Source organism: Fibrobacter sp. UWB1, assembly GCF_002210325.1.
Lineage (GTDB): Bacteria > Fibrobacterota > Fibrobacteria > Fibrobacterales > Fibrobacteraceae > Fibrobacter.
Genome location: NZ_MWQL01000006.1, coordinates 115,344 through 160,557, shown reverse-complemented (window position 1 = coordinate 160,557; position 45,214 = coordinate 115,344). Strand labels below are relative to the sequence as shown.

Here is a 45,214-nt window from a genome sequence, read left to right as displayed (position 1 = left end):
CCGCCCCAGCTGCGCTTCAGGTAGATGCCGTCAACGAACACGTAGGGGTATTCCCCGCCTATGGCCCTGTTTCGCCATTCCTCGATCTTGCCGTATACCTTCTGGTTCAGGTTGCTCACCGTCGAAGCACTCACGCGAGAGCCCCACAGGAGCTCCGTGACGTCTTCCACGCGGCGCACGGATACTCCCGCCAGGTACATCTCGATGAGAGACTCCTCCACGGACGATTCCCTGCGCCTGTAGCGCTCGATGATGGCGGTCTCGAACGGGGCCAGGCGCAGCTTGGGTACGGACAGGTCGACCTCTCCGGCGGAAGTCAGAAGCTTGCGGTGGTAATGACCGCTGCGGTAGTTCCTGCGCTCGTCTGTCCGCTCATGCCTTTCCGCGTTGCACAGCTCCGCGGCTTCCTCGTCCAGCATCGTGTTGAGGGTTTCCTCGATGGTCTTTCTAATGACTCCTTTCAGGTCGTTCTTGAGATTTTCCTCGTCAATTTTGATTATATTGTTATCCATAGGATGCTCTTCTTTTAGGTTGATTTGTGGTTATTTCAAATCTAAAAATTGGAACATCCTATTTTTTTACCCCCTTAGAGGAATTTGCGAAAGAAAATATACGTTACCTTTTAAATCGAGTTTTTGCCCTTAAATTTTTTGCGCAAAAAGGAGATCCCCGGTCATGCCGGGGATGACTCAGGACGCGCGACGTTCTTACGCCCCTACCCTTTCCGCCAGACCATTTTGTCAACGATGCCGGTGTAGCTCTGGATAATCTTCACGACCTTGGTGGAGACGTTTTCTTCGATGTAGTCCGGCACGGGGATGCCGTAGTCGCCGTTCTTGTTCATCGTAACAGCGGTATCGACAGCCTGAAGCAGCGACTTCTCGTCGATTCCCGCGATAAAGAAGCATGCCTTGTCAAGCGCTTCGGGGCGTTCCGTGCTGGTGCGGATGCAAATCGCCGGGAACGGATGCCCCACGCTCGTAAAGAAGGAGCTTTCTTCGGGCAGGGTACCGCTATCGCTCACGACGGCAAAAGCGTTCATCTGCAGGCAATTGTAGTCGTGGAAACCGAGCGGTTCGTGCTGAATCACGCGCTTGTCGAGCTTGAAGCCCGATGCGGCAAGGCGGTTACGGCTGCGCGGGTGGCAGCTGTACAGAATCGGCATGTCATACTTCTCGGCCATCTTGTTGATAGCGGTAAAGAGGCTCGTGAAGTTCTTCTCGGTGTCGATATTCTCTTCGCGGTGGGCGCTGAGCAAGATGTACTTGCCCTTTTCGAGCCCGAGGCGCTTGTGGATATCGCTGGCCTCGATTGCAGACAAATTCTTGTGCAGAACTTCGGCCATGGGGCTGCCCGTAACGTAGGTGCGTTCCTTGGGCAAGCCGCAATCGGCCAGGTAACGGCGGGCGTGCTCGGAGTAGGCCATGTTCACGTCGCTGATGATGTCCACGATGCGGCGGTTGGTCTCTTCGGGCAGGCACTCGTCCTTGCAGCGGTTGCCCGCTTCCATGTGGAAAATCGGGATGTGCAGGCGCTTGGCCGCAATGGCAGAAAGGCAGCTGTTGGTGTCGCCGAGAATCAGCAAGGCATCGGGCTTGCAAGCCACCATGAGCTTGTAGCTGCAGTTGATGATATTGCCGACGGTTGCGCCGAGATCGTCACCCACGGCGTCCATGTAAACTTCCGGATCCTTGAGACTCAGGTCCTTGAAGAACACGCCGTTCAGGTTGTAGTCGTAGTTCTGGCCCGTATGCGCGAGGATGCAGTCAAAGTACTTACGGCACTTGTCGATGACAGCCGCAAGGCGGATGATTTCGGGGCGGGTTCCCACGATAATCAGGAGTTTCAGCTTGCCGTTGTCGGCAAATTTCACGTCGGTGTAATCAGTCTTAATCTGCATATTCTTTTTCCTAGATCCTTCGACTCCGCGCTACGCGCTTCGCTCAGGATGACACATTATATTTCGCTTTGGATGACGCGTTAGGATTGCACTACTTTCTCCCCAAATGTATCCGGATGGTTCGGGTCAAAGGACTCGTTGGCCCACATGACGGTCACAAGGTTCTCGGTCTGCGAAAGGTTGATGATGTTGTGGGTGTAGCCGGGCAGCATATGCACCGCCTCGACCTTGTCGCCGCTCACCTCGAATTCCATCACCTCATCGGTGCCAATTTTGCGTTCCTGAATCAGAGCGTGGCCGCTCACCACAATGAAAAATTCCCACTTGCTGTGGTGCCAGTGCTCACCCTTGGTGATTCCCGGCTTGGACACGTTCACGCTGAACTGTCCGCAATTCACCGTCTTCAAAAGTTCGGTGAAACTGCCGCGGGCATCCACGTTCATCTTGAGTGGGAAGCACACCTTTTCCTTGGGTAAATAGCTCAAATAAGTGGAATAGAGCTTCTTCGCGAAGCTGTTATTCGGGATTTCGGGCATCACCAGTGTATTGGGCTGATCGTGGAAAACCTTCAGCAAATTCACGATCTCGCCAAGCTTAATCTTGTGGACCGTCGGAACGGCGCAATAATGGCCATCTTCCTTCAGTATAGTCTCCACGCCGTCAAACTCGGCATGGTGTTCCCCGCCCTGCAAGGCGGCAATCATCTCAGCGACCAGGTCGTCGATGTAGAGCAGTTCCATGTCCACATTCGGGTCGTTCACCTGGATGGGCAAATCGTTCGCGATGTTGTTGCAGAATGTCGCCACAGCACTGTTGTAATTGGGGCGGCACCACTTGCCGAACAGGTTCGGGAAACGATACACCAAGACGCGGGCACCCGTCTCACGACCATATTCAAAGAACAGCTCCTCGCCCGCCTTCTTGCTGCGGCCGTACTCGCTGTTACCAAAGCGGCCTGCCAGTGTCGCCTGGATACTGCTGCTGAGCATCACCGGGCACTTGTTCTTGTGGCGTTTCAAGGTTTCGAGCAAAGATCCTGCAAAATCACAGTTCCCGGCCATGAACTCGCTGTTATCCTTGGGACGGTTCACGCCGGCCAGGTTGAACACGAAGTCTGCATGTGCACAATACTCATCCAACTCACTCAACTTGGAATCAATGTCGTAGGCATAAATCTCGCCCACCATAAGCCCCGCATGGGTACGGTCCTTGCCGTCGCGGATACTCTCGAGCGCAGCCACCAGGTTACGCCCCACAAAACCCTTGGCACCGGTAACGAGGATATTCATCTACTTCCCCATCTTGGCCAGCTCTTCGCGGATGTAGCTCAAGGTGAGGAGCTTTTCCTTGACCTGTTCCACGTCCAAGAGCTTGGTGTTGCTGGAGTTGAACTCGGTGAGCGTGTTGCGTTCCGTGTCACCCTTGCTAAAGTACTTGTCGTAGTTCAGGCCTCGCTTGTCGCAGGGCACGCGGTAGAAGTTGCCGAGGTCGATAGCGTGGGCGCATTCCTCGTTGGTGAGTAGCGTCTCGTACATCTTTTCGCCGTGGCGGATACCGATGACCTTGATGGCGTTCTTGTCGCCGCCGAACAGTTCGCACACCGCCTCGACCTGGGTCTGGATGGTGCAAGCCGGAGCCTTCTGCACCAATATGTCGCCGCTTACACCGTTCTCGAAGGCGAACAGCACAAGGTCCACCGCCTCGTCCAGGCTCATGATAAAGCGCGTCATGGAACCCTCGGTGATGGTGATGGGCTGGCCCGCACGAATCTGGTCGATCCACAGCGGAATCACGGAACCACGGCTGCACATCACATTGCCGTAGCGCGTGCAGCAAATCTTCGTCTTTTCGGGGGCAACCGTGCGGGACTTCGCCACGATGACCTTCTCCATCATGGCCTTGCTCGTGCCCATGGCGTTCACCGGGTAGGCCGCCTTGTCGGTGCTCAGGCACACCACGTTCTTCACGCCCTCTTCGATTGCAGCCGTGAGCACGTTGTCGGTCCCGAACACGTTGGTCTTCACCGCCTCCAGCGGGAAGAACTCGCAGCTGGGCACCTGCTTCAGGGCCGCCGCGTGGAAAATGTAGTCCACCCCGTGCATCGCGTTCTTCACGCTAGCGAGGTCGCGCACGTCGCCGATGTAGAACTTGATCTTGTCGGATGCCTCGGGGCACTTGGCCTGGAACTCGTGGCGCATGTCGTCCTGTTTCTTCTCGTCGCGGCTGAAAATGCGGATTTCGCCGATATCCGTCTGGAGGAAGCGGTTGAGCACGGCATTGCCGAAGCTGCCCGTGCCACCGGTAATCAGGAGGGTCTTGCCACAGAAAATGGAATTTGCCATAAAAGGTCCTTTTCTAAATATTTTCAAAGCAAAATTTAACAAAATTGTAAATGATTTTTAAGTAGAAAGATTCTTAATATCTTGCTTATGCCAATAATAAATCAGTCTCCTTTCTCATTAGTAAAATGTTTCCACAATCCTCTTTCAAATAATCACACACTTTTTTATCCTTACTTAGTTTTCTGCATTGAATTCAGTTTTCTAGATGTTTTTTCTAGCGATTTGCATACATTGCCTCGCAATTCAGTCGTTTCACCGCATAATTTTTTTACACTCATTTCACCAACAGAAGTGATTTTTTTAGTAAATCAATAGAACGATTTCTATATTGATTCAAAATTCGAGTAGAATCCATATAATCAACATTTTCAATTTTTGTCGAAAGACTTTGCGTTTCCCAGAAAACATTATTTTCAAGATTAAGCATACGCACAATCGTCAGCATTCGACTATTTTCTTCGTCACAATTGTCTAAATAAAGATAAAAAGACTTTTTGAAATTTATTGAGAATAGCAACGCATGATAACTATTTGTAACCACACACTTTGCATGTTTAATTAGCCATAAAAAACCTTCTGGCGAAACAGCGTACAGTTCTTCTGCACCTTTATACTTTTTAATATCCGGTGGACAAAAAGAACGTTTAAGCACAACCATTTTACATCCATTTTTTTTCGCCAATTTATACGCTTGATTAAAAATTTTATAAGAACTATTAAGAGAATATACAAAAATAAACTCGCCCCGAATATTCATTTCACCACGCTGAATCAAACTTTCATATTCGACTTCATCCAAAAGTAATGTCGGGTCTAAAACAAACTCTGCATCATCACGTCCCATAGAATTACAAATATCAACACCTTCTCGTTCCCTCATTAACAAACAATCAAATGAATTGACAATTTTCTTATATTCATCAAACATTTCATTTGAAAATGACGTTATTCCAAAACTAGCTGCATAAGAAAGTTTTTTGTTTGTATACGACTTTAAACCAAAAACGTCCTGATTACGCACTTTGACACCATTCCATACTTGATCTGACCCAACAACAATAGCATCATATTCCTCTAATACCCCATTTCGAACATCATTGCATGTATATTTTTGGGTGGTATATGGAATTAAGCTAATAAGATAATCGAATAATTGAGAGCGTTTCTGTTCTTCTTCAGAGTGATTTACAGCATTTATTTTCTTTAATTCATATCGCCATCGTAAATAATTGAACAAATATACAAAACCATTCAATCCATAGGATCGAAAAATTTTTTTTATTGTTTGAACATAGTTTAAATGGCAATCAATCCACGTTGGTTCTAGATTAATCACCTCAATTTTATATTTCCCTAAAGATATTCTGTTCAAAACTTTTGCCAAAGCAAAAGACTGGAGCCTCGTACCATAATTTTGAAACACTAAAGTCAATACTCCTATCTTTTTCATGTCTTTATTTTCCTCATTAAACATTTTACCATCTGTTTTAACCTACTTAATCGTCGAATATTTTTTTCCCCAAAAACAAGCCACCTCAATTGCATAAAATATTTTTTTCCTAATGGAAAATATTTTTTCTGCGTCTCCGCCCAACTATGCTGGCATAAATATGCTAAAGCTTCGTCATTCCTTGACGGTTTTTTGCTGCAATAAAGTCCACCATTTGTGGCAAATTCACTCCATTTTCTGTCAACCATATTTAACTGATCGGAACACTCCTTCAATAGAGATTGACCTTTGTCTGTATTTACAATTATAGCAGAAACCCCTTTCTCATAGTCAGAAATATCGAATTTTTCTTTGTTACCAATCCTCCAAAAATCGGCTACAGTAATATCGGAAAAATATCCCAAATCATGTTCCTTAAATTTGCATGTGTAACATGACTCTCGCATAAAAAATTCCTTAAAAAAAGCATTATAATATTCATTTTTATTGAGAAAACAATATTTTTTCCCTTTTGTTGTTTGTAAAAGAAGCAAAAGCCCACAACGCCAGCCTCGAATTTTCGTTCTGAAATTGCAGTCAATAACTTTCGTTTTGTGTAACGCCTCATACTCGGCAAGGTACTTTTGAAAAATTGCCTGCGAAGGGACTCCCTGACATAAAACATCTAACGTATATAAATTATCGTAGGACTGTTTGAGAAATGAGCGTAAACCTGCAATTTGGCATGGAGTACCACAAAAAAGGACTGATTTTCCTTTTCGTAAAAAGGACTCTGTTAGCGAATATGATTCTCCAATATCACTCTGGACATACTTAGAACGTCTCAAGGAATCAAGTTCCTCAACACATTCAATATACACATGTGCAAGACGCATGTCCTTTTGCCAAGCCGCCCCAAAGACGATTCCACCTTTTTTGAGCACATTGCTGGCAATGGTGGAAAAAATTCCACCCGAAGAACTTTTCATACGAATCTCTGGATTTTTACTCCATGCGGCTATTACAGATGTCGCCCCTTTATGGCAATTGCCTATTTTGTTTTGATGATTTAAAATTGGACATACATCCATACACATTCCACATGATTTACATTTGCGGAAATCAATTTCAGGATATAAGAAGCCATTTAAATTTTTTACACTTATAGCATTGGCTTTACATCTCTGTTTACATGCCATACAGCCGGTGCATTGAGATTGATTACAAAGATGTATTTTTTTTCCCAATCCTGACATAATTTATTTTCCAAAAAACTATATACAGCCTTTCTTCTTCAAGTCAACAAAAGCGTCAAGCAATTTGTCGTAATCTTCTTTCCTTAAATAGCCGATATGCCCTACGCGGAAAACAGAATCTTTCATGTCGCCCCCGTTGGGGCAAATCCACATACCGTATTCATCCTTGATTTTGAGAAAGATGTCGTAAGCTGATGCAGTCGTCGGGTGAAGCGGAGTCACCGCATTCGAGAGCGATTCGGAAACGATTTCATACGGCAATTTCAATTCAGCAAGTTTAGAACGGAAGTAGTTCGCCAGAGCAGCCGTACGTGCAATTTCGGCTTCGACACCGCCGTTTGCATCGATTTCTTTGAGGCGAGCGTTGATTTGGCGCAAGATGCTTACAGCGGGGGTCCATGGAGTTTGGCCGCGTTCAGCGTTCTTCAAGGCGATTTTAAGGTCAAGGTATTGGCATTTGCACTTGATACGCTCAACGCGATCGATGGCTCGCGGAGAAAGGACAATGACCGAGATTCCCGGCGGGCAGGCGAGCGCCTTTTGCGAGCCCGTAATCATGATGTCGGCGCCGAGGGACTCCATGTCGAAGGGATCAGCTAAGAAGGTGCTGATGCAGTCGACAATCAAGAAAAGGTTGTTGCGCTTGCAAAAATCGCTGATGAGCTGCATGTCGTAGTGCACACCAGTGGAGGTCTCGTGCTTGTTCACGATGAACGTCGTGTATCCCTTGCCTTCGAACTCGGCCAGGTGTTCCGTCTTTAGCGCCTTGCCAGGCTGTAGTTTGATTTCGGAGAAGGGAATTTCGTGTAGTTCGCAGAGTTCCACAAATCGGTGACCAAAGCTTCCGCCGTTCACAATGATGGCCTTGTCGACAGCAGTGAGCGTGTTCATTATGGCGGTTTCCATGCCGGCAGAACCTGAACCCGTGATAAAGGCGACTCTCGAATCGCCGGATGCCTTGGCGAATTTCTTGATGAGCCTTTCGTTTTCGAACATCAGTTCCGAAAATTCTGCCGTGCGAAAATAGGGAACCTGTTCTGCGCCGATGGCACGGACGGTATCACTGGATTGTACCGGTCCGACTGTAAAATTAATCATATTCTTACTCCTTTCTATTAAATACTGTGGAAATCCTTTTTTTCGGCAAATTGTTGCATAACATAAGCCATTTGAATGCTTTCTCGCCTTCGTAAACGAGCCGAAGAAAACCTCTTATTAAGAATGCAACTAAGAAATTCCTGAATTTCGTAGCGAAGCCCGAAGCCATCCCACTTGTAAAAGAATTTTTTGTTGTCATTCTGGTTTTCATATCGAAGTTCAAAATAGTCGGTTTTCCACCACGGAGCAGGCACATAGGCATATCCCTTGGTTCCGGAAATTACAAGATTGCCTTCAGTCTTTACGCCAAGACCCACTTTGAACGAACATGTCGCTTGAGGATACTGGAAAACGCCTCGCGTATAGATGTCAACCCCTTTTTCCATTCGACTATACAAAGTCAAATTGTCATACTGGATTCCAAGAAGTTTGAAAATAGGAAGCAGCGGATAGCTTCCTTGTTCATTCAAGGCCCCACCAGCTTGACTCTGGTCAAATTCTCGTCCATTTTTATCCAGTAACTGCGACAACGAAACATCAATATCAACAACGTCACCAATCAAGCCAGATTTAATTAGCACCATCAAATGATTAAATGCAGGACAATGCGCGGTCTTATTGGCCTCCATAAGGATGAGACCATTGGCCTCCGCCATCTGGTACAACTCTTTTGCTTGGCCACCATTAAGAACCATCGGAGTTTCACAAAGGACGTGTTTTCCTTTCTGCAAAGCTGATTTAATGTTCTCGTAATGTGATAAATGCGGAGTCGCGATATAAACGGCATCAATGTTCGAATAGAATTCACTATTAGTTTGACTAGCACGAATCCCCTCAAATTCGCGACAAAATAACTCTGTTTTTGAATAGTCCAAATCAATTGCCGACGTAACAACAGCGCCACTCACAATACTAGATTCTAATGGAAATCTTCTCGCGACACGTCCACATCCTTGAATTCCAATTTTAACAACATCTTGAGATTCTTCACGAAGCTGAGTTGATGATATCCCTTCAGTGCGAGGCAAATATACAACTTTGCAGTATTCACTCAGGTAATCAAATTTTCCTTTCCAGTCACTCCCTATAGCAAAAATATCCACATCATATTTTTGAATGTCATCGATTTTTTGCCCAACATAGTCCTCAATGATAATCTGGTCAGCAAGACCTGTAGCCTTTACAGCATCAACTCTTTCCAATACATTGTTACGGACATTAAGTTTCCCTCGGTCGCGATCAAAATTGTCATTTGTGACGCCAACAATCAAGTAATCACCCAGAGCCTTGGCTCTCTTTAGCAGGTTAATATGCCCCTGATGCAAGAGATCGTACGTACCATACGTTATAACTTTTTTCATTTTTCTTCGCCTCTGTTTTTCAAAAAACGAACAGAATTTGTTATCGGATTTGTCAACCATGAAAAAATAGAGAATCTAGAAATACAAAACAAGAAAAAAATGACAATTGGAGTAATGACAAAAGCAAGCGAAGGATATTCCATTAGCATCGTTCCTTCAATAAAATAAAATATAAATCCAAGCATGAAGGTGTGATAAACATAGTACAACATCGTCTTTTTCCCTTCAACAGCAAAAATATTTTCGCGAGAAAAAAAATGTAAAAATAAATTTAGCACAGAAACACAAATCAATGAAGACACAATAAAAAACAAGAACCTATACACCAAAGAATGCCATAGCCCAAAAATCGATTCCGCATAAGGTTTTCCACCCCACACAATATCGGATATATTGAAATTTACCAAAAACAAACACAAAAGCAAAGAAATCAATATACAACTAACAGAAATAATCGTATTGATTGCTTTTATTTTCAACAAAGCATCTGTTTTTGAAAATAAAAAACCGCAAATAAAAAAAGGAAAAAACGAAAATGTTCTTTGAATGGACAAACCATAACCTATTGGCAGAAAACCACTAACAAGGCCGACAACCACAGCACTAATTAGAATAATCCATTTACTTACATGAAGCAAAGAAAAAAATTGAGCAGAAAAACGCCAATAGATCAAACTAAGAAGATACCAAAGCGACCAACTTGGTTCAATCAAACTATAAAGATTTATATTCTTATACAGCATATCAGGAATACGATGAAGAACGTCAAAAAGAATATATGATTCAAAAAGCATTAATAGACTAATCCACATTTTGACGGATTTCAATCCATATGATTTTGTAAAATATCCAGAAAGAAATACAAACAAAGGCATATGGAATAGATAAATGAAATTATAAATTCCATATGAAAGAGTTTTTTCTTTTATAAAAAAACCGAGGGTATGTCCCAAAATAACAAGACAAATAAGAAAAAATTTTACGGAATCAAGAGCAAAAATTCTAGGCATGTCTATCTCCACGTCACATTGTAATCGTGATGCGTGATTTGTTTTTCTTTAGGAGGTAATTTCATATAGTCACCAAAAAGAGCATGCAAATATTCATCATATTTTTTTACAGCTTTAACTGTCAAAAACTCAAACGGGACATCAACATAATCATCAAAAACAGACTTATTAACAACCTCTCTTAAACGATTATCGAGAGGAACAAGAATTCCCTTCATAGTGCACTTCCTTTTATCGTAAGTCATAGAGGCCCGTTCCATCGACTCCAAAATAGTTTTCCATGAAATTCTTTTTAGCACAACATGGGATATTCTTAAAAAAGCATTTTTCAAGAAAGAGCGTTGATTGTTTTCATTTACAATTTTTAGTGTATAAACGGCATTCAAAAAACTTTTTTTTGCCTGGAACAAATATTGTTGAATCCGATTCGACGGCAATGAATCAACAGGAAAAACATCTATGTATATTCCCATCTCAGGAGAATCTGAAATATTTTCTTTCAACAAGGTTTTTGTATCAACGACCTTCGCAAATGGGTAAATGACATTATTGTCTTTATCAAAATATTTAACTTCATATCTTTCATTACGAAATATTCGTTTGAATTTTTCGTAATCTTCCCTAGGCAACAAAATGTCTATATCGTCATCCCACGGAATAAAACCTTTATGTCGAATAGCTCCTAGCAATGTTCCAAAAGCAACAGAATAATTTAGAGAATTCTTTCGGCAAAAAGAATCTACTTCTTTTAACATATCTAATAAAATTTCTCTAATTTCTCTTATCTCTAGATGCCCTGTCATTATTTTCTCCTCAATAAGGAAAAATCAATTAATTCATACTTTAAGCAATAATAAAAACGATATGCTGTAGTTGCTATTTCTGACAAAAGGATAGCTATAATAAAACTCACATAAGTAATACTATTCGACAAATATAAAACAGCACATGTCACAACAAGAACAACCGTAGCTAAATAAACACTAACATTAAACGGTCTCGGATAGCCGAAAGAAACAAGAACCGGAGCCCCCATATAAACATCTATGCCGACAAAGAATGCCGAGAAAGCAGCAATCTTGATTAAAACAACTGATTCAGGCAGAGATCCATTCGCAAAAACAATATTTGCCAAAGGAGCCAAGGTAAACATGCATAAACTTGTAAAAAAGGATATCCCCATTACAACAAAAAAGAATTTTGTTGTAAACAACCGACTTTTCGACTTCGCAATATGAGGATAAACAGCCTGGTTTAGCATAGATACCGGCAATTCAGCTCCTACCGCAATTTTATGCATCAAATCATATGCGGCAACAAGATGCATAGAGAAAAAAGTTCCGCAGATTAACTTCGCAATTGATCCATTGAAGAAATTAGATATTCTAGACAAGAAAAAAGGGAAAGCTTCTTTAACAGTATTTTTCATGTTCTGGTACGACGGCATGAAAAAACGAAGCCTAATTATACGCACCAAGATAAAAACTGATACACAACCCGCTAAAAGATTACACGAAGATTGCAATAAAGCTATTCTTTCAAAATGTTCAGGTATTCTTATAAAAATAAAAATACTTCCTGTGTACAAAAAAACAGAAGTCGCCCGAATAACAGTCAAATATTTCATCTTTTCAATTCCCTGAAAAAACCATGTCGGGAAAAGTACATCTGAAAAACAAGTCAAAAAAGCACTATAGAATAGGAACAGATGTGCTTTCCCAAAAGGAATAAAAAAAAGTCCTATTGACAAAACCAAGAAGGATATTAAAAAAAATGTGAATTTCACCCCCAACACAGTACAAACAATTTCACTTAATTTTTTCCTTGATTCTCTATTAACGGAAATTTCTTTAACAGCGGAAACATCTAGACCAAAATTTACGAAATATGAAAAATAAGATACAACTGTCTGAGCAAAGATTACAGTTCCATAATTTTCAGGACCAACTGTTGTTATCAAATAGGGCAATGCAATAAAGGGCATTAACAAACGAAGAAATTCAATTATCGTCAAATACCCTGTATTTTTTAGGATTACGGAATGATTTTTTATTTTCTGAAAAAACATAGAGTATTCATCATTTCCAATAAAAGTTTATTTCACTCTGTTTCGGCTTCTGATCTTCTACAGGAGGCAATTCCATATAGTCACCATAAATATTACGAAGGAATCGGTCATATCCATTCATTGCATAAAAAATTGAATCTTCGAAGGGAACTTCTACAACATCCCTAAAGTCATCAATGTGCTGATAATTTTTTACACCATCATCCAAACAGACGATTTGCGACCAATGGTTTGTCTCTCCAAACTTGTAGCGTTGAGCATTCTCTTTCAACAAGTTGTTGTATTTCTCCAGATTCTTTCCACCTAAACGAACAATCTTTTTAACAGCAAGCTTGATATTATATAATAAAGATAGCCTCTTCGAAAAAGAATGTCTTGTATCTCTACAGCGCTGTTGATTGATCCACAAATCATATCCATACGATATATTTTTTTTGAACTCGTCAAAATCATCACTCACTCCATCAACGGGAAAAATGTCAATCCACACTCCAGTATCATAACTACACCACATCGATGGAGTTTTTGCCAACGTTCGATCCATATCACAAACACGAGCAAATCCAAGCCAACATTCAGGCATTGCTGGTGAAATCAAATGATATTTATCAGAAGCGTACATTTGACAAAAACGGTTAAACTCTTCTCTAGGCATAATAATGTCAATATCATCATCCCAGGGAATAAATCCTTTATGCCGTAGTGCTCCAATCAAGGTTCCATATGCTAAAGAGTATTTTATATTATTTTGTTTACAGAAACCATGAACATCTTTTAAAATGTTCAAACTAAATTCCTGCAACTCTTTTAAAGTCATCTCTTTCATTCTTTATGTACTCTTATGAGAATAATTTTTTACACATAATTTTTTTGTAAATAAACATGCGGCAAGAACTCCAACCGTATAAGCAAATGAACTTAGCAAATCTCCTCTCAATATAAACAAAAAAGCCCCCAATAAAACCAAATATTCAATGTTCCATGAAAACGAAATAAATAAATTTTTTTTATTCCAAAAAGTATTATCCATAATTGCACAGAAAGCGGCAGTCAAGATAACAAACAACAATATTCCAACATACCCAAAATTTATATAACCCTCACCAAACAACGGCATAGAAATATTACCAAACACATGCTGCCCTTCAGCTAAAAAAGCTCCACTGCCAATGGGTTTTGATGGCCAAAAGCTCCGAGGCAAGAAAAAAAGTGCGACCCCTAACAATTGCCTTCCGTACGTTATAACATCTAATTTCAACAAAGCCATAAATTCTTGGCTAGCATCATAATTCATTGAATTCAGATATTCTAGATTAACAGAATCAAAAGATATTGATCCATTAAAATACCGGAAGTTCCCCAAAAAAGGGAAGACGACTAACAAAAAAACAAAAAGTATTAGAACAAAAACATATCTTTTTCTCATAAAAGTCATCAAAAGTAACATTATTGGCAGCCAATACATAGCTATGGCATTTCTGGATAAGCCTAAAGGAAACACAGTAACAAGCATTTGGAGAAATAATATAAAAGAATATTTCTTAGGAATTTTTTTTAGCAAAGCGAAAGCGCAACAAGCAAATGGAATTGATCGAATAAATTTATCTACTAACAAATTCATTGAGCCATCTGTTTTTACAATATAAAGATTTTCTGCAAATCCTCGAAAAAACAACATTCCCATCCGATTTTTGTAATACCATAAAGTTAAAACAACAGCGAAAGAGGATATCGCTAAAAGTTTATAGTAATTAACCTTTTCATTATCTATTAATTGTAATTGTAGTCCAAAATTTCTCTTTATAAAATAGTGATATAGGATATTAAATACACCGATAATCAAAAAAATAATAATCTGAAAGAAAACATAATCTCCATCATCAAATGTCACAATAAGTGATGTAACTATGCTTTGCGACGAATATTGTATTGCATTTGCAAGAATAAAAAAGAAGAGTATAAAGAAATTAACAATTTTGTGTAACGAGAAGGGTTTTTCAGCATAGGAAAAAATTTCATTTATAACAATAGCAGAATTTATCAATGCCAACAAAAGAAAAATCTTTGATGTCATTTGCATATTCACAAGATACGCAAATACAATAAAGAATAAAGGTAATTTTAAGAACAAACCGGACAGACTCATTTATTCTTTATTTCCTCAAAAATTCTAAGATAAATTTTGTATTGGGAAAATTTTTCATATGTTTGAGCATTTTGAGCACAATTTCCTTGAAGCAAGTTTCCACATTCTATCACATTCAATACTGCTTTTGGTGCGATTTCTTTTATAACAATTCCACAATCATCAATCACCGTCTCCGGAACAGCTGTGTAATTTGACACAACGACAGGTGTTCCGCAAGCCATCGCTTCAACGGTGGTGAGTCCCATAGTTTCTTCTCTACTTGGGTTCAGAAAAACATCCGCAGCCGTATAGATTTCTGCCAGTTCACGAACATTGTTTGTTCTTGTTATTTTTATAATATTGTCTGGTAATTCTTTTTTCTGTTTTTCGCTAAGGCCAACCAAAACTATTTTATAATTGTCATCAAGAATTTTTGACAATTCAACAAAGTCGTTCAAGCCCTTGCGTTCTTCCCAGATACTAGCAACACCAAGGATGACCTTTTTACCGACAAGCCCGTTTTTTTCCCTGAAGTTACTGGGAGTCGGCTTAAACACATTCAGATCAATCCCATTCGGAATCACTTTTATCGGATAGCGGCTTAAAAATGATTGCTTAACTTCGTTTGCAAGCCATTTTGAAGGGGTTACAAGTGTCATTTTTTTGACACTCGTGAACAAAGCCTTCTTTTTCAGCCAATTTTTCTTTGAAGCATCCAGCAGCAAACTTGAAGGGTAACGTTTCTTTTGCGGGCAATTATAACAGCCCGTTTTCCATTTATCGCATTTTACATAACTATAATATGCACAATGCCCGGTAAATGTCCAACAATCATGCAATGTCCAAACAACGGGCTTGTCAGCTTTGGCCAAATAATTGAATAGGAATTCAATATTAATGTAATAACCATGTATATTGTGCAGGTGAATTACATCGGGGTCGTATTCTTTTACCCATTCAATAAACTTTTCGGTAGCGCGCCTAGAACCAAAACCTGTATTATCGAAAATCCTGCTCTGCAGCGCATGGCATTTTACGTCGAAATCGCTACCTATACGGACAGCATACTTCCGGTATTTTTCCGGGACTGTTTCTCGGCCGTATGCAATTTTGCATTCGTGCCCGTTCTGTTCCAGGACTTCGGCCAAATCAGTACAGATTCTACCTGTACTACGAATTCCGCAAACGCTGTTTATCTGGAGGACTTTCATTTTTTATGTCCTCCAATACTCTTCTATCTCGTCCATCAGTTTTGCCTTGCTGAAATGGACCTCGGAATATTCAACAGCATTTTTACCCATTTGGAGCAATTCGGGATTGTCCTTAACCTCAAGTATCGCCCGAGCCAACGCATCAGCATCGCCAATGGGCGCACATACGCCGCAATTTGCCTCGCGCACAATACGTTCCGTCTCACCGCACGCACTAGCCACGATGGGCTTCCCGCACGCCATGTAAGACTGCAACTTTGCAGGAATCGTCTTTGTGAATAACGGCGTATCCATAAAGGAGATAAACGCGGCATCGCATTCAGCGAGTATCGCCGGTATTTTTTCGGCCGGCTGGCGGTCAATCATGGTAAACATGTCGCCAACGCCATTCTCTTCTATCTGCTTGAGCAGTTCCACCTTGTTGCGGCCATCCCCCACTATGGTAAAGTTCACGTTAGCCTTGCCTTTAAGAAGGGCTGCCGTTTTCGGGAGGATTTCGAGGCCCTGCGCCTTGCCGATGTTGCCGGTAAAAGCGATTTTAAAGAGATCCTTCGACTTCACTTCGTTTCGCTCAGGATGACACAGTTGAGATCCATCGGCTTCGCGGGGATGACGAGAGGCGGCGGGTTTGTAGAAGTCCTCTGCGTATTGCGGGAGGTAGTGGACTTTCTGTTCCTGGCCGGGGCAACGCATCTGGATGTCGGTCACAAAACTCGGGCTTGTGGCGAAAATCGCATCACAGCGTTTGTAGATGTAGTTGACCATACGACTGATGGGGCCAAGCACCGCCTTGCTGTGGATTCCAGTCACGATTTCCACGTTTTCGGGCCAAAGATCCTGCACATACAAGTAATTCGGGATTTTACGACGCTTGGCAAACCATACCCCAAGCAAGGCCTGGGTCATGGGCGAAACCTCGAAGGTGAACACATAATCTGCCTTGAGGCTTGTAAAATGCGACCAAAAGAACCCGCTCACCACAAAGCTCAGGTAATTGAGTGCAAGGCGAACAGAGCCATGGCCTCGAGCAACAAGCGGCAAACGGATGATTTCTACGCCGTTCCATGTTTCGCGGCGATTCTTGAACCAGCCGTAACCCTTGTAGAATTCACCCTGCGGGTAATTAGGGATTCCCGTAACAACAGTTACCTTGTGGCCCCTTTTCACCCATTCCTGGCACATGTCATTAATCCGAAACTGCTCCGGATAAAAATATTGGCTTATGACAAGGATGTGTGCCATGGGGGTTACTTTACCTCAATGGTGTTCTTACAACAAAGGTGAAAGCCGCATTTATTGTAAAAACGTTGTTTGGTTTCACCCATGCCTCGACTAAAATCCGGATGCCGTCTATTGGCAACATAGGCATACTTTGTTCCAACTTTTTTGGAGGATTTTGTCTTCAAAAAAAGCTCTATGGTGGACTCTAGTTGATCCATTGCCGATCCAACATCCTTCTTTGTACGATCTTTCATTTCAACAAAGGCAAGCCAGGACTTGTCAGTTTTGTAAAGCATTCCATCGCACATACTGCGTTCTGTCCCACTATCCTTGCCAACCGTTATATTCTTGTCAACAGGCACGAACTGGAGCATGTCTGCGGCGTTGTTAACAACTACCGCTTCCCACTCTCTTTGAGGCTCATTTTTTGTCGTTCTCGCAAACATCTCTCCCTGCTTGTCAATCAAGCCAAAAAGAGAATCGTTGCGAGGCGGTTCCTTGCGATATACAGGGTTAAAGAAATCCATTACGATTCTACCTCATCCTGGATTTCCAAAAGCGCATCAAAAAGGTCATTCGTTTCGCTTAACGCAGAATTCAAGAAATTCCTGTCGCTGGGGATTCCGTCGTAATTGTCTAGTAGTCGAATTTCACCTTCGGGCGAAATCTCGTAAATAAATACCTTTTCAGGACGCAATGCGCCACTACGAGGCACAACGGCATCCATTTTTTCTAACAGTTCTTCTTTATTTTTTACAGAGCGTCTCACTTCGTCCTTGAGCATACCCGCCTTTATAGCCAGCGTAAGGTAGTTCAACATATAGGGGCTATGAGTCGTAAGCACCAGTTGGTTCAAGACCAACTCATTGTTCACCTTCAGGAGTTCATTTAATACATTGCGCTGAGTTTCGGGGTAAAGATTCTGTTCTGGTTCTTCAACAATGTTCACCAAACGCCCGTTAAAGTAACCCGCATGGAGTTGCTTAATCAAAGTCGCGCGCATGGAGCTAGAAAGTGAACTATCCTTCAAAAGTTTAGCAACTCGTTCTACGATCTTGCGGCGCTCAGAGCCACTGGCAGCATCCAATCCCGTTTTTTTATTTTCCTTAATCTTGTTAAACAGATAGCGAGAAACAATGACCATGGGTACCATGGACTGGAATCCGCTAGCAGCCTCGGTCAACTTAATCTTGAATTTGGAGTCGTTGAGCCAAGCGGTATTGGTAGATTTGTCGTAGGTGACTTTGAAGCCATTCAGAGGAAGAGCAAAGGGCTTTGATGCATTACGGAGAGCATTTGTATATTCATCCAGGAGCACCGAAAGAGATCCAGACAAATTCCGAATATCTTCTGCATTGTCCAAGGCTGTCATCAAGTTCCGTTCCGAAGGAATGTACATAATCTGCGGACGGATAAAGCTACGCATTCCCTTCCGCTCTTTGATATCCAACTTACCGTTTTCATAGGAGAAAACGTACTTTGTACCCTTAAAATAAAGGAAAGTATCGGCCTTGAAATAGTTCTGTATGTTATGGAACGCGCAATACTTTTCGCGAAAATTTTTGGCACTCAGTTCGTTGACATCGAAATCACCGCGCACCAAAGCCTTTTCTAGCCAAAGAAATGTTGATAGCAGCTTTGCAATGGAGCTTTTACCTGATCCCTGCATACCGCAGAACACAGTAACCTTGTTAATCTTAAGATTCACCGAGTTTCGGTTGACTATAGGGCCAAAATTTTGTATTACGAGTTCTTGCATAAGCTAAATATACCTTCTTGCCGTAAAAAGGTTACCCCTCCGTCTTCTCGATAGCCTCTTGCAGGCTATACTTCTGGTAGGGTTCCTTGTACACGCTCATGGACTGGTCGTAGGCCAGGTTGCCGAAGGCCTTGTTCACCAGGCCGGTGGCATGGCTCATCAGTTTCAGTGCCCAGCCGAATCCGGGAATCAGCACACAGCGCTTATGGTGGGCCTTGGCAATGAGCGAAATGATCTCGCTGGTGTTGCTATACTGCGGGTTCTGCGGCCAAAAGGTGCCGTGCTCGCCATTTTCAATCATCAGGCGCACGAATTCCACCAGGTTCCCTATGTAGAGCATGCTGCGCTTGTTCTCGACCTTCGGGAACGCGGGTAGCTTGCGGGCCAGTTTGCTGAGCAACGGGTAATTGCCCTTGCTCCCCTTGCCGAATATCATGGGCGGGCGGAGTATCACCACCCTGAAGGTGTCGCAGTCCAGCGGACGGATGCCGTTTTCGGCCTGCACCTTGCTGTCGCCGTAGCAGTTGGCGGGGTTCACGGGGGTGTCGCGGGTAATCAGTTTCTCTTTGCCAATGGGAGCGCTGTCGCCATACACAATGGCGCTGCTCATGAATATGAACTGCTTTACGCCAGCGTCTTTCGCCTTCTTGGCACATTCCACGGTCAGATCGGTGTTCACAGCGTAGTAGAGTTTCGCGCGTTCGTCGCTAATCTTGCCGTTGTCGCTGTGGGCGATTCCCGCCACGTGGTAAACGGAGTCGTATTGGCTAAAATCGTGGCTGCGCCAGGCGTCGCCAATCATGTCGAGGGTATCCACCTGGTACTTGCCCGCAAATTCGGGCTGTGCAAGGTAGTTGGCAAAGGAGGTGCCAATGTAGCTGTTCGCGCCTGTTATCAAGATTCTAATCATAGCACCTACCTAGATCCTTCGACTTCGCTTGCGCTACGCTCAGGATGACAGGGCGAAGCTTGGTCAGGATGACACGCAGATTCGTGCTTGTGGATTTCGCCGGTGCCGCCTTCTACCACGCCGTCGCTCTTGAGCACGCTAATAAACGTACCAAAGAAACACTTGCAGTCAAAGGCAAAGCTCTGGCGCTTTACGTATTCGCCGTCGAGGGCCGCCTTCACGGGGATTTCCAGTTCGTCGCGGCCGTTAATCTGCGCCCAGCCGGTCAGGCCCACGGGCACGTCATTGGCACCGTACTTGTCGCGTTCGGCAATCAGGTCGTACTGGTTCCACAAAGCCGGGCGCGGGCCGATAATGCTCATGGTTCCCTCGAAAATATTGAACATCTGCGGGAGTTCATCGAGGCTGGTCTTGCGGAGGAATCCGCCCACCTTGGTAATCCACTTCTTGGGGTCACTCAGTTCATGCGTCGGAGCATCCTTTGGCGTGTCGGTGCGCATGGTGCGGAACTTGTAGATGTTAAAATGCTTCTTGTGGAGCCCCACGCGCTTTTGCTTAAAGAGCACGGGGCCCTTGCTGTCGAGCTTGATGGCAACAGCGATGGCGAACATGGGGAGCGCGAGCACCACGATGCCGAAACCGGAGAGAACAATATCGATAAGGCGTTTAAAGAAATGCTTGTACATCAGGGACATCCCTCTTTTGGGGGTGCAAAATCAGTGCCAAAGTTGTGACCTTCGAGACCCAAGCCCTGTTCCTGGCAATACACGGAATTGCAGGGAATCTTGGTACCCGCGGGGACAATCGCAAGCGATTCCACCACGGCGTTGCAGTCCACGTGGCAGAACTCGCCGATAAAGGCGTTGTGGCGGATTACGGCCCCGCTCGAAACAAACGTGGCGGCAGCGACCACGGCGCCCGCCTGTACGGTGGCGTTGGGTTCGATGCAGCAGCCCTTCTGGAGTTGCGCACTGGGGCTCACGTATGCCGCGGGGTGCACGAGAATCGCGGGGGTAATGCAGTTGTAGCGCAACTGCTCGGTAAGCTTGCTGCGCAGTTCCGGATTCCCGATGGCCACAAAACCGTAGCGGAACTCGGCGGCAAACTTCTCGATGTCGCGAGTAGTGCCCACGACAGAGTGTTCCGCAGCCGCCGCAGGGTCCTTCGCAAAGGAATCGTCCAAAAAGGCGATGCGCTCGAAAACGCCCATGGCCTCGGCGATTTCCTTCGCCATGACGCCATACTGGCCAGCACCTAGAATAAGGAGGTTCTTGTTTTGCGCCACGCCGCAGACCTCGGGGTTAAGTTTGAATGCCAAATTTAGACCAAATTTAGTAAACTTCTGTATATAATGTGATTTTACTTTAAAAATAATGACGAAAAACTTACGAAAACAAGCTTCAACATAAAAAGCCCGGCTACATCGCCGGGCCATCAAGAAATATTTAGTAGTTATTTTCCAAGTTTCTCTTTAATCGCAAGGACATCCTCTTCCGAAAGCTTGGAAATGCGCACAACCTTTTCAACGGAATCTCCGTCCGCAAGCATAGCCGCAGCCATTTCTAGCTTGGCTTTTGCTATACCTTTTTCCTCGCTTTCATGAAGGTCATATTCGTAAGTCATGTACTTGTTCCTTATGAGAGTGTCGGCTTTGTAATAAGACACCTGGTCGTTGATGGTTTTAGTTTCACGGGAGTCCACATTCCGGGTCGCAAAATACTTCATATAAGCCTTAACGGCCGGGTCTTTGAAATCCTCGTACTTTTTAAATATATAAAAGTTTTTGAAGGTGCGGTCATTCAATGTGACACTAAAATCTTCGCGCGCCCTGTTTTCGAAATGATAAGCGGGGAACCCACGTCCAAAAATATCCATCGGGCAAAGGAAGATGATGTATTGCTCCTTGAGACTAGTATAATAGCCACCCTTTGAAAGAGCCACGCCATCACCTACGCTCTGATAGTATCTAGCGCGCTGCGGGAGCTCCTTGGTATCAATCATTTGACGCCTTCGGCGTCTGCGGCTGCACTCGGTCATAAAATTATGCAAGCATAATTTTGCGACGCTCGTTTTGCACGCTACTGCATTTCCAAATCAAACGAGTCCGAACATAATCGGATCTGTAATGTCAAGGTCGTCAAAAGACTTGATATTCATTGGTATTTTCCTTTTGCGTTAAGTTGTGGAGCTCTCCCTCTTTCCTAACACGCTTTTGACGCCTTCGGCGTCCGCGGCTTCATTCGGTCGCAGAAAAATGCAAGCATTTTTCTGCGACACTCATTTCGCACGCTTTTTTCAGGCGTTTGAATGCCAATTTTTTGTAAAACTTTTGTAAAAACAAGATTTTCCCCCGGCCACCACTCCCCGACCACCCCCCAAAAAATTTTTGGGGGGAAGAGACGTGCAGAACTTGTGAATAGCTGCAAACAATGTTTGACATTTAAAAATATCTGTTGATAGCAGCAAACTATTGTTTGCCAATTTAGGCTTTTTTTCGTTTTTTACGATTTCATTTGATAGATTTCTCCTCCAGCTTTTATGGAGGCTTTATGAACCGCAGTGATTTTTTTTGCCATGGTTAAGGATGTTCACAAACATCCTGAACGACTGGCCGAATACCGCAAAACCTACAAGAACGTTTATCCGTTCAGTGACGGGATATTCAAAATGCTTATGGCAAACGAGGCCAAGCCCGAGCGTACCGTGAAGTTTTTGAACGCAATGCTCATGCTTTCCGGTACGAACGCAATCAAGACTTTCTCGTTGGGGGTTCCTGAGAATCCAGGCGTTCTAGACGACAAGTCCGCCATTTTTGACATCTACGGCATAACGGAAGCAGGCAATCCCGTTCTTATCGAAGTACAGCAGAATTTTAACACGCTATTTATCGACAGGCTTATTTACTACACATCCCGAGTTATTTCGCGTACGGTCAAAAAGTCAAAGGATTACAACCTGCCACACATCTATGTACTTTCACTGTTAACCGAGAACCAATTTCCACTAGAGCGCAGCACCTATCTTCACCATGCACAGCTCGTGCGCAACCGCCGCCTGTTCTACGAAAAATTGGACATTTATCTTATTGAAATCGAAAAGTTCTTTGCAATCGATGACCGCACCAAGCCCGAGAATCGAGAAATGACCGACAGAGCCGAAATGCTCCGCATATTCCGAGATGTTCTCGAGGAAAAGGAAATACCTGTTGAAAAGTTGCAGAGATTGCTTGACAAGGACTTTGCAAAAGATGTATCTTTGCAGGGGTATACGGACGAAACGCTTTTGAACGAGGTTGATGGAATGACAGACTTGCTTTACGAAAAACAGGGCTCATACCAGCAGGGTCTTGACGACCGCGGACGCCAAGACGCCCAACTCATGGTCGACAAAGGCATTCTGACTCCTGAGAAGGCAGCTGAACTCTTCCACGTTTTACCCAAAGATATTCTTCCATCAAAGCAATAATTCTAAGCATTTTAAAAAGCCCCTTTTGGGGCTTTTTCAGAATTGCGGCAACGATCGTGACCCCTTGGGGACAAGACTCGCCAAGCGAGGCTTGGTTTTACGAGGTGCGCGGGGTGGCAGAGCCGCAACGCGGGCCCGTAAAATAGAGCGTGACGGCGTGGAGCGCTAGCGCAGCGCCGGGCCGCCCAAAAGGAAAAAGTCGAGGCTGGTGGAGCGGAGGAACTTGCCGTAGGCGTTCAGCCGCATGTCGTCGGGGAGCAGGTTGCCCTGCGCGTCACGCTCGTTGGACATGGTGCGGAACTTGACGAGCTTGAAAATCTTTTCGTTAAGGCCGGGGCGCGGTTGCGTAAAGAAGGGGTTGCCCTTCATTTTGACTGCACCAACGAGGGTGAGAGCCACGAGGAGCGGGCTCAGGCAGACAATGGCCAGGAGCGCGCAGCAGAAATCAAGGACTCTTTTTAGACAGCGGGAATACACCAGCGCAGACCTCGGGGTTAAGTTTGAAAGCCTATTTAGACCAAATTTAGTAAACTTCTATATATAATGTGAATTTGCTTTAAAAATAATGACGAAAAACTTACAGAACCGGGTTCGCATAGCGAGCCCTTCATTTGTCTTGCCGGCCCTGAGCCGGCACCTCCTTTTTCCTTTTATCGTAACGTGATATGATTAAAAACGCCGTTTTTTCGTGCTTTTGAGCAAAAAATCAACCTGTGCAAAAATTGCACAGGTTCTCATGGGTAAAATAGCAGCAATCACAGCCGCCACCACTCCCCGACCACCCGCCCCAACTCTTTGGGGGGATGGAGGCCTGCCGCTCATTCTTGACACTTTTTGTCAAAATAGTTTATTATCTTTAAAGAGATTAAGATGAATTAAGGAATAAAACATGAAAAAGAAACTACAAATATTTGTTTCATCCACCTACACCGACTTAAAGGAAGAAAGACAAGCCGCAGTAGAAGCAATCTTAAAATCAGGAAACATCCCTGCCGGAATGGAGTTGTTTACCGCAGGAGATAAATCACAATTAGAAACCATCACAAGATGGATCGACGATTCCGATATCTACATGCTTATTCTAGGCGGAAGATACGGATCTATAGAACCCACCACAGGCAATAGCTATACAGAAGTAGAATATGATTATGCAAAATCAAACAACAAACCTCTATTTGCGGTTGTTATTTCAGATAAATATCTAGATGAAAAAGCAAAAAAAGACGGATTATCTGTTAGCGAAAAGGACAACCAATCTAAATACAAAGCATTTAAAAACAAAGTTCTAAGCAATATATCCGTATTTTACGACTCCCCTAAAGACATAAAATTAGCCGTTCACGAAACTTTAGCCGACTTTAAAGACCGCTACGATTTTAAAGGTTGGGTTCCTGGAGATATCGAAAATAAATTAGACGCATTAAGTGAAGAAAATGATAGTTTGCGAAAAGAAATTCAGGAACTAAAAAAAAACAACACTGTAAAAGTATATTCCAGACAGCAATGTGAAAATGAAACCGCTCAAGATCAAGAATTTGAACAGATTTTCTCGGAATTTGAATCAAGAGTTTTATCGTATAAAATAGATGGGGTAGAATACCAATCAAACCTGAATTTCTTTGTTAAAACTTATTGTTCAGCAATGATTACTGGCGTGTACAACAACTACGGTTTAACAGAAGTTGCGAGTCTACTATTTTACAGTATTATGCCTCTTCTAAATTTGCACGATCTTGCGGAAATGGAGCCTGTCCCCAAAGTGGCATACAGACGTTTTTATTTAACTGGCAAAGGCAAAAAATATGCTCTATTCTTAGAGAAGAAAAAGAGCTGTCAAAAACAGTAAAATTCAAATAGGGACATTCTTATGGAAGAAATAATAGCAATTCTAAAAGAGAGTGTGGTAAACATAAGAGCAATCAAACAAGGACATATCCGTTTTTAAAGGAAATATCCAATGTTTTATATTTCTCGCAAATAAAGGGATAAACGCCTTAAATCTAGACAATTCGAATACAAGTTGACTACGCGCAATTTTCTTCGCAGACTTTGGATGACACTCAAAATGCCCCACTGCTAACGACGATACGTTTTCAAAACTTTTTTCGAATATCGCTTTTGTATCCTCATCAGGAAAAACAGTTGTCTCAATAAACGTCTTTTGGGGATAAAGGTTGAATATTCCGATTTTAAAAGGTGTTTCTAATACAATTCCTGAAACAGGCAAAACAACCATATTGTTTTTTACAGAATTCTTTATATTTTCAGTCAGAGATTTCAGTACACCTTCTGTTGGTTCATTGTTGTTTTTTATAGAAATAGCCGCATCAAGAATGAAGTCTCCCATCTGTTCCGGCAAAATTGCTTTTGTTGCATATTTTCTTGAAATACTTAACAACTTATTTTTTCCATCATTGACTAGAGAATATGATAACCTGAATTAACTTCACAGTTGTATTAGGGCCAATTATTTCAATTTATAATAAAAGACCTTATTTGGCAAATATTTTTTAATTTCCCAATATCCACTCACCAAAGAACGGGTCTTCAAGTTCGTAGCCAACGGTTTTGATTACGTACCCCTGTTTCAACAGACGTTTGATAGAACTGAACGAGGTGCTGGTGGGTACAGACCTGTCTGTTATGGGATTTTTCTTGTTGGCAAGCAACAACATCACCTTGCGATCGGTACGGTTCATGTTCGCCCAAAGACGCTCGTAGTCCAAGGAATGTTCCTCCACCTGTCTCTTTATAGCATAGGCAACGACATTTTCCGTTATCTTGCTATACACTATGGCGTTATAAACTGCGGCAGCCAGCTGTTGTGTGTAGTAGGGATGAACATCCGTAAACTTGAGAATTTCCTCGGTGATGGCAGCCTTTTGCGAAGCGGGCATCTTGGGCAATCGGCTTTCGATATAGTTATAGAAATCATCGTACGGGATTTTCTTCAGATTCATTCGTTCGCCAAAATGGAAGAACGGGGACTTTTTCTTCTCAAAAATTTCCTCCATCATGGACTCCTGGCGCCCCATGAATATATAGTTCAGCCCCTTCTGCCGTTGCATAATGGCGCGCAGCTGTTTCGCCAGCGTCTTGTCAATGGAATTCACTTCCTGGAATTCATCGAACACCACGATGAGACGATTCTCAGCAGAAGACACCTTCTCTAGCAACTCCAAGGAATCTTCCAGCATCGCAGAAGATTTACCCACCGAGGGGACAAAACTCACGTCCATGCCATCTGTCATCGGATTGTAAGAGAGCGTGGGCACGACGCGGAAATGTTTCATGAAGTGTTTTACCTTCTCGAACTTATGAAGACGGAACACCTGACGCAAGACTTGTGCGGCTAGATCTTCCACATTCAAGACCTTCATGAAATCAATAGTAATGGACGGACGACCGATTTGTTGCAGGGCCTTTGCAACAAGACTACTCTTGCCAAATCGGCGAGGAGATATCAAGACCAGGTGGTTTTCGCTGTCCAGCATTTGCTTGATTTGTTCCAGTTCATTCACGCGGTCTGTGAAGAATTCATCTTCTACGATTGTGCCGAATTTAAAAGGATTCATAGTCTCTCCAGCGTCCAAAATTCCATTGCGAAAAATTTCGTTGCGAAAATTTTCGCAACATATATAATATAATATATTAATCCTTTTCGCGCAACAGAGCCAAGCATTTTTTTGAAATGAATGCCAAATTGCGACAAAAACGCGACAACGATCGTGACCCGTAAGGGCGAAGACTCGCGGAATGAGCCATTCACTTGCTGGCCGGAATGCCGGCGAATGTAGCGAGGCTTGGTTTTACGAGGTGCGCGGGGTGGCGGAGCCGCAACGCGGGCCCGTAAAATAGAGCGTGACGGCGCGGAGCGTTAGCGTAGCGCCGGGCCGCCCTGCAAAAAAATTACTCGAAGCAATCCTTGATGGTCTGGATGATAGTTTTACACATCTTTTACATTCCAGCCCTTTACAATTTCTACACCTTTTCTATTATCTGCCTGAGCGTCACCGAATAGGCTCCAAGCACTTGATTAATCAAGTGTTTTTTTCATATAAGGAGTACTATACCATGACGCAAAACCAAAATGCAAACACCCCCACCACCCGCAAGGAAATCCCCGAAATTCTGCGGGGCAAGCGATACCTGGACCCATCCTACGACCCGGCGTTTTACGCCCTGCTCGACGACGAGGAGGCCCTGGCGGACTTCATCAACAGCCTGCTGCACCTGGAAGACGGCCGCAAGATAAAGTCCATGAAATACACCTTCAACCAGCCGCTCATCTTGCGCGCACCAGAGGCCAAGGAAATCAAGTTCGACATCCACGCATGGACAGAGGACAACCGCTGCATGGATATTGAAATCCAGAGAGCGTCGCACCCATTCTTTACCGACCGTGTGTTGCTCTACGGCGCATACCTTACCATAGACGGCAAAATCAAAATGGACAAGTCCCCGGAGTTCAAGGCCCTGGAGGAGAACGAGAGAAAGCGCAGGCGCTACCAGTTGCCCGAAATCGTGTCTATCTGGCTGTGCAATTTCCCTCTTAGGCTCGAGCCGAAAAGTTTCCGCGACACCTGGCACCTGTACAGCGACAACGCCGTAAAGCAGGGGAACCCTGTACCCGTTTTCGACAAAATGAGTTATATTTTAATAGACTTGGGGGAATTCTCCAGGATTCACGCCAAGGCCGAAAGCCGCGAAGAACAATGGCTGTACCTGCTGACCCATGCGGGCAAGGCCAACGCTTCGATGGACTTTGCAGACCCTATTCTGCAAAAGGCCCTGGAAAGAATCGAGATTGGTTCCGCCAGCGATGAACTTCTTTCTAGTCAGGTAGACTCAATGGTTACACAAGACGAAATAGACGCGCGCATTGCCGACGGAGTGGTTACAGGTAGACAGCAAGGGATTCAGCAGGGTATTCAGCAAGGTATTCAGCAAGGTATTCAGCAAGGGATTCAGCAGGGGTTGGACTCTACGCTGACCGCGTTGGACCTGCTTTCCAAGGGAACCCCTGTAGCTACCATCGCCAAAGAGACCAAGTTGTCCGAAGATCACATTCGGCAACTCCAGTCCAAGATGACGAAGTAGTCCTAACTTACTCGAAGCAATCCCGAATGGTCTGGATGATTGCATCCTGCTGTTCGGGGGTCATCTTGTTGTCGCTGGGCAGGCACAGTCCACGGGCAAAGATGTCGGCGCCCACGTCGGTGATGCCGCCTGCGATGTAGGCGTTGGTGCGGGCGCGGCCGTTACCCTGCGCGGTCACGAAGGCGTGGCTCATGTACATGGGCTGCATGTGCATCGGCTTCCAGATGGGGCGGCCCTCGGCGTTCATGGCAGCGATGCGTTCCAGGATTTCCGTGGGGCAGCTCTTGCCCGCCTCGTGGATGTACAGGGCGTCGGTTTCGCCGCGCACCTGCTTGCACATGGCGTCCTTATCGATGATCATGCAGCTGAGCCAGAAGTTCGGTTCGCTGTTGGCGGCGTCGTAGGGGTTCACCTGCACCGGGAGGCCCTTCAGGCCCTCCTTGTAGCGCATGTAGATGGCCTTTTTCTGGGCGATGTGTTCTTCCAGGTAAGGCATCTGGCCGCGGACCACGCCGGCAATCACGTTGCTCATGCGGTAGTTGTAGCCCACCTCTTCGTGCTGGTACCAGGCGGCCGCCTCGCGGCTCTGGGTGCTCCACTTGCGCACCTTGGGCATGCCGTACAAGGCCTCGCCCGCGAGCTTGGTGCAAAGGCGCAAGGGAAATCCATGAAAATTGGTTGTCCGGAAATTCCGAACAAGCAAAAATTTTTTCAGAAACCCATTGACAAAGGCTGTGCGCGGAATTATATTGTAGTGCACAAGTGAGCATTAAGCCTGTTTTGGCTCGCGACGCAAAGTAACCTGAAGCCCCGCCTTTTCTAGCATGTAGGCGGATTGGAGTGAAAGATGGATAAAAAAGAGGCGCTGCCGGTTGCCGACAAGAACGAAATTATCGTGTACCAGCCGGAGGGCGGAGTTGTTTTCAACCTCCCGAACAAACATTGTCGAGCATATCGGCCATATATACGACGAAAATGAGTTGGACGCAGAATCAACCTGTCGGAAATTCCGACAAGTTCAAATTGAGGGATCCCGAAAAGTCAACCGTCAAATTCCGTTCTACAATCTCGACATGATCCTGTCACTTGGCTATCGCGTCAAGTCAACCGTGGCAACAAAATTCCGCCGTTGGGCGAACCAAGTGCTCAAGGAAAACATGCGCGAGGTCCACGACCGTTTCGTCATCGTCGACGATGTGGTTTACCACGTTGGGGCGTCGTTCAAGGATTTGGGGAATCAGATGACCGCGTTCTCGGTGCTGAACTTTGTCACCAAAGAACAGGTGCTTGCGATGGTGAAGCGTACGCAAAGTTCTTAAAAGATGTATCTTTAGAGAAGATCGAGGACGAATGTTCCGGCCTTTCCATCGAAGATGTCGTTGTCCTGCGTAGCCAGGCGGGAAACTGAGGCTAGATTCCGGCTTCCTTCGGCGTTGCTCAGGACAGGCTCTGGCTGGAATGACGCTGAGCGAAGCGCGGCTCCCCGACCAACCAGCCCCAAAATTTTTTGGGGGGAAGAGACGTGCAGAACTTGTGAATAGCTGCAAACAATGTTTGACATTTAAAAATATCTGTTGATAGCAGCAAACAACTGTTTGCCATTTTAGGCAATTTTTTGTTTTTGACAATTTTATTTGATAGATTTAGCCTAACTAAATCAAGTAAAGACTTGAATATCGATTGTATTAATGTATATTTAAAAAGAAGGTTTCAAATATGGCGACTTCAAGTATCAAAAACAGTTTCACAGTAGCAGGGACCAAGCAAGTAAAGTCCTTCGTTAGCGCTGTTGAACGTTCATTAAGGAATCCTGCATCAAGGAGTCGCGTCAAGGCAGAAGTTCTAAGCGGAGCTGCTGGACTAAAGAAGCTTTCTCTTCTCAGAAAAAAATATGGATTCTAAATCTTATTTCGTCTTAAACATTATGGAGTATCTCGGTACTCCGGCGGAAAAAGATTTAACAACCTTCAAAGAACAATTCAAATGTCCCATAAATAAAGACATTGAAGATTTTCTTAAAAATTCCGCCACTATTTTCGCAAAAAAACACCAGGCAATAAGCTATTTGGTCTTTTCTCAAAGGAACGGCGCTTTTCTGGGGTATTTTGCGCTTGCAATAAAAACAATTTCTGTAAAAGCACAGAATATTTCTAAAACCATCCAAAGAAAACTTTCTCGCATGAGCGTGCTTAACGATGATGGCGAATACAACATTCCCGCATACCTGATAGCCCAACTCGGGAAAAATTTTCAATCAGGGCTGAACGATTCAATTACAGGAAATGACCTGCTAGCCCTTGCCATGGAGCAGATTTCCCTTATCCAGTATAAGGTCGGCGGGATTCTCTGTGTATTAGAATGCGAGCAGAAGAAAGGCCTATTAGATTTTTATTGCGAACAGAATCACTTTGTCGAATTTGGCAAAAGAAATACCAAATCGACAAATAAAAGCCTCTTGCAACTGCTAAAGACTATTTAAAGCAATCCCTTATAGTCTGGATGATTGCATCCTGCTGTTCGGGGGTCATCTTGTTGTCGCTGGGCAGGCGGAAGCCTGATTTCCTGCAATAAAAGTCTACCCTACCTTATCTTCGCGCGTTTGTAGCGGCCGAGCAGGTCGAAGTAGCGGGCACGCGGCGAGATCTTTGCGGGGCGGCGCTTGCTTTGCGCGGCGGATTGTTCGCGCAATTTCTGGGCATCATCCCGTCTCTGGACTGCGGTGGTATGCACCTCCGGGACTTCCATGACAAATTCGCGCAGGAACGTGTCGTTAAAAATCGCGACGGAGAATCCCGTGGCCAGTTTCTTGTAGGTTAGGTTGTTCGTAAGCGAGTCGCCGCGGTACTCCGCGCACTTGTACTCGTCTCCGGGTACGCCCACGTAATAGTAATACGCCGAATCTCGCATTCCGGATCCGTAATCGTAAACGGTTCTTGACACCAGCGTGTCGTTGCGAAAAAAATATTCGGCGAAGGTTCGCCTGCCGCTGGCGGGGTCGTAGTCCTGTTCCGACGCGTAGAGGTCCGTCAACTTGTGGACGACCGTCTGAACCAACTCGCCGCTATTGTACATCTTCTGGAAAAAGTAGACCGTGTCGCCCGCGACAGAATCTGACAGCAACAGCTCGCGCCCGCTCCGGGTAAGCGTCGCCTCGTCGGCCGAGAGATAAATCCGGTTGTCGACCGGGTCGTTGTCCCTGAACTTGAACACCGAATGGTGGATCAGGCCATCTTTATAGTAATATTTCTGGTACCACTCGTGCACCTCTTCGGGGGCAGGCTGCTCCCTGTAGTAAATGGAATCCAGGTGCGGAGCATCTTTTATCGACAAGAAATTGAACGCATGGATTTCGTACCACGCCTTCGTGCAAGTGTTTGCCGCGGCAAAAGCCGCCAAAGCCAGCAAGCAAAACAAAACTCTTTTCATCGGGTCTTCCATGTTCCTGCCCCGAAAGGTAGTAAAAAGAAGCGCCCGCCAGCTTTTTTACAAAGTTTTTACGGGAAAATGGTATTCAAACGCTCCAAAATGGCGTGTTAGTAAAGAGGGAGTGTGCCAATGTGGAATGTGAAATGTGTAATGATAAATTTAGGAGTGCCAAATGAAAGAAAACATTGCGAAACAGAACGAAATACTCTTGTTTAGCAAATCGTTTGCGTTGCGGATTGTCCGGCTACATCGATATATGGTGTCAAATAAAAGAGAGTTCGTTCTCAGTAAACAATTACTCCGTAGTGGAACTAGTATAGGCGCGAACATAAGAGAGGCCCAATTCGCGCAAAGCAAGGCCGATTTCATTGCCAAGATGTATATCTCATTAAAAGAGGCTGGTGAAACGGAGTATTGGCTTGAACTGCTACATGAAGCCGGATATTTAAAGCAAAAAGAATTTGAAAGTATTATTACACCTTGCCAAACAATTGTCCGCATGCTTAGCGCTATAACCAAAACGGCAAAAATCAATAAATCTCACATTTAGCATTCCTCATTACACATTTGATTGAACGATCTCACTTATAAGAATTATTATATATTTACAAGGTACAAGGATTTTACGGACCCGGTCGTCAAGGCGTACATGAAGTATTTTGCGACCCGGAACGCGGACTCCCGTGAAACTAAAACCATCAACGACCAGGTGTCTCATTACAAAGCCGACACTCTCATAAGGAACAAGTATATGACTTACGAATATGACCTTCATGAAAGCAAGGAAGAAGGAAAAACTGAAGCCAAACACGAAATGGCTGAGGCTATGCTTTTGGATGGAGATTCTGTCGAGAAAGTCGTGCGTGTTTCTAAGCTTTCTGAAGAAGATGTCCTTGCGATTAAAGCGAAACTTGAGAAATAACCTTCGAAAGGTTTTTACAAGCACTGGAGGCAAACATGTTCGACCGTCATGAATACGAAGTTCTCGAAGCCGAAGCCTTCCTGAAGGGCGCCCAGCAGGAACGCGAAAAGAATGATGCGGACAATGCTGCTCGCGACACCAAACGAGCGGAGTTTTTCCGTTCTAAAGGTGTTTCCGAGGCGATTATCGCAGAAGGCTTCGCCCTGAAGTAGCTTCCATATTCACTTGAAATTGCCTTGACAGCCCGGCTTTTGCCGGGTTTTTCTGTTTTTACAAAGTTTTTACGGGAAAATGGTATTCAAGTGCCCCAAAATGGCGTGTTAGTAAAGAGGGAGTGAAACAATTTCACTCTAAAGCAAAATATCTTGACAATATCTAGATAGAAATATATATTATGAACATAATAATTAGCGAACACGCAAAACAGAGAATGGACGAGAGAGGAGCATATGAAGAATAAAGAACTTGCTTTGGCTCTTGAGAAAGAGTACGAAGAAACAGGCGATAATGCCGGTACCGCTATGCCTCCGGCACCCTCGATGGCAGCAGCCATTGCTATTGTCAAGAAACGCAAGACTAAAGTCGGGACTAGTTTTGATCCAGGCGTTTTGGAGGCGTTCAAGGCGAAGGCTGAACGCGTCGGCATTCCGTACCAGACACTGCTCAATTCCGTAGTCAAACGCTATACCGAAAGCAAACTTGACATAGAAGTTGCATAAGCTCACTGCCTGTCAATTTTCACAGTTTCACTAATATAAGTCTGCTGCAGCTTCACGTAGGTTACGGGGCAATGGAGAGGCGAAAGTTCTCGCTAGTGTGGTTTGTACCGAAGATTCTTGTGTGTTGTTGATAATGCCTAAGAACTTCTATGTCGAACGTGACTCGAGTCCTTTTTCTTTGCGATACATTTCCTCGATGCACGAGGGACCATCGCACCAGAACTTCAAAGATTCGTCGTAAAGTTTACGACCCGTTTGTGACGTGAGAAAATCTGCCAGGACTATCGACGAATCCTTTTTTTCCTTTTCAGCAATGGACTCAACGACCAGGGTTGCAATCTGGTCAATTGCCGCCTGAATCTGTTCCTTTTTCACATCCATACGCGAGTACTCTTTAAGAATTTCAATTGTTCAAGTGCTTTTGTCGTCCTGAAGCAGTATTGGTCTTTCAACCGCTCCGGAAGAAGCAGACTAATACAGAAGTTGTCCGCAGCTTTTGTTCCCATAACACCATACGCCCCGGTCATGTAGTTTGTCAAGGTGATGTTTGTCGCATCATTTGCAATTTTTCCACCAATGACATCGTATTGACTGTATATGCCGATCAGGTCCGAAAAGGCCCCCGACATTCGGTGGGCCACAATGCAGTGCAACCAATTTGTATCGGATGTCGGAAACAGGTGGACATTCAGCTCTCGCGGAGTGTACTCGAAATGCGAAACAATACCATAATTTTGAGCATGCGCAACGGTTCCATTGGCAATGGACTTTCGTACCGTAATTTTTGCAAAAGCTTCTGCCTGGGCAAGGTCCGTTGTCAAATAGAAGCCTTTGCCGAAATCTTTGTAGCGGGCGCAGCGCTCCAGGTCAGGAGCGGTCACCTCGCAAAAACTGCCGTGGTACAGAACGACGGGTTCATGCAGACAGAACATTTGGAACCCCTTTAGCCGCAAGATATCGTCTTATGTCATCAAGTACGGCCAAATCCCCCTCAATATGGAATAACTCCCACATGTCCTTTATGTAGCGGAATACGCCAAAGCGATCGAAGACCTTGACCATTTCGGGAATAGGAATACGCTCTTGCTCGGCAGCGAGCCGCACAAGTCGGGTCTGCATGTATGTTATTTGCATATTCTCGCTCATACCCTCTAAAAATAAATAATGTGCAGTAAAGAGTCAATAGGGAAGATGCCGTTGTTTCAAAGAATCACTTCCAATACGTCCTTGTTTAGAGTATTTCTAGCAACATCCTACGTGAAGCTGTAACCACTAAAAAGATTTTCTACCCTTGAATAAGCCGTTTCTAGTGTACGATTTTTTGAAGAATAAGCAATTCTCGAGCATTTTTTTGAAATTTGTTAAGATTTTTTGAAAGAAAATGCTTTTTATACTATATCTTTGAAAAAGATTAAGTTTTTTTGAATATGGACAAAGCCGATAACAAGTAAACTAACTTTCCACAATCTATTAGACTGATTATTTTTCATGTAGGATGATGCTGTTTTAGCAAATTAAACAACTATTTATAAGCACATGTCCTTAAATGTTATCAACTTCACGTTGGACTTTTCTGATACAGCCTGCATGAATTTCTTGGTAAAACCACTCTTACTAAAGAAGATAAAATGTTTCTCACCGTCACCTAGAAGCTCGGCTCTGCCAAAGAGTTCTTCCATAACGTCAATATCGACAAGCTTGTTTGTCCATTTGCATTCGCCAAATAGTTGTTGATTTCCGGCAAATCCAAAGATGTCGATTTCTTCTTCCCGTTTCTTTTTAGGATCGTTTCCCCACCATCGCCCTATATTTTCCGGTAAAAATGGGAGTGCAGCCAAGCCCTTTTCCGTATAAAGGTACTGTAGGCAGATATCTTCGAAAACATGGCCCATATATTCGTTAACTTTGTCTTCTACAAATTTTTTATAAACCAAATCCCCGACGCCGCGATTTATGTTCGTCAGGTAATTCCAGACAAACGTAAACCAAAATCTGTACATCGTATCGTTTATGACGTAAATAGATTTTCTGCTGCTTTTTTCCGTAGCGGGAATCTCGCGGCGTACAATGCCTAACTCCATAAGCGACGACAACACATTACTTGTCGCTCCGGTCTCGAGTCCGGCCTTGGTTGCGATTTCGTTCAATCGACTTGCACCTTGGGCGATAGCGGTTATTACGGCATTGTAGGTAGCGGGCGCACGCATTTCCTGTTTCAGCAAATTCAGCGGCTCTTCGAATAAACGGCCCCCGGGTCTGAAAAAGAGGTCTATTAAATTTTCGTTTAAACCCTTTTTGGAGTTTATATGCATGTAATATTCAGGAATGCCCCATAGCGCCCCGTAAAGAGTCGCCTGTTGTTCAGGGGCAAAATTTGCGCACAAAGCCCTACTTTCAAAAAAATCAAACGGCTGTATTTTCAATTGCGAAGTTTTGCGACCATAGAGAGGACTTTTATACCCAAGCACTTGTTTTTCCATAAAACTCATGGAAGAACCGCAAAGAACAAGCATCAATTTCGACTTTTTCCACACATGATCAATATGTTTCTGAAGCAATGAGGGAATGGAAGGCTCCGCCTTTGCTAAATAGGGGTATTCATCTATTACGAAAACGAGCCGTTCTTTCTGGCTCAAATCGTCGATGTACGAAAAGATTTTTTCGAAACTTTCGAAAGTTGAATCAGGTCCGCCAGAATATTCCATGACGGAATGCGATAGTTGAGATAAATTTTCTGCTACAGATGCCTCTATTCCTGTAAAAAAAATGACTTTTCTACCATCACAGAACTCGTTCAGAAGCATGGTCTTTCCTACACGTCTGCGTCCATAGATGACTGCAAATTCAAATTTTTCCGACTCAAAGAGGGCGTTTAATGTGTTAAGTTCTGTTCGTCTGCCATAAAACATAATTTACTCACTTTTGATTTACTAAATCGTAAATTAGCAAATGATGCGAATTCTGTCAATAAAATGAAGAAGATGTCCTTGCGATTAAAGCGAAACTTGAGAAATAACCTTCGAAGGGTTTTTGAAAGCACTGGAGGCAAACCTTTCGTTCTAGGGGTGTTCCGGAAGAGATTATCGCTGAAGGCTTCGCCCTGAAGTAGCTGACAAACTCGTGAAAATGTCTTTGAAGCCCGGCTTTTGCCGTTTTTACAAAAATTTTACAAGGAATCGGTATTCAATTGGCGTGAAAAAGCGTGTTAGGTAAGAGGGAGTGCGTCACAACTTAACACGGAAGGAACATAAACTATGACAATCAAATCTTTTGACGACCTTGACATTACCGACCCGATTATGTTCGGGCTCGTATTCAGCAATAAGCACATCGCAAAGCCCTTCATCGAGCACTTGCTGGATATCAAAATCGACCACCTGGAAACCCCGGTTCCGGAAGCGGTCTTGAGCTACGACGCAGAACACAAGGGCGTCCGCTACGACGTGTTTGCACGAGAGACCAACGAAAATGGTGAAATGATCCGTTCTTTCGACCTAGAAATGCAGATGGTTGACACCAAGGAACTCCCGCAGCGCGCTAGATACTATCAGAGCGTAGGCGACGGCGTAGCCCTTTCGAAGGGAAGCCATTACACCAACCTCAAGGAACAGTACATCATCTTTCTTTGCCCGATGGATGTTTTTGGGCGAGGCTTCCCCGCTTATCATTTTGAAAACAGGGCGAAGGAAGACACCGATATAATCTTGGATGATCGCTCGTACAAAAATTTTTATATCTTTAAGAAGTACGACGATTTCAAGGACCCAGTCGTTAAAGCTTATATGAAGTATTTTGCGACTAGGGATGCGGACTCCCGTGAAGCCGAAAACATCAACAACCAGGTGTCTTATTACAAAGCCGACACTCTCATAAGGAACAAGTATATGACTTTCGAATATGACCTTTATGAAAGCAAGGAAAAAGGCAAAGCCGAAGCCAAGCGCGAAATGGCCGCGGCCATGCTTGCAGACGGTGAACCTATCGAAAAAATCGTCAAGTACTCGGGCCTTTCTGAGAAGGAAGTGCTCGAATTGCGCGAAGCCCGCCCGGAATCGGCGGCCAAGTAGCGGTTTCGGCCCCTAAAATTGACTTTTTAAGCCCGGCGAAAGCCGGGTTGTCTTATACTGAAAAAAGTTGACACTACTCAAAAAAGCAGGAGTAGTGCCAATGAAGACAAAACAGGTAATAAAGAGAGTCGCGGAATACGACCAGTTCGGATATCCCCGATGGACTAGCGTTACCAGCGAAAAGCGCATCTTCGACGACGAAGACAAAATGGCGGTTGTCGCCGAATACCAGGCGGGAAAGATGACTGCGGCACAAATCGTCGAGAAGCACCACCTAAGTAGCAGGCAGGTCCTATTCAACTGGATGGACCGCTACCTGCGCGAAGAATCGCTATCTTTGGGGACAAGCGAGGCTGAAGACATGGCCAAGGACCCCGAAGAAAGGATACGCGAGCTTGAACTCGAGAACCGTCGCCTGCAGAAGGCGCTGGATACCGAGACGCTGCGCGCGAAGGCCTTCGACACCATGATAGAGCTTGCCGAGAGCAAGTTCAACATACCCATCAGAAAAAAATCTGGCACCAAACGGTAGGCCTGCTACGCAGCCGGCTCCCGGGCGCGTCCCTGGATGCCCTCTGCGGGCTGTTTGGTTATAGCAGGCAGGCGTAGTCCCGAACCGTCCGAACCAGATATGGGTCGCTCCCGCTCGAACACGCCCACGCCCTGATACACCACTCCGACAGGGGCAGCCAATACTGCAGCCACGAATATGTGGGAGTGCTCAAGAAGCTCAACATAGGCATCAGCATGACACAAAGCGGCGATCCGCTGGAGAACGCCGTCGCGGAACGCGCAAACGGCATCCTGAAAACTGAATGGCTGTACAAGATGAAGTTCGCAACACGCAAGGAGTGCCAGGCCGAACTCGAGAGAATAATCCCGTTCTACAACGGTGAACGGCCCCACATGAGCATCGGGATGCAGACTCCTAACGAAGCGCACGGTCAAGAGGGACCGCAAAAAAGGTGCTGGAAGACGCCCCGCGAACGTCGCGAGGCAGGCAAAAAGATATCTTTGGATGGAGAAGGCCCAGTCGGCAGTGACAACCAAGTCGGTTGAACTGTCAACCGGGATCGATATACCGGGGAAAAGGTGTAAACCAAGTCAGAGAAACTGTCAACCCGGTCAGTAAAATCACCTAAGAAGTGTCAACCTTTTTCAGTGATGGTCAAGTTGGAATACTTTTTTTGAAAAAAGTTCCCCATTTGTCCAAAATTTTTGTATATATACACCATTGAAATCTGTCGCGAAATGTGGCGAATTTCAACCAAAAACGGCAAATCTCGGAACCGTCTGTCTAGAACAAAGTAATTTTTTGTGACAAAAACGTGACGGAACCGAGAAAAAAGTTTGACAAAAATGCAAAAAATTTTGACAAACCTATTGCTTTTTGGAAAAAATGATTGTATATTAAGGACATAAACGAGTTGAACACCACTTACGGGACTAAAACTCAAAAAAGTGTGTAACAAAACAACAAGGAGTACACTATGAAAAAGCAAGGTTTTACCCTTATCGAATTGATGGTCGTGATCGTGATCATGGGCATCCTCGCCGCCGTCGCAGTGCCGAAACTGTTCGGCATGATCGCCAAGTCCAAGGCCTCTGAAGTCGGCCCGTCTGCTGGCGAATACATCAAGCTCCAGGACGCTTACGTTGCTGAAACTGGCGTGTTCTATGGTTCTTGGGAACTGATTGGCTTCACGATGCCGACGTCTTCCAACTTCGACTATGATGGCTATAAGGGCGCTAACGACAAGACCTCCATTACGACAGCTAAGACTGATGCATGGAAGGCTACTGCAAAGTCTACTTTGAATGACTGTCCGGCCCAGAGCAAGTGGCATCTCGACATCGCTGCTAATAGCTCTACTGGCGGCTCCGTTGTCTATAATGCTGGCCTGACCAACAAGTCCAAGTGCCTGTCTCTCACGCCGAACTTTGCTGCGTTCTCTTCTGACAGAGCTACGTTGAACTAAGTTCGAAAAAAAATGAAAGAGCTCCCTTCTGTAAAAGAGGGGGGTTCTTTTTTTTCGTATAAATGCTGAGTGTTCTTCCGTCAATGAGAAAAATTTATTTCTTTATTATCCCTGTTTGTGCGTCTTTTCTTACTGGCGTAGCTTCTTTCTTGTTTGTTACGCCGCAAGGGCATGGATTCTTTTCCGTTGATGTGCTCTTTTTGCTGCTGTTCTTTTTATTGCCACGGGGAAAGTTTTTATGGAAAATGCCGTTTGTCATCATCGTATGGATTTACGCCATTGCGTCGAACTCTATTGACGCTTATGCTACAGCAGGAATTGTCTTCATCCTAGTTGTTTTGTCGGCTGCGATTCCGCGTAATCGCCAATTTTTGTTGCCAGCATTCATTGTGCTTGCCTTGTTTTCTTCGATTGCTGATTGGGCAAATTTCTTTTATGCAACATTTGTCCTTACTTTGTCAGATGTTTGGGAGTTGGCTAGGTTCTTTTGGTGGGGACCGTGTCTTTTTTTGCTGATACCGTTATTGCAAATCTTATTGGAAACTTTTTTTGCTCGCAAAATTTTGTGGGGAAAACGACTGGAAATTTCGCATTTGACGGTGTATATCATTGCGACTTTGGTAATTGGACTTAATTTTAGCGTGAGTGCGTTGCAGCTTAAACAGCCCATTCTAGATTTTTCAGTAAAAAAATGGATGTGGCGACTTTGTACTCCTGGGATTATCGGGCATAACTTGTATCTGCAAGAAGACGTTAAGGCGGCATTTTCTATCTGGGAAAAGAAAAAATCGGTGATTACTGATTTTTCAAAGCCAACGGTTGTTGTGCTCGTTGAAAGTTTTGGCGTTAACAAATCTATTGCTTATACGGATTCTTTGCTTGCACCGTATAAAAATTCAAAAATTTCCTTTATTGGGCTCTTCCCGCGCGATGCGGCTCATACACAGGGGGCTGAATGGGAGGATTTTGGCGCTCCGCAAGGAAGTTTAAATGAAAAAATAGTTCCTCAACAATTTAAAGCAAATGGATTAGAAACATGGTTCCTTCATGGATATGATGGAGATTTCTACGAACGCGATGAGAATTATGATAAATTCGGTTTCGATCACCTTCTTTTTAAAAAAGATTTTGAGGAACGAAATTTTTCGAGTTGTCAATATGGATTTAAAGGTATTTGTGATTCGTCTGTAGCAGTCTTTATAGATTCGTTGCTTGCGGATTCATTGCCTAAATTTATTTATTGGACGACTCTTGATGCCCATCCACCGTATGAATTTGCGAAGATTCGAGAAAAATCGATTGCTTGTGAATCTCTTGCCCTTTCTGACGTTGACTGTACATACTTTACATTACAACAGAATACGGCTCGATATCTGGTTCTACTGGCTCAGAAGTATCCGAATTATCGTTTTGTAATTCGTGGAGATCATCGTCCGATGGGGTCGCTTGAGCAATCGGATTTTGTACAGTCCTTTTATTTTAGATGGGTCCCATTGGTGATTTTGAACTAGATTGTCTTAATTTAATGCAATGAAAGGTACCCATCTTTTGTAAAATCTTTCTTGGAATTTGAGGGGGGAAAGTATGGGGTTGTGGTCGCCTTGAATAATGAATCGAACTTCAGGATGCTTTTGCGCAAGGCCTGCAATCGATTGCAGTGTCTTTTCTAGATGAAATGAGTATGTTGAATCAACCACATCTGCATTCGCATAATAAATGGACTTTGATTCGGCTATAGGGAACTTCGTGTCTCTTGTGGTCCATACAATAAATTGTTTTAAGGAATCGTTTAGTAGATTGTCTATTTGATTGACTATTTCGACATCAGAAAAGTTTTCTTTAAAGCGGACATTCTCAAATCCTAAATTATGAATGTATTTGAAACGTTGGTGCTCTAAGCTGTTGCCCCCGAAAAGGAATGTTGTCTTATAATTCTTTTCAGTGAAAACTTGGGGTAAAAATGTCGTGTCGCGATGACCACTTGAGTCTCGGTGAATTTTGTATATGAGGTCCTCGCGTTCCGCAGTTTTTGTTCTGCTGTACATGCGATGATGGCTCCCGGCAGCGGCGATTGTCCCATCAAATATTTTTAGCTGCTTTTCAAAACGATTTATATCAAGTGGAACGCCCCAACTTTCGACAAGAATAATGACATTGCTTCTTGCCGTGTCTACATAATTTCGTGTTATGCTGGCAGAATCGGACACTATGTACTTGTCTTTAAAAATATCGTCTATTTCTTTGCGTTGGGGCGGTTGCGGTGCTGAGCGGGCCAAATAATCTATTGCGGGGAATTGTGCTAGAGGCTGTGAAGGAAAGAGGTTGAATGCGGCAAAATGTGTTACCAACGTTGCGAAAAGAACTAGGCTGATGCTTGTTAAACTGAATGTAGGGATTTTCCAGATTACGGCGATTGCGAATCCACAGGTGACGAAAGGAAGGATCCCGTACCAGCCTGTGTCCCAGCCTTTTATAGCCAACAGGTTTTGCAGGTCAAGCCAGGCGATGGTAAAGAGCACAATGATTGAAACGAAAAGAAGGAGTACGTATGCTAAAATTTTGCGCGCCCTGAATCCGATTGTCATGCCCGCGCAGGCGGGCATCTTTTTTTGAAGTACATCTTTGAGAAACACGATAAGCAGTAGTAACGCAAAGTACCCGTATCCGAAAAGTCCGCGAACAATATCTTGCCCCTTCTCGAACGTAAGCAAGAAGGGAACAATCGTTATAAGAGCGCTCGCCGCCAAGGGGTACAATATTTTCTTCATTGCTCCTCCTTGTTGACAAGCCTGTATTTACAGAAACTCATTATCCCGATGGTTTTTAAGGAGTCTACGGCGACACTGTCGTAGTGATGTCTTTGTAAAAAGGCTGATAAATGAGATGCGTCAAGGGCTATAACATTGTCGTTGATTAAATCTTTTATCGGGTTTGTGACATTAAAGTCGCGCAGAGTTGTTTCTATTTCAGGAAGATACGGCGTCCAATAGCCTAAAGATACAGTTCTGCGATAGCTCCCGACCGATTCAGCCAAATAAGGGGGATTCTTGTGGTGGCTGAATTTCATAAAGGCGTCCATACTCAATAGGAATAACTTGTCCGGATTTTGGTCAATGTATTCAAAGACCTGGCTGTAGTCTGTAGAGTCCTTGCTTACTAAGGTTCTTTTTTCGCCTGAAGATGGATCGCGAACAATATTTCCGGAAGAGGCATAGGTTGCAATGTTGGAAAGGCAAATAATGGTTATAACTAAGGCGACAGCCTTTGGAGTTATGTTAAATGTAAATCTGCCGAATAGTGGAATCGCAAGAATTGCTGAATAGAGCCAAAAACCGCTTTCAACTCGATAGACTAGTCGCCCCATGGATAGCAGATAGAGCATGAATGCAATAATTAATGCAAAACTAGCCCAAATATAAAGTGATTTTGACCGATGGGTGAGAAATAGCGCAAGGCAGAAAAAAGCCCATGTCCAGAATAGCGGCGCTTGGGAGGCGTGCGTTATGGCGTTAAGTATTTTGCGGGGAAATTCTCGTGCATGGATTTTTTCCATATAGGGCGGAATCATATCCGTGTAGCGCTTTAGGCTATCAACGGAAAAAATTTCTGTGTCGTACCATATCCATTCGTTGAGCATGTGGTAGTCTTGCCCGCTTAATCCAAGTTCTTCAGCATCTTCGTAAACTGCGTTCTTGTTGTAATTGCCTTTATCGCCCAATGTGGCTCGCGGCCCCTGGAACTTAACGAAGTCGGCGTATTCTGGGGCTTGGTAAATTTTCTGGTCCCAACTGTGCATGGCGAAAGCGCCTGCGAACAGGATTGCTAGCCCTGCAATAACCCGCCACCTGACTTTCCAACAGTCCTTGAAAATGAACAGCATCCCGAGGCAGAAAAACGGCATCCCCATCAAGAAGGCTTGCCACCGCATCACCGAACCCCACAGCATTAGGATTATGCCGAGAACGAAAGGTGCGGTAGCGCGTTTTTCAACCACCCCATACGCGAATAGCAGCATCCCCGCTGCGCTCAGTATCGAGGCGCACTGCGTGAACTGCACCACCAAATAAAAATCGCTCGCGAACAGAGCCGTAAACAGCGCGGCTAGAATCGCCCCCCACCGCTCGCCACAGCGCTGTAGCAGCACGTAGCCGATGACAGTGAACGAAAGGAAAACCGAGAACATCTCGCCAATGTAGTACCACCCAATTTTCGGGAAAAGGTGATACAATGGCAACAGTGCGTAGCCGTAGATGGCGTTCACGAAAATCAGGTGCGGATTGTAATTCGTGCCTAACGCGCCGGTTAACCTAGCCGCCATAAAGTAGTCGTCAATCGCCCCGAACTTGAGGTCGCCAAAAATCAGGCACAACGCCAAGAAAAACAGGTTGATGGTTACGGAATAGGTTATAGCTCGCTTAAAAGACATGTGGAAAATATATATTTATTTCTGTTATGAGTATTCGCGTTTGTCAGGTGCTGCACGGGATTGTGGGCGGCGGTTCGGAACAGGTGGTTCTGAACTATTGTTCCCGCATGCGCGATATCCATTTTGATTTGCTGTACCAGTACGAACCGAACCTGCAAATTTTGGAACGATTCAACGAAGCCGGAATCAATTGCATCCAGATTCCCGACAAGGTGCATCATCCGCTAAAGCATCTGTGGACGATGTTCCGAATCTTTAGAAAAGGCAAATACGATGTAGTCCACAGCCACCTGGACTGGTTCATGAACAGCTACGTGTGCTTGTTGGCGATGCTCGCCGGGGTCAAAAAACGGATTGCCCACCACCATCAGGCTTATACTGTTCAAGAACCCGTCGAAGGGCCGAAAACAAGGTTGGTGAACCTGCCGAACCACCTTGTAAAGAATTTTCTTTGTTTTTTATTCCACATCCCCTGCAAACTCTTTGCCACCCATTGGTTAGCCTGCGGCGAAGCTGCCGCCATCAATGGTTGGGGAAAAAGTGCCGTGAAAAAAGGCAAGGTGACGATTCTGCCTAACGCCATTGATCCGGAACGTTTTAAGTTTAGCGCATCCGCTCGCCATGAAATCCGTGCGAAGTACGGAATTAAGGATGATGATTTTGTTGTGGGACACGTTGGCCGCTTTTACCCGCAAAAGAATCATGAATTCTTAATAGATATTTTTGCGGAACTCCATAAGCAAAGGGTGAATGCAAAGTTGCTTTTGCTTGGGGACGGACCGCTACAAGAAAAGACTCGACAAAAGGTTGAAACCATGGGACTAGCGGAGTCTGTAATATTCGCAGGACTTCAGAAAGATCCAGCCCCGTTTTATAGCGCAATGGATGTATTTGCTTTCCCGTCGTTGTGGGAAGGATTGGGAATTGTTTTGTTAGAAGCGCAATACAATGGTTTGCCTTGTGTTGTTAGTGAGGCTGTTCCTAAAGAAGTTTGTGTTCTGCAGCAATTGTTCTGCAAAACCCCTTTCAGCATCTCGCAATGGACGACAAAAATAACATCTTGTCCAATTGCTGGAAGCGCAAGGCGACGATTATTGGAAAACGAGGAATATAATATTAACTGTTCGTTTTCCAAATTGGCGCGTATTTATAAATCCGATTAGTTCAGTTGGAAAGTTATCTTCTATCAATGCCTAGTCTTTTCTTTATTTTTTCATAAAAAAGAAAGTGTATTCCAAAAAGACGCCACAGACAAGGTGCTCCAAGCAACTTTTTGTTTAAATTTCTGAAAAAAACGGGTTTAGATTTTTTTAAAAGACCGTCAATTTCCTTAAGTTTGGAATCATCTACGCAAAGAAATAGCATACGGTAGTAAAAGAATACCAGTATGTTGTTTGTTAGAAAAATTGCAAAATCT

45 protein-coding genes and 3 pseudogenes (1 of these 48 running past the window's edge) are annotated in these 45,214 nt (G+C 44.3%); 15 read left to right on the top strand and 33 right to left on the bottom strand.

Annotated features, from left to right (window positions below; translation table 11 throughout):
- The 21 genes from B7988_RS06935 to B7988_RS06835 form a co-directional block, all read right to left on the bottom strand.
- Nucleotides 1-512 (bottom strand): transposase (locus B7988_RS06935; protein ID WP_170930568.1); only part of this gene is annotated, 512 nt, incomplete at its 3' end.
- 203 nt (nucleotides 513-715) lie between these two features.
- Nucleotides 716-1,900 carry a UDP-N-acetyl glucosamine 2-epimerase gene (locus tag B7988_RS06930; RefSeq protein WP_088657349.1) on the bottom strand — a complete coding sequence of 395 codons (1,185 nt, stop codon included), beginning with the start codon at nucleotides 1,898-1,900 and terminating at the stop codon, nucleotides 716-718.
- An 80-nt stretch (nucleotides 1,901-1,980) separates the two neighbouring features.
- On the bottom strand, nucleotides 1,981-3,189 hold the full coding sequence (locus tag B7988_RS06925; protein ID WP_088657348.1) for a capsular polysaccharide biosynthesis protein CapF: 1,209 nt from the start codon (nucleotides 3,187-3,189) through the stop codon (nucleotides 1,981-1,983).
- Nucleotides 3,190-4,242: a polysaccharide biosynthesis protein gene (locus B7988_RS06920; protein ID WP_088657347.1), complete on the bottom strand. Its 1,053-nt coding sequence runs from the start codon at nucleotides 4,240-4,242 to the stop codon at nucleotides 3,190-3,192. It lies immediately after the preceding gene.
- A gap of 274 nt (nucleotides 4,243-4,516) precedes the next feature.
- Nucleotides 4,517-5,692, bottom strand: a complete 1,176-nt coding sequence (locus B7988_RS06915; RefSeq protein WP_170930567.1) for a polysaccharide pyruvyl transferase family protein — start codon at nucleotides 5,690-5,692, stop codon at nucleotides 4,517-4,519.
- Complete coding sequence (locus tag B7988_RS06910) at nucleotides 5,689-6,927, bottom strand: Coenzyme F420 hydrogenase/dehydrogenase, beta subunit C-terminal domain (protein ID WP_088657345.1); 1,239 nt, start codon at nucleotides 6,925-6,927, stop codon at nucleotides 5,689-5,691. Before B7988_RS06910 ends, B7988_RS06915 begins: the two co-directional genes overlap by 4 nt.
- An 18-nt stretch (nucleotides 6,928-6,945) precedes the next feature.
- Complete coding sequence (locus B7988_RS06905) at nucleotides 6,946-8,025, bottom strand: aminotransferase class V-fold PLP-dependent enzyme (RefSeq protein ID WP_088657344.1); 1,080 nt, start codon at nucleotides 8,023-8,025, stop codon at nucleotides 6,946-6,948.
- Nucleotides 8,026-8,042: 17 nt separating this feature from the next.
- Nucleotides 8,043-9,386 (bottom strand): Gfo/Idh/MocA family oxidoreductase, encoded by a 1,344-nt coding sequence (locus B7988_RS06900; protein ID WP_088657343.1) that lies wholly within the window; start codon nucleotides 9,384-9,386, stop codon nucleotides 8,043-8,045.
- Nucleotides 9,383-10,396: an acyltransferase family protein gene (locus tag B7988_RS06895; protein ID WP_088657342.1), complete on the bottom strand. Its 1,014-nt coding sequence runs from the start codon at nucleotides 10,394-10,396 to the stop codon at nucleotides 9,383-9,385. The genes B7988_RS06900 and B7988_RS06895 overlap by 4 nt, the downstream gene beginning before the upstream one ends.
- A gap of 2 nt (nucleotides 10,397-10,398) precedes the next feature.
- Entirely contained in the window at nucleotides 10,399-11,199 is an 801-nt protein-coding gene (locus B7988_RS06890; protein ID WP_088657341.1) for a LicD family protein, read from the bottom strand.
- Nucleotides 11,199-12,464, bottom strand: a complete 1,266-nt coding sequence (locus B7988_RS06885) for an oligosaccharide flippase family protein (protein ID WP_088657340.1) — start codon at nucleotides 12,462-12,464, stop codon at nucleotides 11,199-11,201. The genes B7988_RS06890 and B7988_RS06885 overlap by 1 nt, the downstream gene beginning before the upstream one ends.
- Before the next feature lie 10 nt (nucleotides 12,465-12,474).
- Complete coding sequence (locus tag B7988_RS06880; protein WP_088657339.1) at nucleotides 12,475-13,290, bottom strand: LicD family protein; 816 nt, start codon at nucleotides 13,288-13,290, stop codon at nucleotides 12,475-12,477.
- 3 nt (nucleotides 13,291-13,293) lie between these two features.
- Nucleotides 13,294-14,544: an O-antigen polysaccharide polymerase Wzy gene (gene wzy / locus B7988_RS06875; RefSeq protein ID WP_249268889.1), complete on the bottom strand. Its 1,251-nt coding sequence runs from the start codon at nucleotides 14,542-14,544 to the stop codon at nucleotides 13,294-13,296.
- A gap of 62 nt (nucleotides 14,545-14,606) precedes the next feature.
- Nucleotides 14,607-15,803 carry a glycosyltransferase gene (locus B7988_RS06870; protein WP_088657337.1) on the bottom strand — a complete coding sequence of 399 codons (1,197 nt, stop codon included), beginning with the start codon at nucleotides 15,801-15,803 and terminating at the stop codon, nucleotides 14,607-14,609.
- A gap of 3 nt (nucleotides 15,804-15,806) precedes the next feature.
- Nucleotides 15,807-17,045, bottom strand: a complete 1,239-nt coding sequence (locus B7988_RS06865) for a glycosyltransferase family 4 protein (protein ID WP_088657336.1) — start codon at nucleotides 17,043-17,045, stop codon at nucleotides 15,807-15,809.
- Nucleotides 17,046-17,050: 5 nt separating this feature from the next.
- On the bottom strand, nucleotides 17,051-17,551 hold the full coding sequence (locus tag B7988_RS06860) for a hypothetical protein (RefSeq protein WP_088657335.1): 501 nt from the start codon (nucleotides 17,549-17,551) through the stop codon (nucleotides 17,051-17,053).
- Complete coding sequence (locus tag B7988_RS06855) at nucleotides 17,551-18,732, bottom strand: AAA family ATPase (RefSeq protein WP_088657334.1); 1,182 nt, start codon at nucleotides 18,730-18,732, stop codon at nucleotides 17,551-17,553. Before B7988_RS06855 ends, B7988_RS06860 begins: the two co-directional genes overlap by 1 nt.
- 82 nt (nucleotides 18,733-18,814) lie before the next feature.
- Nucleotides 18,815-19,693: an NAD-dependent epimerase/dehydratase family protein gene (locus B7988_RS06850; RefSeq protein WP_088657333.1), complete on the bottom strand. Its 879-nt coding sequence runs from the start codon at nucleotides 19,691-19,693 to the stop codon at nucleotides 18,815-18,817.
- Between the two features lie 5 nt (nucleotides 19,694-19,698).
- On the bottom strand, nucleotides 19,699-20,379 hold the full coding sequence (locus B7988_RS06845) for a sugar transferase (protein WP_349291494.1): 681 nt from the start codon (nucleotides 20,377-20,379) through the stop codon (nucleotides 19,699-19,701).
- Nucleotides 20,379-21,011, bottom strand: a complete 633-nt coding sequence (locus tag B7988_RS15045; RefSeq protein WP_249268888.1) for a hypothetical protein — start codon at nucleotides 21,009-21,011, stop codon at nucleotides 20,379-20,381. Before B7988_RS15045 ends, B7988_RS06845 begins: the two co-directional genes overlap by 1 nt.
- Nucleotides 21,012-21,145: 134 nt before the next feature.
- Nucleotides 21,146-21,694, bottom strand: a complete 549-nt coding sequence (locus B7988_RS06835; RefSeq protein ID WP_073323934.1) for a hypothetical protein — start codon at nucleotides 21,692-21,694, stop codon at nucleotides 21,146-21,148.
- 558 nt (nucleotides 21,695-22,252) lie between these two features.
- On the opposite strand from B7988_RS06835, the gene B7988_RS06830 reads away from it, so the two are divergent.
- The gene (locus tag B7988_RS06830; protein ID WP_249268887.1) at nucleotides 22,253-23,158 is read left to right on the top strand and encodes an Rpn family recombination-promoting nuclease/putative transposase; all 906 of its coding nucleotides are present in this window, start codon (nucleotides 22,253-22,255) and stop codon (nucleotides 23,156-23,158) included.
- Nucleotides 23,159-23,356: 198 nt separating this feature from the next.
- Here the strand turns inward: B7988_RS06830 and B7988_RS06825 are convergent.
- Nucleotides 23,357-23,635, bottom strand: a pseudogene (locus B7988_RS06825) (sugar transferase); the annotation flags it as partial.
- A 412-nt stretch (nucleotides 23,636-24,047) separates the two neighbouring features.
- On the opposite strand from B7988_RS06825, the gene B7988_RS06820 reads away from it, so the two are divergent.
- Nucleotides 24,048-25,004, top strand: coding sequence for a DUF4062 domain-containing protein (locus B7988_RS06820; protein ID WP_088657331.1), 957 nt, complete (start codon nucleotides 24,048-24,050; stop codon nucleotides 25,002-25,004).
- Nucleotides 25,005-25,046: 42 nt separating this feature from the next.
- Here B7988_RS06820 and B7988_RS06815 read toward each other — a convergent pair whose 3' ends face one another.
- Nucleotides 25,047-25,556 carry a hypothetical protein gene (locus B7988_RS06815; protein WP_141225590.1) on the bottom strand — a complete coding sequence of 170 codons (510 nt, stop codon included), beginning with the start codon at nucleotides 25,554-25,556 and terminating at the stop codon, nucleotides 25,047-25,049.
- Nucleotides 25,557-25,668: 112 nt separating this feature from the next.
- Nucleotides 25,669-26,733: an ATP-binding protein gene (locus tag B7988_RS06810; protein WP_088657329.1), complete on the bottom strand. Its 1,065-nt coding sequence runs from the start codon at nucleotides 26,731-26,733 to the stop codon at nucleotides 25,669-25,671.
- A 499-nt stretch (nucleotides 26,734-27,232) separates the two neighbouring features.
- Between B7988_RS06810 and B7988_RS06805 the strand changes: the two genes are divergently transcribed.
- Entirely contained in the window at nucleotides 27,233-28,258 is a 1,026-nt protein-coding gene (locus B7988_RS06805; RefSeq protein ID WP_088657328.1) for an Rpn family recombination-promoting nuclease/putative transposase, read from the top strand.
- A 7-nt stretch (nucleotides 28,259-28,265) separates the two neighbouring features.
- Here B7988_RS06805 and B7988_RS06800 read toward each other — a convergent pair.
- Nucleotides 28,266-28,868, bottom strand: a pseudogene (locus tag B7988_RS06800) (DegT/DnrJ/EryC1/StrS family aminotransferase); the annotation flags it as partial.
- 295 nt (nucleotides 28,869-29,163) lie between these two features.
- Here B7988_RS06800 and rhuM point away from each other — a divergent pair.
- A pseudogene (rhuM, locus tag B7988_RS15450) lies at nucleotides 29,164-29,412 on the top strand (RhuM family protein); the annotation flags it as partial.
- Nucleotides 29,413-30,149: 737 nt separating this feature from the next.
- Nucleotides 30,150-30,737: a GNAT family acetyltransferase gene (locus B7988_RS06790; protein WP_088657327.1), complete on the top strand. Its 588-nt coding sequence runs from the start codon at nucleotides 30,150-30,152 to the stop codon at nucleotides 30,735-30,737.
- Between the two features lie 101 nt (nucleotides 30,738-30,838).
- Here the strand turns inward: B7988_RS06790 and B7988_RS06785 are convergent, their stop codons facing one another.
- Complete coding sequence (locus tag B7988_RS06785; protein WP_141225589.1) at nucleotides 30,839-31,684, bottom strand: hypothetical protein; 846 nt, start codon at nucleotides 31,682-31,684, stop codon at nucleotides 30,839-30,841.
- A gap of 172 nt (nucleotides 31,685-31,856) precedes the next feature.
- Between B7988_RS06785 and B7988_RS06780 the strand changes: the two genes are divergently transcribed.
- The 4 genes from B7988_RS06780 to B7988_RS06770 all read left to right on the top strand — a co-directional run bounded on the left by B7988_RS06780 (nucleotide 31,857) and on the right by B7988_RS06770 (nucleotide 33,325).
- On the top strand, nucleotides 31,857-32,234 hold the full coding sequence (locus B7988_RS06780) for a four helix bundle protein (RefSeq protein WP_073323955.1): 378 nt from the start codon (nucleotides 31,857-31,859) through the stop codon (nucleotides 32,232-32,234).
- Nucleotides 32,235-32,255: 21 nt separating this feature from the next.
- Nucleotides 32,256-32,606, top strand: coding sequence for a hypothetical protein (locus B7988_RS06775; protein WP_088657325.1), 351 nt, complete (start codon nucleotides 32,256-32,258; stop codon nucleotides 32,604-32,606).
- 35 nt (nucleotides 32,607-32,641) lie between these two features.
- Entirely contained in the window at nucleotides 32,642-32,818 is a 177-nt protein-coding gene (locus tag B7988_RS15040; RefSeq protein ID WP_170930563.1) for a hypothetical protein, read from the top strand.
- Between the two features lie 237 nt (nucleotides 32,819-33,055).
- Complete coding sequence (locus B7988_RS06770; RefSeq protein ID WP_088657324.1) at nucleotides 33,056-33,325, top strand: hypothetical protein; 270 nt, start codon at nucleotides 33,056-33,058, stop codon at nucleotides 33,323-33,325.
- 147 nt (nucleotides 33,326-33,472) lie between these two features.
- Here the strand turns inward: B7988_RS06770 and B7988_RS06765 are convergent, their stop codons facing one another.
- The 4 genes from B7988_RS06765 to B7988_RS06750 all read right to left on the bottom strand — a co-directional run bounded on the left by B7988_RS06765 (nucleotide 33,473) and on the right by B7988_RS06750 (nucleotide 36,234).
- Nucleotides 33,473-33,706, bottom strand: coding sequence for a hypothetical protein (locus B7988_RS06765; RefSeq protein ID WP_088657323.1), 234 nt, complete (start codon nucleotides 33,704-33,706; stop codon nucleotides 33,473-33,475).
- On the bottom strand, nucleotides 33,697-34,257 hold the full coding sequence (locus tag B7988_RS06760; protein ID WP_088657322.1) for a DUF3990 domain-containing protein: 561 nt from the start codon (nucleotides 34,255-34,257) through the stop codon (nucleotides 33,697-33,699). The genes B7988_RS06765 and B7988_RS06760 overlap by 10 nt, the downstream gene beginning before the upstream one ends.
- Complete coding sequence (locus B7988_RS06755; RefSeq protein ID WP_088657321.1) at nucleotides 34,241-34,471, bottom strand: DUF3791 domain-containing protein; 231 nt, start codon at nucleotides 34,469-34,471, stop codon at nucleotides 34,241-34,243. The genes B7988_RS06760 and B7988_RS06755 overlap by 17 nt, the downstream gene beginning before the upstream one ends.
- Nucleotides 34,472-34,851: 380 nt before the next feature.
- On the bottom strand, nucleotides 34,852-36,234 hold the full coding sequence (locus tag B7988_RS06750; RefSeq protein WP_088657320.1) for an ATP-binding protein: 1,383 nt from the start codon (nucleotides 36,232-36,234) through the stop codon (nucleotides 34,852-34,854).
- 345 nt (nucleotides 36,235-36,579) lie between these two features.
- On the opposite strand from B7988_RS06750, the gene B7988_RS06745 reads away from it, so the two are divergent.
- From B7988_RS06745 to B7988_RS06725, 5 genes are all read left to right on the top strand, one after another.
- On the top strand, nucleotides 36,580-37,392 hold the full coding sequence (locus B7988_RS06745) for a PD-(D/E)XK nuclease family transposase (protein WP_088657319.1): 813 nt from the start codon (nucleotides 36,580-36,582) through the stop codon (nucleotides 37,390-37,392).
- A 100-nt stretch (nucleotides 37,393-37,492) separates the two neighbouring features.
- Nucleotides 37,493-37,924 carry a transposase gene (locus B7988_RS06740; protein ID WP_088657318.1) on the top strand — a complete coding sequence of 144 codons (432 nt, stop codon included), beginning with the start codon at nucleotides 37,493-37,495 and terminating at the stop codon, nucleotides 37,922-37,924.
- A gap of 179 nt (nucleotides 37,925-38,103) precedes the next feature.
- On the top strand, nucleotides 38,104-38,451 hold the full coding sequence (locus B7988_RS06735) for an integrase core domain-containing protein (protein ID WP_349291493.1): 348 nt from the start codon (nucleotides 38,104-38,106) through the stop codon (nucleotides 38,449-38,451).
- A 431-nt stretch (nucleotides 38,452-38,882) separates the two neighbouring features.
- Entirely contained in the window at nucleotides 38,883-39,371 is a 489-nt protein-coding gene (locus tag B7988_RS06730) for a prepilin-type N-terminal cleavage/methylation domain-containing protein (RefSeq protein WP_088657316.1), read from the top strand.
- A gap of 62 nt (nucleotides 39,372-39,433) precedes the next feature.
- Nucleotides 39,434-40,882, top strand: coding sequence for a sulfatase-like hydrolase/transferase (locus B7988_RS06725; RefSeq protein ID WP_088657315.1), 1,449 nt, complete (start codon nucleotides 39,434-39,436; stop codon nucleotides 40,880-40,882).
- Between the two features lie 6 nt (nucleotides 40,883-40,888).
- On the opposite strand, the gene B7988_RS06720 is transcribed toward B7988_RS06725, so the two are convergent.
- Both B7988_RS06720 and B7988_RS06715 read right to left on the bottom strand, forming a co-directional pair.
- Nucleotides 40,889-42,139: a hypothetical protein gene (locus B7988_RS06720; protein WP_088657314.1), complete on the bottom strand. Its 1,251-nt coding sequence runs from the start codon at nucleotides 42,137-42,139 to the stop codon at nucleotides 40,889-40,891.
- Nucleotides 42,136-43,797 (bottom strand): hypothetical protein, encoded by a 1,662-nt coding sequence (locus B7988_RS06715; protein WP_088657313.1) that lies wholly within the window; start codon nucleotides 43,795-43,797, stop codon nucleotides 42,136-42,138. Before B7988_RS06715 ends, B7988_RS06720 begins: the two co-directional genes overlap by 4 nt.
- A gap of 26 nt (nucleotides 43,798-43,823) precedes the next feature.
- Between B7988_RS06715 and B7988_RS06710 the strand changes: the two genes are divergently transcribed.
- Nucleotides 43,824-44,960, top strand: coding sequence for a glycosyltransferase (locus tag B7988_RS06710; RefSeq protein ID WP_088657312.1), 1,137 nt, complete (start codon nucleotides 43,824-43,826; stop codon nucleotides 44,958-44,960).
- A 13-nt stretch (nucleotides 44,961-44,973) separates the two neighbouring features.
- Here B7988_RS06710 and B7988_RS06705 read toward each other — a convergent pair whose 3' ends face one another.
- Nucleotides 44,974-45,214, bottom strand: partial view of a glycosyltransferase family 2 protein gene (locus tag B7988_RS06705; protein ID WP_170930559.1) — the 3' portion only. Its footprint extends 740 nt past the window's final position; only the last 241 of its 981 coding nucleotides appear in the window; its start codon lies off the right edge, out of view — the gene reads right to left on this strand; its stop codon occupies nucleotides 44,974-44,976.

What these genes read in the sequence shown, in the direction of transcription:
- B7988_RS06930 (WP_088657349.1), bottom strand. Translation starts at nt 1,900, where the DNA reads ATGCAGATTAAGACTGATTACACCGACGTGAAATTTGCCGACAACGGC.
- B7988_RS06925 (WP_088657348.1), bottom strand. Translation starts at nt 3,189, where the DNA reads ATGAATATCCTCGTTACCGGTGCCAAGGGTTTTGTGGGGCGTAACCTG.
- B7988_RS06920 (WP_088657347.1), bottom strand. Translation starts at nt 4,242, where the DNA reads ATGGCAAATTCCATTTTCTGTGGCAAGACCCTCCTGATTACCGGTGGC.
- B7988_RS06915 (WP_170930567.1), bottom strand. Translation starts at nt 5,692, where the DNA reads ATGAAAAAGATAGGAGTATTGACTTTAGTGTTTCAAAATTATGGTACG.
- B7988_RS06910 (WP_088657345.1), bottom strand. Translation starts at nt 6,927, where the DNA reads ATGTCAGGATTGGGAAAAAAAATACATCTTTGTAATCAATCTCAATGC.
- B7988_RS06905 (WP_088657344.1), bottom strand. Translation starts at nt 8,025, where the DNA reads ATGATTAATTTTACAGTCGGACCGGTACAATCCAGTGATACCGTCCGT.
- B7988_RS06900 (WP_088657343.1), bottom strand. Translation starts at nt 9,386, where the DNA reads ATGAAAAAAGTTATAACGTATGGTACGTACGATCTCTTGCATCAGGGG.
- B7988_RS06895 (WP_088657342.1), bottom strand. Translation starts at nt 10,396, where the DNA reads ATGCCTAGAATTTTTGCTCTTGATTCCGTAAAATTTTTTCTTATTTGT.
- B7988_RS06890 (WP_088657341.1), bottom strand. Translation starts at nt 11,199, where the DNA reads ATGACAGGGCATCTAGAGATAAGAGAAATTAGAGAAATTTTATTAGAT.
- B7988_RS06885 (WP_088657340.1), bottom strand. Translation starts at nt 12,464, where the DNA reads ATGTTTTTTCAGAAAATAAAAAATCATTCCGTAATCCTAAAAAATACA.
- B7988_RS06880 (WP_088657339.1), bottom strand. Translation starts at nt 13,290, where the DNA reads ATGAAAGAGATGACTTTAAAAGAGTTGCAGGAATTTAGTTTGAACATT.
- wzy (WP_249268889.1), bottom strand. Translation starts at nt 14,544, where the DNA reads ATGCAAATGACATCAAAGATTTTTCTTTTGTTGGCATTGATAAATTCT.
- B7988_RS06870 (WP_088657337.1), bottom strand. Translation starts at nt 15,803, where the DNA reads ATGAAAGTCCTCCAGATAAACAGCGTTTGCGGAATTCGTAGTACAGGT.
- B7988_RS06865 (WP_088657336.1), bottom strand. Translation starts at nt 17,045, where the DNA reads ATGGCACACATCCTTGTCATAAGCCAATATTTTTATCCGGAGCAGTTT.
- B7988_RS06860 (WP_088657335.1), bottom strand. Translation starts at nt 17,551, where the DNA reads ATGGATTTCTTTAACCCTGTATATCGCAAGGAACCGCCTCGCAACGAT.
- B7988_RS06850 (WP_088657333.1), bottom strand. Translation starts at nt 19,693, where the DNA reads ATGATTAGAATCTTGATAACAGGCGCGAACAGCTACATTGGCACCTCC.
- B7988_RS06845 (WP_349291494.1), bottom strand. Translation starts at nt 20,379, where the DNA reads ATGTACAAGCATTTCTTTAAACGCCTTATCGATATTGTTCTCTCCGGT.
- B7988_RS06835 (WP_073323934.1), bottom strand. Translation starts at nt 21,694, where the DNA reads ATGATTGATACCAAGGAGCTCCCGCAGCGCGCTAGATACTATCAGAGC.
- B7988_RS06820 (WP_088657331.1), top strand. Translation starts at nt 24,048, where the DNA reads ATGAAAAAGAAACTACAAATATTTGTTTCATCCACCTACACCGACTTA.
- B7988_RS06810 (WP_088657329.1), bottom strand. Translation starts at nt 26,733, where the DNA reads ATGAATCCTTTTAAATTCGGCACAATCGTAGAAGATGAATTCTTCACA.
- B7988_RS06805 (WP_088657328.1), top strand. Translation starts at nt 27,233, where the DNA reads ATGACGCAAAACCAAAATGCAAACACCCCCACCACCCGCAAGGAAATC.
- B7988_RS06790 (WP_088657327.1), top strand. Translation starts at nt 30,150, where the DNA reads ATGGATTCTAAATCTTATTTCGTCTTAAACATTATGGAGTATCTCGGT.
- B7988_RS06785 (WP_141225589.1), bottom strand. Translation starts at nt 31,684, where the DNA reads ATGAAAAGAGTTTTGTTTTGCTTGCTGGCTTTGGCGGCTTTTGCCGCG.
- B7988_RS06780 (WP_073323955.1), top strand. Translation starts at nt 31,857, where the DNA reads ATGAAAGAAAACATTGCGAAACAGAACGAAATACTCTTGTTTAGCAAA.
- B7988_RS15040 (WP_170930563.1), top strand. Translation starts at nt 32,642, where the DNA reads ATGTTCGACCGTCATGAATACGAAGTTCTCGAAGCCGAAGCCTTCCTG.
- B7988_RS06770 (WP_088657324.1), top strand. Translation starts at nt 33,056, where the DNA reads ATGAAGAATAAAGAACTTGCTTTGGCTCTTGAGAAAGAGTACGAAGAA.
- B7988_RS06765 (WP_088657323.1), bottom strand. Translation starts at nt 33,706, where the DNA reads ATGGATGTGAAAAAGGAACAGATTCAGGCGGCAATTGACCAGATTGCA.
- B7988_RS06760 (WP_088657322.1), bottom strand. Translation starts at nt 34,257, where the DNA reads ATGTTCTGTCTGCATGAACCCGTCGTTCTGTACCACGGCAGTTTTTGC.
- B7988_RS06755 (WP_088657321.1), bottom strand. Translation starts at nt 34,471, where the DNA reads ATGAGCGAGAATATGCAAATAACATACATGCAGACCCGACTTGTGCGG.
- B7988_RS06750 (WP_088657320.1), bottom strand. Translation starts at nt 36,234, where the DNA reads ATGTTTTATGGCAGACGAACAGAACTTAACACATTAAACGCCCTCTTT.
- B7988_RS06745 (WP_088657319.1), top strand. Translation starts at nt 36,580, where the DNA reads ATGACAATCAAATCTTTTGACGACCTTGACATTACCGACCCGATTATG.
- B7988_RS06740 (WP_088657318.1), top strand. Translation starts at nt 37,493, where the DNA reads ATGAAGACAAAACAGGTAATAAAGAGAGTCGCGGAATACGACCAGTTC.
- B7988_RS06730 (WP_088657316.1), top strand. Translation starts at nt 38,883, where the DNA reads ATGAAAAAGCAAGGTTTTACCCTTATCGAATTGATGGTCGTGATCGTG.
- B7988_RS06725 (WP_088657315.1), top strand. Translation starts at nt 39,434, where the DNA reads ATGCTGAGTGTTCTTCCGTCAATGAGAAAAATTTATTTCTTTATTATC.
- B7988_RS06720 (WP_088657314.1), bottom strand. Translation starts at nt 42,139, where the DNA reads ATGAAGAAAATATTGTACCCCTTGGCGGCGAGCGCTCTTATAACGATT.
- B7988_RS06715 (WP_088657313.1), bottom strand. Translation starts at nt 43,797, where the DNA reads ATGTCTTTTAAGCGAGCTATAACCTATTCCGTAACCATCAACCTGTTT.
- B7988_RS06710 (WP_088657312.1), top strand. Translation starts at nt 43,824, where the DNA reads ATGAGTATTCGCGTTTGTCAGGTGCTGCACGGGATTGTGGGCGGCGGT.